The 55,832-nt window shown below is 68.1% G+C and carries 55 protein-coding genes and 1 tRNA gene (2 of these 56 only partly in view); 33 read left to right on the forward strand and 23 right to left on the reverse strand.

Features of this window, described 5'->3' with window-relative positions; all coding sequences use genetic code 11:
- The 6 genes from recF to Q9G87_RS18385 all read left to right on the forward strand — a co-directional run.
- Window positions 1–429, forward strand: partial view of a DNA replication/repair protein RecF gene (gene recF / locus Q9G87_RS18360; RefSeq protein ID WP_305917585.1) — the 3' portion only. 825 nt of this gene lie to the left of the window's left edge; the window shows 429 of its 1,254 coding nt (coding positions 826–1,254); its start codon lies beyond the left edge, outside the window; the stop codon is at window positions 427–429.
- Window positions 419–913, forward strand: coding sequence for a DUF721 domain-containing protein (locus Q9G87_RS18365; protein ID WP_305917586.1), 495 nt, complete (start codon window positions 419–421; stop codon window positions 911–913). The genes recF and Q9G87_RS18365 overlap by 11 nt, the downstream gene beginning before the upstream one ends.
- A gap of 326 nt (window positions 914–1,239) precedes the next feature.
- Window positions 1,240–3,183, forward strand: a complete 1,944-nt coding sequence (gene gyrB, locus Q9G87_RS18370) for a DNA topoisomerase (ATP-hydrolyzing) subunit B (RefSeq protein WP_305917587.1) — start codon at window positions 1,240–1,242, stop codon at window positions 3,181–3,183.
- A 15-nt stretch (window positions 3,184–3,198) separates the two neighbouring features.
- Window positions 3,199–5,697: a DNA gyrase subunit A gene (gene gyrA / locus Q9G87_RS18375; protein WP_305917588.1), complete on the forward strand. Its 2,499-nt coding sequence runs from the start codon at window positions 3,199–3,201 to the stop codon at window positions 5,695–5,697.
- 3 nt (window positions 5,698–5,700) lie between these two features.
- Window positions 5,701–6,414, forward strand: a complete 714-nt coding sequence (locus Q9G87_RS18380) for a DUF3566 domain-containing protein (RefSeq protein WP_371825789.1) — start codon at window positions 5,701–5,703, stop codon at window positions 6,412–6,414.
- Window positions 6,415–6,550: 136 nt separating this feature from the next.
- A tRNA-Ile gene (locus Q9G87_RS18385) sits at window positions 6,551–6,624 on the forward strand.
- 1,770 nt (window positions 6,625–8,394) lie between these two features.
- On the opposite strand, the gene Q9G87_RS18390 is transcribed toward Q9G87_RS18385, so the two are convergent.
- The 4 genes from Q9G87_RS18390 to Q9G87_RS18405 all read right to left on the reverse strand — a co-directional run bounded on the left by Q9G87_RS18390 (window position 8,395) and on the right by Q9G87_RS18405 (window position 10,395).
- Window positions 8,395–8,889, reverse strand: a complete 495-nt coding sequence (locus tag Q9G87_RS18390; RefSeq protein ID WP_305917590.1) for an SRPBCC family protein — start codon at window positions 8,887–8,889, stop codon at window positions 8,395–8,397.
- A gap of 129 nt (window positions 8,890–9,018) precedes the next feature.
- Window positions 9,019–9,357: an ArsR/SmtB family transcription factor gene (locus tag Q9G87_RS18395; protein WP_305917591.1), complete on the reverse strand. Its 339-nt coding sequence runs from the start codon at window positions 9,355–9,357 to the stop codon at window positions 9,019–9,021.
- Window positions 9,354–9,818 carry an SRPBCC domain-containing protein gene (locus tag Q9G87_RS18400; RefSeq protein WP_305917592.1) on the reverse strand — a complete coding sequence of 155 codons (465 nt, stop codon included), beginning with the start codon at window positions 9,816–9,818 and terminating at the stop codon, window positions 9,354–9,356. Before Q9G87_RS18400 ends, Q9G87_RS18395 begins: the two co-directional genes overlap by 4 nt.
- Window positions 9,819–10,164: 346 nt before the next feature.
- The gene (locus Q9G87_RS18405; protein WP_305917593.1) at window positions 10,165–10,395 is read right to left on the reverse strand and encodes a hypothetical protein; all 231 of its coding nucleotides are present in this window, start codon (window positions 10,393–10,395) and stop codon (window positions 10,165–10,167) included.
- A gap of 202 nt (window positions 10,396–10,597) precedes the next feature.
- Between Q9G87_RS18405 and Q9G87_RS18410 the strand changes: the two genes are divergently transcribed.
- Entirely contained in the window at window positions 10,598–10,798 is a 201-nt protein-coding gene (locus Q9G87_RS18410; RefSeq protein ID WP_305917594.1) for a hypothetical protein, read from the forward strand.
- A 325-nt stretch (window positions 10,799–11,123) separates the two neighbouring features.
- Here Q9G87_RS18410 and Q9G87_RS18415 read toward each other — a convergent pair whose 3' ends face one another.
- Both Q9G87_RS18415 and Q9G87_RS18420 read right to left on the reverse strand, forming a co-directional pair.
- On the reverse strand, window positions 11,124–11,558 hold the full coding sequence (locus tag Q9G87_RS18415) for a GNAT family N-acetyltransferase (RefSeq protein WP_305917595.1): 435 nt from the start codon (window positions 11,556–11,558) through the stop codon (window positions 11,124–11,126).
- Between the two features lie 69 nt (window positions 11,559–11,627).
- Window positions 11,628–13,022 (reverse strand): MFS transporter, encoded by a 1,395-nt coding sequence (locus tag Q9G87_RS18420; RefSeq protein ID WP_305917596.1) that lies wholly within the window; start codon window positions 13,020–13,022, stop codon window positions 11,628–11,630.
- 88 nt (window positions 13,023–13,110) lie between these two features.
- Here Q9G87_RS18420 and Q9G87_RS18425 point away from each other — a divergent pair, with 88 nt between their 5' ends.
- Together Q9G87_RS18425 and Q9G87_RS18430 are read left to right on the forward strand one after the other, a co-directional pair.
- Complete coding sequence (locus Q9G87_RS18425) at window positions 13,111–13,725, forward strand: TetR/AcrR family transcriptional regulator (protein WP_305917597.1); 615 nt, start codon at window positions 13,111–13,113, stop codon at window positions 13,723–13,725.
- A 161-nt stretch (window positions 13,726–13,886) separates the two neighbouring features.
- The gene (locus Q9G87_RS18430; RefSeq protein WP_305917598.1) at window positions 13,887–15,104 is read left to right on the forward strand and encodes an MFS transporter; all 1,218 of its coding nucleotides are present in this window, start codon (window positions 13,887–13,889) and stop codon (window positions 15,102–15,104) included.
- Window positions 15,105–15,164: 60 nt separating this feature from the next.
- Here Q9G87_RS18430 and Q9G87_RS18435 read toward each other — a convergent pair whose 3' ends face one another.
- Both Q9G87_RS18435 and Q9G87_RS18440 read right to left on the reverse strand, forming a co-directional pair.
- Window positions 15,165–17,519 (reverse strand): ExeM/NucH family extracellular endonuclease, encoded by a 2,355-nt coding sequence (locus Q9G87_RS18435; RefSeq protein ID WP_305917599.1) that lies wholly within the window; start codon window positions 17,517–17,519, stop codon window positions 15,165–15,167.
- A gap of 126 nt (window positions 17,520–17,645) precedes the next feature.
- On the reverse strand, window positions 17,646–18,926 hold the full coding sequence (locus tag Q9G87_RS18440; RefSeq protein WP_305917600.1) for an esterase-like activity of phytase family protein: 1,281 nt from the start codon (window positions 18,924–18,926) through the stop codon (window positions 17,646–17,648).
- Window positions 18,927–19,061: 135 nt separating this feature from the next.
- Between Q9G87_RS18440 and Q9G87_RS18445 the strand changes: the two genes are divergently transcribed.
- Window positions 19,062–19,898, forward strand: a complete 837-nt coding sequence (locus Q9G87_RS18445) for a hypothetical protein (protein ID WP_305917601.1) — start codon at window positions 19,062–19,064, stop codon at window positions 19,896–19,898.
- Here the strand turns inward: Q9G87_RS18445 and Q9G87_RS18450 are convergent.
- Complete coding sequence (locus Q9G87_RS18450) at window positions 19,837–24,099, reverse strand: rhamnogalacturonan lyase family protein (RefSeq protein WP_305917602.1); 4,263 nt, start codon at window positions 24,097–24,099, stop codon at window positions 19,837–19,839. The two genes, Q9G87_RS18445 and Q9G87_RS18450, sit on opposite strands and share 62 nt — an antisense overlap.
- Before the next feature lie 180 nt (window positions 24,100–24,279).
- Window positions 24,280–24,687, reverse strand: coding sequence for a MerR family transcriptional regulator (locus Q9G87_RS18455; RefSeq protein WP_305917603.1), 408 nt, complete (start codon window positions 24,685–24,687; stop codon window positions 24,280–24,282).
- 50 nt (window positions 24,688–24,737) lie between these two features.
- On the opposite strand from Q9G87_RS18455, the gene Q9G87_RS18460 reads away from it, so the two are divergent.
- The 4 genes from Q9G87_RS18460 to Q9G87_RS18475 all read left to right on the forward strand — a co-directional run bounded on the left by Q9G87_RS18460 (window position 24,738) and on the right by Q9G87_RS18475 (window position 27,340).
- Window positions 24,738–25,667 carry an NAD(P)-dependent oxidoreductase gene (locus Q9G87_RS18460; protein ID WP_305917604.1) on the forward strand — a complete coding sequence of 310 codons (930 nt, stop codon included), beginning with the start codon at window positions 24,738–24,740 and terminating at the stop codon, window positions 25,665–25,667.
- A complete protein-coding gene (locus tag Q9G87_RS18465) occupies window positions 25,664–26,095 on the forward strand; it encodes a PPOX class F420-dependent oxidoreductase (RefSeq protein ID WP_305917605.1) in 432 nt (143 codons plus the stop codon). Before Q9G87_RS18460 ends, Q9G87_RS18465 begins: the two co-directional genes overlap by 4 nt.
- A gap of 170 nt (window positions 26,096–26,265) precedes the next feature.
- Entirely contained in the window at window positions 26,266–26,649 is a 384-nt protein-coding gene (locus Q9G87_RS18470) for a hypothetical protein (RefSeq protein ID WP_305917606.1), read from the forward strand.
- A 58-nt stretch (window positions 26,650–26,707) separates the two neighbouring features.
- On the forward strand, window positions 26,708–27,340 hold the full coding sequence (locus tag Q9G87_RS18475) for a GNAT family N-acetyltransferase (protein ID WP_305917607.1): 633 nt from the start codon (window positions 26,708–26,710) through the stop codon (window positions 27,338–27,340).
- A 36-nt stretch (window positions 27,341–27,376) separates the two neighbouring features.
- On the opposite strand, the gene Q9G87_RS18480 is transcribed toward Q9G87_RS18475, so the two are convergent.
- The 4 genes from Q9G87_RS18480 to Q9G87_RS18495 all read right to left on the reverse strand — a co-directional run bounded on the left by Q9G87_RS18480 (window position 27,377) and on the right by Q9G87_RS18495 (window position 31,449).
- On the reverse strand, window positions 27,377–27,850 hold the full coding sequence (locus tag Q9G87_RS18480) for a GNAT family N-acetyltransferase (RefSeq protein WP_305917608.1): 474 nt from the start codon (window positions 27,848–27,850) through the stop codon (window positions 27,377–27,379).
- Window positions 27,851–28,006: 156 nt separating this feature from the next.
- Entirely contained in the window at window positions 28,007–29,398 is a 1,392-nt protein-coding gene (locus Q9G87_RS18485) for an MFS transporter (RefSeq protein ID WP_305917609.1), read from the reverse strand.
- Window positions 29,399–29,402: 4 nt separating this feature from the next.
- Window positions 29,403–30,773, reverse strand: a complete 1,371-nt coding sequence (locus tag Q9G87_RS18490) for a DNA-3-methyladenine glycosylase 2 family protein (protein ID WP_305917610.1) — start codon at window positions 30,771–30,773, stop codon at window positions 29,403–29,405.
- A 58-nt stretch (window positions 30,774–30,831) separates the two neighbouring features.
- Window positions 30,832–31,449: an FMN-binding negative transcriptional regulator gene (locus tag Q9G87_RS18495; protein WP_305917611.1), complete on the reverse strand. Its 618-nt coding sequence runs from the start codon at window positions 31,447–31,449 to the stop codon at window positions 30,832–30,834.
- A 34-nt stretch (window positions 31,450–31,483) separates the two neighbouring features.
- On the opposite strand from Q9G87_RS18495, the gene Q9G87_RS18500 reads away from it, so the two are divergent.
- Window positions 31,484–32,812 carry an aminotransferase class I/II-fold pyridoxal phosphate-dependent enzyme gene (locus tag Q9G87_RS18500; RefSeq protein ID WP_305917612.1) on the forward strand — a complete coding sequence of 443 codons (1,329 nt, stop codon included), beginning with the start codon at window positions 31,484–31,486 and terminating at the stop codon, window positions 32,810–32,812.
- A gap of 3 nt (window positions 32,813–32,815) precedes the next feature.
- On the opposite strand, the gene Q9G87_RS18505 is transcribed toward Q9G87_RS18500, so the two are convergent.
- Window positions 32,816–34,162 (reverse strand): MFS transporter, encoded by a 1,347-nt coding sequence (locus Q9G87_RS18505; RefSeq protein WP_305917613.1) that lies wholly within the window; start codon window positions 34,160–34,162, stop codon window positions 32,816–32,818.
- Window positions 34,163–34,340: 178 nt separating this feature from the next.
- On the opposite strand from Q9G87_RS18505, the gene Q9G87_RS18510 reads away from it, so the two are divergent.
- The 5 genes from Q9G87_RS18510 to Q9G87_RS18530 all read left to right on the forward strand — a co-directional run bounded on the left by Q9G87_RS18510 (window position 34,341) and on the right by Q9G87_RS18530 (window position 38,890).
- Entirely contained in the window at window positions 34,341–35,063 is a 723-nt protein-coding gene (locus Q9G87_RS18510) for an ABC transporter ATP-binding protein (protein WP_305917614.1), read from the forward strand.
- The gene (locus tag Q9G87_RS18515; RefSeq protein ID WP_305917615.1) at window positions 35,060–35,785 is read left to right on the forward strand and encodes an ABC transporter permease; all 726 of its coding nucleotides are present in this window, start codon (window positions 35,060–35,062) and stop codon (window positions 35,783–35,785) included. The genes Q9G87_RS18510 and Q9G87_RS18515 overlap by 4 nt, the downstream gene beginning before the upstream one ends.
- Window positions 35,786–35,799: 14 nt before the next feature.
- Window positions 35,800–37,023 (forward strand): sensor histidine kinase, encoded by a 1,224-nt coding sequence (locus Q9G87_RS18520; RefSeq protein WP_305917616.1) that lies wholly within the window; start codon window positions 35,800–35,802, stop codon window positions 37,021–37,023.
- Between the two features lie 2 nt (window positions 37,024–37,025).
- The gene (locus Q9G87_RS18525) at window positions 37,026–37,667 is read left to right on the forward strand and encodes a response regulator (protein ID WP_305917617.1); all 642 of its coding nucleotides are present in this window, start codon (window positions 37,026–37,028) and stop codon (window positions 37,665–37,667) included.
- Window positions 37,668–38,011: 344 nt separating this feature from the next.
- On the forward strand, window positions 38,012–38,890 hold the full coding sequence (locus Q9G87_RS18530) for a hypothetical protein (protein ID WP_305917618.1): 879 nt from the start codon (window positions 38,012–38,014) through the stop codon (window positions 38,888–38,890).
- Window positions 38,891–39,281: 391 nt separating this feature from the next.
- On the opposite strand, the gene Q9G87_RS18535 is transcribed toward Q9G87_RS18530, so the two are convergent.
- Window positions 39,282–39,689: a hypothetical protein gene (locus tag Q9G87_RS18535; RefSeq protein WP_305917619.1), complete on the reverse strand. Its 408-nt coding sequence runs from the start codon at window positions 39,687–39,689 to the stop codon at window positions 39,282–39,284.
- Window positions 39,690–40,132: 443 nt separating this feature from the next.
- Between Q9G87_RS18535 and Q9G87_RS18540 the strand changes: the two genes are divergently transcribed.
- Window positions 40,133–41,032, forward strand: a complete 900-nt coding sequence (locus tag Q9G87_RS18540; protein ID WP_305917620.1) for a M23 family metallopeptidase — start codon at window positions 40,133–40,135, stop codon at window positions 41,030–41,032.
- Window positions 41,033–41,132: 100 nt separating this feature from the next.
- Here Q9G87_RS18540 and Q9G87_RS18545 read toward each other — a convergent pair whose 3' ends face one another.
- On the reverse strand, window positions 41,133–42,299 hold the full coding sequence (locus Q9G87_RS18545) for a hypothetical protein (protein ID WP_305917621.1): 1,167 nt from the start codon (window positions 42,297–42,299) through the stop codon (window positions 41,133–41,135).
- 599 nt (window positions 42,300–42,898) lie between these two features.
- Window positions 42,899–43,543, reverse strand: a complete 645-nt coding sequence (locus Q9G87_RS18550) for an HNH endonuclease family protein (protein WP_305917622.1) — start codon at window positions 43,541–43,543, stop codon at window positions 42,899–42,901.
- Between the two features lie 148 nt (window positions 43,544–43,691).
- On the opposite strand from Q9G87_RS18550, the gene Q9G87_RS18555 reads away from it, so the two are divergent.
- The 3 genes from Q9G87_RS18555 to Q9G87_RS18565 all read left to right on the forward strand — a co-directional run bounded on the left by Q9G87_RS18555 (window position 43,692) and on the right by Q9G87_RS18565 (window position 46,429).
- On the forward strand, window positions 43,692–44,750 hold the full coding sequence (locus Q9G87_RS18555) for a methyltransferase (RefSeq protein WP_305917623.1): 1,059 nt from the start codon (window positions 43,692–43,694) through the stop codon (window positions 44,748–44,750).
- Between the two features lie 45 nt (window positions 44,751–44,795).
- Window positions 44,796–45,392: a YciI family protein gene (locus Q9G87_RS18560; protein WP_305917624.1), complete on the forward strand. Its 597-nt coding sequence runs from the start codon at window positions 44,796–44,798 to the stop codon at window positions 45,390–45,392.
- Between the two features lie 185 nt (window positions 45,393–45,577).
- The gene (locus Q9G87_RS18565) at window positions 45,578–46,429 is read left to right on the forward strand and encodes a phosphotransferase enzyme family protein (RefSeq protein ID WP_305917625.1); all 852 of its coding nucleotides are present in this window, start codon (window positions 45,578–45,580) and stop codon (window positions 46,427–46,429) included.
- A gap of 27 nt (window positions 46,430–46,456) precedes the next feature.
- Here the strand turns inward: Q9G87_RS18565 and Q9G87_RS18570 are convergent, their stop codons facing one another.
- A complete protein-coding gene (locus tag Q9G87_RS18570; RefSeq protein ID WP_305917626.1) occupies window positions 46,457–47,065 on the reverse strand; it encodes a flavin reductase family protein in 609 nt (202 codons plus the stop codon).
- A gap of 138 nt (window positions 47,066–47,203) precedes the next feature.
- Window positions 47,204–47,635 carry a hypothetical protein gene (locus tag Q9G87_RS18575; RefSeq protein WP_305917627.1) on the reverse strand — a complete coding sequence of 144 codons (432 nt, stop codon included), beginning with the start codon at window positions 47,633–47,635 and terminating at the stop codon, window positions 47,204–47,206.
- A gap of 93 nt (window positions 47,636–47,728) precedes the next feature.
- On the opposite strand from Q9G87_RS18575, the gene Q9G87_RS18580 reads away from it, so the two are divergent.
- From Q9G87_RS18580 to Q9G87_RS18600, 5 genes are all read left to right on the forward strand, one after another.
- Window positions 47,729–48,166 (forward strand): hypothetical protein, encoded by a 438-nt coding sequence (locus tag Q9G87_RS18580; RefSeq protein ID WP_305917628.1) that lies wholly within the window; start codon window positions 47,729–47,731, stop codon window positions 48,164–48,166.
- The gene (locus tag Q9G87_RS18585) at window positions 48,163–48,645 is read left to right on the forward strand and encodes an RNA polymerase sigma factor (protein WP_305917629.1); all 483 of its coding nucleotides are present in this window, start codon (window positions 48,163–48,165) and stop codon (window positions 48,643–48,645) included. Before Q9G87_RS18580 ends, Q9G87_RS18585 begins: the two co-directional genes overlap by 4 nt.
- Before the next feature lie 61 nt (window positions 48,646–48,706).
- Window positions 48,707–49,630 (forward strand): alpha/beta fold hydrolase, encoded by a 924-nt coding sequence (locus tag Q9G87_RS18590; RefSeq protein WP_305917630.1) that lies wholly within the window; start codon window positions 48,707–48,709, stop codon window positions 49,628–49,630.
- A 166-nt stretch (window positions 49,631–49,796) separates the two neighbouring features.
- On the forward strand, window positions 49,797–50,117 hold the full coding sequence (locus Q9G87_RS18595; protein WP_305917631.1) for a type II toxin-antitoxin system Phd/YefM family antitoxin: 321 nt from the start codon (window positions 49,797–49,799) through the stop codon (window positions 50,115–50,117).
- On the forward strand, window positions 50,114–50,524 hold the full coding sequence (locus Q9G87_RS18600; protein ID WP_305917632.1) for a type II toxin-antitoxin system VapC family toxin: 411 nt from the start codon (window positions 50,114–50,116) through the stop codon (window positions 50,522–50,524). The genes Q9G87_RS18595 and Q9G87_RS18600 overlap by 4 nt, the downstream gene beginning before the upstream one ends.
- A 164-nt stretch (window positions 50,525–50,688) precedes the next feature.
- On the opposite strand, the gene Q9G87_RS18605 is transcribed toward Q9G87_RS18600, so the two are convergent.
- Both Q9G87_RS18605 and Q9G87_RS18610 read right to left on the reverse strand, forming a co-directional pair.
- Window positions 50,689–50,862, reverse strand: a complete 174-nt coding sequence (locus tag Q9G87_RS18605; RefSeq protein ID WP_305917633.1) for a tetratricopeptide repeat protein — start codon at window positions 50,860–50,862, stop codon at window positions 50,689–50,691.
- Window positions 50,863–50,913: 51 nt separating this feature from the next.
- On the reverse strand, window positions 50,914–51,696 hold the full coding sequence (locus Q9G87_RS18610) for a L,D-transpeptidase (protein ID WP_305917634.1): 783 nt from the start codon (window positions 51,694–51,696) through the stop codon (window positions 50,914–50,916).
- A 218-nt stretch (window positions 51,697–51,914) separates the two neighbouring features.
- Here Q9G87_RS18610 and Q9G87_RS18615 point away from each other — a divergent pair, with 218 nt between their 5' ends.
- From Q9G87_RS18615 to Q9G87_RS18630, 4 genes are all read left to right on the forward strand, one after another.
- On the forward strand, window positions 51,915–52,637 hold the full coding sequence (locus tag Q9G87_RS18615) for a hypothetical protein (RefSeq protein ID WP_305917635.1): 723 nt from the start codon (window positions 51,915–51,917) through the stop codon (window positions 52,635–52,637).
- 508 nt (window positions 52,638–53,145) lie between these two features.
- A complete protein-coding gene (locus Q9G87_RS18620; RefSeq protein WP_305917636.1) occupies window positions 53,146–53,718 on the forward strand; it encodes a winged helix-turn-helix domain-containing protein in 573 nt (190 codons plus the stop codon).
- Window positions 53,715–54,974, forward strand: coding sequence for an MFS transporter (locus Q9G87_RS18625; RefSeq protein WP_305917637.1), 1,260 nt, complete (start codon window positions 53,715–53,717; stop codon window positions 54,972–54,974). The genes Q9G87_RS18620 and Q9G87_RS18625 overlap by 4 nt, the downstream gene beginning before the upstream one ends.
- Window positions 54,975–55,011: 37 nt before the next feature.
- Window positions 55,012–55,503 carry an aldo/keto reductase gene (locus tag Q9G87_RS18630; RefSeq protein WP_305917638.1) on the forward strand — a complete coding sequence of 164 codons (492 nt, stop codon included), beginning with the start codon at window positions 55,012–55,014 and terminating at the stop codon, window positions 55,501–55,503.
- Here the strand turns inward: Q9G87_RS18630 and Q9G87_RS18635 are convergent.
- On the reverse strand, window positions 55,484–55,832 hold the 3' portion of the coding sequence (locus tag Q9G87_RS18635) for a GTP-binding protein (RefSeq protein ID WP_305917639.1). 224 nt of this gene lie beyond the right edge of the window; the window shows 349 of its 573 coding nt (coding positions 225–573); its start codon lies off the right edge, out of view — the gene reads right to left on this strand; the stop codon is at window positions 55,484–55,486. The two genes, Q9G87_RS18630 and Q9G87_RS18635, sit on opposite strands and share 20 nt — an antisense overlap.

Consider the following 55,832-nt stretch of genomic DNA (forward strand, 5'->3'; position numbering starts at 1 on the left):
GATACACAGACGTTATCCACAGACTTGGGGAAAACCCTTGAAGAACGGCTGCGGGAGCGGCTAATAGAGGTCCGCCAGTCGGAGCTGGAACGCGGCGTCACCCTCGTCGGCCCACACCGCGACGACCTGATCCTCGGCCTGGGCGACCTGCCGGCTCGGGGCTACGCCAGCCACGGCGAGTCCTGGTCGTTCGCGCTGGCGTTGCGGCTGGCCGCCTACGACCTGCTGCGGGCCGACGGCGGCGATCCCGTGCTGATACTCGACGATGTGTTCGCCGAGCTCGACAGCCAGCGCAGGCGGCGGTTGGCCGAGATCGTCGCGCCCGCCGAGCAGGTGCTCATCACGGCCGCCGTACCGGATGACGTGCCACCTGAGCTGACCGGAGCCAGATTCGACGTCGCGGAGGGGAGCGTGACCCGTGTCCGATGAGGAAAACCCCACGGCCAAGGGCGTGGCCATGGCCAGGGAGAAGCTCGCCCAGGCCAAGGCGGACGCGGCCAAGCGCGGCCAGCTCCCCCGGCGCGAGCCGAGGCGGAAAGGGCCCCGCAGGGACAGCGGCGATCCACAACTTTTCGGACGTGCGATCGCGGACCTGCTGGCCGCTCGCGGCTGGGAGCGGTCGGCGGCGGTCGGCGGCGTGTTCGGCCGCTGGGCCGACATCGTCGGCCCTGACCTGGCCGCGCACACCAAGCCCGAGTCCTTCGAGGACGGCGAGGTGCTGATCTCGGCCGACTCGACCGCCTGGGCCACGCAGGTGCGGCTGCTCGCCCGCACCCTCGTACGCAGGCTCAACGAGGAGCTGGGCGACGGCACGGTGACGAAGGTCAAGGTCAGGGCGCCGCAGAACGCGCCCCGACCTTCAGGTGGATTGCGGGTGACCGGAAGCAGAGGCCCAAGGGACACCTACGGATAGTGGCGTCCAGCCGCTGCGGTTGTGCGCCGGGGGCGATCAGAAAGCCGCAGACGCGATAAGCCCCCTTTCCGGAGGGGGGATGCTGGCCCGGGGGCAAATCAAGCTAGCGGGCATCACAGGCGCGTTCATTGCCACCTCAGGCCTCCGGAGGCGGTAGAATGAAAAAGGATTCCGGACACGTCCGCTTGCGTGTCACCCCGGCAGCAAGCCGACTCCCCTGGGTGACCGCGCATCGGGGCACTCACGACGGTGACGGGCACGGCAGGGGCAGCTTTGCGATTTGATGGCCTCCCCCGCCGCGTGTCCGCGGCAGGAGGATTTCGCAGTTGTCCTACGACGCTAGCTCAATCACCGTACTCGAAGGACTTGAGGCGGTTCGCAAGCGACCGGGTATGTATATCGGCTCCACCGGGGAGCGCGGCCTGCACCACCTCGTCTACGAGATCGTGGACAACGCGGTGGACGAGGCGCTGGCCGGTTATGCCACCACCATCGACATCACGTTGCGGGCCGACAACGGCGTGCGCGTGGTCGACGACGGCCGCGGCATCCCCACGGGCATCCACCCGGTGGAGAAACGCTCCGCCGTCGAGGTCGTGCTGACCACGCTGCACGCGGGCGGCAAGTTCGACAGCCAGTCCTACGCGGTCTCCGGCGGCCTGCACGGCGTCGGCTCGGCCGTCGTCAACGCGCTGTCCACCGCCATGGACGTCGAGGTCAAGCAGAACGGCCACTACTGGCGCCAGCGCTACGAGCACTCCAAGCCCGTCGCGCCGCTGGCCAAGGGCGAGGGGACCGACGAGACCGGCACCACGATCACGTTCTGGCCGGACGAGGACGTCTTCGAGACCACGACGTGGAACTATGAGACGCTTTCGCGGCGCTTCCAGGAGACGGCCTTCCTCAACAAGGGCCTGAAGATCAGGCTGACCGACGAGCGTCCCGACCACGTCAACGGCGCGCCCACCACGGTCGAATACCACTACGAGGGCGGTCTGGCCGACTTCGTCAAGCACCTCAACACCAAGAAGGAGGCGGCGCACGCGTCGATCATCTCCTTCGAGGAGGAGGGCGACGGCATCGCGGTCGAGATCGCCATGCAGTGGAACAACTCCTACTCGGAGTCGGTCTACACCTTCGCCAACACGATCAACACCGCGGAGGGCGGCACCCACGAGGAGGGCTTCCGCGCGGCGCTGACGACGATCGTCAACCGCTACGCGCGCGAGCAGAAGTTCCTCAAGGAGGGCAAGGACGACAACCTCTCCGGTGAGGACGTCCGCGAGGGGCTGACCGCGATCATCTCGGTCAAGCTGTCCGACCCGCAGTTCGAGGGCCAGACCAAGACCAAGCTGGGCAACACCGAGGCCAAGTCGTTCGTGCAGAAGGCCTGCAACGACCACCTGCGCGACTGGTTCGAGCGCAACCCCGGCGAGGCAAAGGACATCATCAACAAGTCGCTGCAGGCCTCGCGCGCCCGCATCGCCGCACGCCAGGCCCGCGACCTGACCAGGCGCAAGTCGCTGCTGGAGTCCGGCAGCGGTTTGCCAGGCAAGCTGGCCGACTGCCAGTGGAACGACCCGGAGAAGTGCGAGCTGTTCATCGTCGAGGGCGACTCGGCCGGCGGCTCGGCCAAGGGCGGCCGCGACTCGCGTTTCCAGGCGATCCTCCCGATCCGCGGCAAGATCCTCAACGTGGAGAAGGCCAGGATCGACAAGGTCCTGAAGAACAACGAGGTCCAAGCGCTGATCACGGCCCTGGGCACCGGCGTGCACGACGAGTTCGACATCGCCAAGCTGCGCTACCACAAGGTCATCCTCATGGCCGACGCCGACGTCGACGGCCAGCACATCAACACGCTGCTGCTGACGCTGCTGTTCAGGTTCATGAGGCCGCTGATCGAGGCCGGTCACGTCTACCTGTCGTGCCCGCCGCTCTACAAGATCAAGTGGGACCGCAAGGGCGAGGACGCCTCATACGCCTACTCCGACCCCGAGCGCGACGCGGTCATCGCCGACGGCATCGCCAACGGCAAGCCGGACCCGCGGCCGCGCGACAACGTACAACGCTTCAAGGGTCTGGGCGAGATGAACGCCGGCCAGCTCTGGGAGACCACGATGAACCCGGCGACCCGGCTGCTGCGCCAGGTCACGCTCGACGACGCGGCGCAGGCCGACGACCTGTTCAGCGTGCTCATGGGCGAAGACGTGGAAGCCCGGCGCGACTTCATCATCCGCAACGCCCGCGACGTGCGTTTCCTCGACGTTTAAGAAGGACCTTTACCCGTGACGGACGTGAACACCACTCCCCCGGCTGACCGCATCGAGCCGGTGGACATCCAGTCCGAGATGCAGCGCAGTTACATGGACTACGCGATGTCCGTCATCGTGTCCAGGGCGCTGCCGGACGTACGCGACGGCTTGAAGCCGGTGCACCGGCGGGTGCTCTACGCCATGTACGACGGCGGCTACCGTCCCGACCGCGGCTACTTCAAGTGCGCCCGCGTCGTCGGCGACGTGATGGGCACCTACCACCCGCATGGCGACACCTCGATCTACGACGCGCTGGTCCGCCTGGCGCAGCCGTGGTCCCTGCGCTATCCGCTGGTCGACGGGCAGGGCAACTTCGGCTCGCCGGGCAACGACCCGGCGGCCGCCATGCGATACACCGAGTGCAAGCTCGCGCCCATCGCCATGGAGATGCTGCGGGACATCGACAAGGAGACCGTCGACTTCCGCCCCAACTACGACGGCAAGTCGCAGGAGCCCGACGTCCTGCCGGCGCGTTTCCCGCAGCTGCTGGTCAACGGCTCGGGCGGCATCGCCGTCGGCATGGCGACCAACATCCCGCCGCACAACCTGCGCGAGGTGGCCGCGGCGGTCAAGTGGTACCTCGAAAACCCCGAGGCCAATGACGAGGAGCTGCTCGAAGCGTCGATCAAGCTGGTCAAGGGGCCGGACTTCCCCACGAAGGCGCTGATCGTCGGCCGGCGCGGGATCGAGGACGCCTACCGCACCGGGCGCGGCTCGATCACCATGCGCGCCGTGGTCGAGGTCGAGGAGGACAAGGGCCGACAGGCCCTGGTCGTCACCGAGCTGCCCTACCAGGTCAACCCCGACAACCTCGCCCTGAAGATCGCCGAGCTGGTGCGCGAGGGCAAGCTCAGCGGCATCGCGGACGTACGCGACGAGAGCTCCTCGCGGGTCGGCCAGCGCCTCGTCATCGTCCTCAAGCGGGACGCGGTCGCCAAGGTCGTACTCAACAACCTCTACAAGCACACCCAGCTGCAGGACACCTTCGGCGCCAACATGCTGGCGCTGGTCGACGGCGTGCCGCGGACGCTGCGCCTCGACCAGTTCATCCGCCACTACGTGGCGCACCAGGTCGAGGTCATCGTCCGCAGGACCCGCTACCTGCTGCGCAAGGCCGAGGAGCGGGCGCACATCCTGCGCGGCCTGCTGAAGGCCCTGGAGCGACTCGACGAGGTCATCGCCTTGATCCGGGCCTCGGAGTCCGCCGCGCACGCCCAGCAGGGCCTCATGGCGCTGCTGGAGATCGACGAGGTGCAGGCGCAGGCCATCCTGGACATGCAGCTGCGCAAGCTCGCCGCCCTGGAGCGCCAGGCGATCCAGGACGAGTTTGAGGCGTTGATGACGCAGATCGCCGAGTACAACGCGATCCTCGCCAGCGAGGCCCGCCAGCGGGAGATCATCAACGACGAGCTCGCCGAGGTCGTCGGCCGCTACGGCGACGAGCGCAAGACCGAGATCATCGCCTACGACGGCGACATGTCGATCGAGGACCTCATCGCCGAGGACGAGATCGTCGTCACGATCACCAGGGGCGGCTACGCCAAGCGCACCAGAACCGACCTCTACCGCGCCCAGAAGCGCGGCGGCAAGGGTGTACGCGGTGCGCAGCTGCGTCAGGACGACATCGTCGACCACTTCTTCGTCACCACGACGCACCACTGGTTGCTCTTCTTCACCAACAAGGGCCGGGTTTACCGCGTCAAGGCGTACGAGCTTCCTGAAGCCGCGCGTGACGCCCGAGGCATGCATTTGGCGAACCTTCTTGCCATGCAGCCCGACGAAACAGTTATGGAGGTTCTCGACCTACGCGACTACGAAGTCGCCCCCTATCTCGTCCTGGCCACCCGCAGCGGCCTGGTCAAGAAGACCCGCCTGTCCGAATACGACTCCCCCAGGTCCGGCGGTCTGATCGCGATCAACCTGCGGGAGGACGACGAGGTCATCGGAGCCCGCCTGGTCTCCGAGCAAGACGACCTGCTGCTGGTCTCCAGGGGAGCCCAGTCGATCAGGTTCACCGCCTCCGACGAGGCGCTTCGCCCCATGGGCCGGGCGACCAGCGGTGTCATCGGCATGAGGTTCCTCGAGGGTGACGAACTTCTGTCCATGAATCGGATGGCCGACGGTCAAGATGTGCTTATCGCCACCGAGGGCGGGTACGCAAAACGGACGCCAGTGGAGCAGTATCCAGTTCAGGGCCGTGGCGGTAGAGGGGTGCTGACGGCGAAAATCGTGAGTTCCCGTGGCAAGCTGGTCGGAGCCGTCATGGTCAACCCAGAGGACGAGGTCTTCGCGATCACGTCCGCCGGCGGGGTGATCCGGACGAGTGCCGGCGAGATCAAGCAGTCCGGCCGCCAGACCATGGGAGTGCGATTGATGAATCTCGCGGAAGGCGACAGCGTGGTGGCCCTCGCCCGGAACGCGGAGTCGATGGAGACTTCGGTGGAAACTGAGGAAGACGGGGGAGGAGAGTAGTCCATGAGCGCCCAGGGTGGTGGTTCCGCCAGGACAAAGGCGGGTTCGGGTAACGGACAGCAACCAAACAAGCCCGCAGAAACCGAGATTTTCAACCCGGTCGACGAAGGACAGGAAATCACCTCGCCCGCGCAGGGCAAGCCTGTCCCGCCCAAGGAGGACGCGCAGCAGCAGCGGTCTCAGGCTCCTGCCTCCGCACCCGCGCCGCATCCTCCTGCGCCTGTGCCTCAGACGGAGGGCAACGACACCGTACGCATCCGGCCTTCGCTGGCCACCGAGGCCCCGCCCGCGCTCGAGTTGCCGAAGAAGAAGTCTTCGAACGCCGGCGCGGGCCGGCTGCCCCGCAAGGCCCACCTGGTCCTGCGCCGCGTTGAGCCGTGGTCGGCCATGAAGTTCAGCTTCGTGGTCTCCCTGGTGTGCTTCGTGGTGCTGTTCGTGGCAGTGGCCGTCCTGTACGGCGTGCTGTCCGCGCTTGGGGTTTTCGACTCGATCGTGGACCTGGTCAACCAGCTGGGCCAGGGCGAGCAGGGGCAGAGCTCGATCCCGATCGACATCGCCTCCTGGTTCGAGCCGGTGCGGATCCTCGGATACACCGCGCTGATCGGGGCCGTGAACGTGGTCCTGATCACGGCTCTTTCCACGCTCGGGGCGGTCATCTACAACATCTCCTCTGACCTGGTCGGAGGCGTTGAGGTGACCTTCAGCGAGGCCGAGTAGAACCGCCATGGGGCATGCTGTTCGCGCTGTGCTCGGGGTGAGGACGGCGCGAGCAGCATGCCGGAGGCGGTAAGCTTTTCCTCGTCCGAACAACCGGTTCGCCTCCGATCTGCGGATGCGGTAGCGTTCGGTGCGCGGGGCTATAGCTCAGACGGTTAGAGCGCTTCCCTGATAAGGAAGAGGTCCCAGGTTCAAGTCCTGGTAGCCCCACCCAGTCTGACCAGTAGAAACAGCCACTTTCCGATCTTCGGAGGGTGGCTCTTTTGCTGTCTGAGTGTCTATCTGCGTGACTGTCGTCCTCGGCGCGATGCCAACGACTACGTGTGCGGCCTAAGCCACCTTGTCTACGAGACAGATATCCACAGGCTCTCTAGCGCTGTGGTGCCCAAGGTGCCTGCTGAATGTTGTGGGAGATGGGCCGTCGTGCCATCTCGTTACGAGGTGATGGCCTTATTGGCAGCCGTGCTCTCAGTCCTGTCAGCAGCGGAAACATGAAGGATTGGCAGCGGGAACGTCGGGTCTACCGCGGTTGTCCACAGCAGGACCGGATTCTTGTCGCTGCTCGGCAATATCGTGGTTCACGTTTCCCACGGCTCGTGACTGGATGAGCGGCTCTCTGCTTGCCCCAGAGAGCCGCTCGCACGTCCGCTGGGTAGTCATCATCGCGATCTCTATCGCGGTCGGCTTCCTGGCTGGAAGTCCTGCGGCAGGGATCGGCGCGGGGTTCGCGGTCGCTGTAGCACTGCACGTGATGATGGCTTAAGGACTCGATGCGGCCAGTGGGACCTAGGTCCCTAGAACGCGTTCGGCCCCCGCCAGAGCTTGGCGGGGGCCGAACGCGTTCAGGGCCACTGTCCCAGCTCATGTCTCAAAGATGCGGTCCATGACGACCGGTACGTGGTCCCCTGCACCCGCCGCCCGATTGTCCGAGGCAGACGGAACCGGTCAAGGATGGCTGTGCACGTAGGACAACCGCGAACGACGGAAGGTCGCCGGCTGACGGAACACGCGAAGCCATCGTTGACAGAACCCGCTTGACAGTCCCGGAGATGAGCAGCTGATGGGGCAGGGGGAGGAGTGGCCAAGGAAGCGCATCGCCGCACGAGACCGCTTGGATCTTCCTCTGGAAGTACGGAAATGCCAAGCTGGTGCTCGTGGAGCAACATGGAGATCGCAGATCATTACGCGCCCAAGTTCGCGCGGCCAATGCTATAGGGATGGACCGGCGAGGCGCGTGGGCGAACTGGTCCGGGCTCCTCATGGGTCTCTTCATTGCCCTCCCCCGAGTAGCCGAGATCTTGACCGGCAATCCAGACGGTTTCGTCACTGCCGACTGGGGTCCGGCAGCTCATTGGACAGAGACGATCATCTACATACTCGCCGGATGCTTCATGGCGGTGATCTCCGGGGAAGCGCTGATATACAGATACCGCCGCCGTCGGCAACCATCGTCGTGTGAAGAGTAGCGAGGGTGAGGTAACACTTCAGGCTGTATCACCAGGTGTGCGATGGGCTCGCGCTGCAACACGTACTACAACAGAGGCACACGACGCCTTACACCGGCAGCCGTCCACCCCAGGTCTGGACGACCAGGCAGTGCTCCGATTTTGGCCCAGACAGTCCTGATAAGGAAGAGGTCCCAGGTTTAAGTCCTGGTAGCCCCACCTAGATGACCAGCAGAAACAGAGCTGTTCTCGATCACGAGGCGGCTCTTTTCGCATCGTGGGAGAAATCTGGGAGATGACCTCGACAACCGGAGTCGGATTCAAGCTGCGGGAGACCGCTGTTTTCCATCGCTCCCACCGGAACTGGTCACTCATCACCGTCATGATCAGGCGACTCAACGCAAGTAGCCGTACCCTCCTGGACGAACCGGAAGACCCTAACGCGGGTGGGTGGACCGGGGGCCACCCAGCCGCAGCTCGGTTGCAGTGGTAGGAGGAGACACGCCCTTCGGTGGGGCGCCTGCCCAGCCGCCGGTCACCATGGGTCGGGCAGGCCCTCTCCCGTGGTGATCAGGCTGCGCAGGCTGCCGTTGACGTAGTGCAGCCAGGCCGTGGAGCACGCGCCGAAGCACTCGACGTCCGGAACCAGGCCGATGTGTGTGAACCTCAGCTCGGTGCCGCCGGTCGCGGGGACGATGTCGAACACGATCTCGGTTCCGGTCCACTCGCCCGGCTCCGGGATGAAGGACAGATGGCTGTCGGTTACCCGCCAGACCACGCGGCGGCCCGGCTCGAGCTCGACCACGCGCTGGAGGCTGTAGTGCTGGGGCGGGTGCCGGTAGGTGAACTCGGCACCCAGCTCGTCGGCACGCCCCTCGATCTGGCCCGTCCACCAGGCGCGGACGTCCAGGATGGCGGCGAAGACCTCCTCCGGTGACTGCTCGACCTGGTACGACGTCGAGTAGCCGCGCTCGGTGCGCGCCGTGCTTGCTGTGCTCATCTCGTGGCTGCCCTGTGATTGTGTCGTCATGAATGATCGGATCCTTATCTCTTCGTGTCCATCGATTGAGTGGTTGCGGGTGTGCGCCCGCATCCGGGTGCGGTTGATCAGCGCCGCCACGGATGAGGCGGCGTTCGGTCGTGTGCGGGTCGTGCGGGGTCAGCCCTGCTGGCTGCGCTGGATCGCTTCGGCGATCTGCTTGATGCGCTGCAGCCGGGCGTCCCAGGCTGCTCCGACCGACGACATCTGCTTGACCGCGCGGGCGAGGCGGGGCTCGTCCACCTGGTAGCGGCGCCCGCGTCCGGGCGGGGCTGCGTGGACGAGCCCGACCCGCTCCAGCACGCGAAGGTGCTTGGTGACGGCCTGCCGGGTGACCGGCAGTTGCTCGCTGAGCGAGGTCGCCGTCCCGCCGCCCACGTCCAACAGCAGGTCGAGCATCCGCCGCCGGGTCGGGTCCCCCAACGCCGACCAGAGTTCGTCGTCGACCGTGTCGCTCACGCCGCCGACACCTGCCGGGCGGCGTACGTGACAAGGCGGGGCAGGAACCGGTCCCAGCCGGTGACGTGATCGCGGTGGCACCGCTCGCGCTCAGCCGGCTCCGGGAACCTCTCCGTAAACCCGGTCTCGGTGAAGCGCAGCAGTGTGCCAGTGCCCGACGGGGCGAGTTCGAAGGTCACCAGGAGCGAGTTGGCCGGTGCCGCGGTCTGGCCCTCGTCGTAGACCCAGCGGAAGGCGAACCGCCGGGGCGGGTCGGCCTCCACCACTGTGAGCGGCGCGACCTTTGCGTCCGGGGTGGACGTGTCGCCGAAGGCGACGAACCCGGTGGCGCCGGGTGCCGGCGTGAGTTCGGCCTCGTCCGGCCACCACTGCTGCAGATGCTCGGGCGTGCTGATGACCTTGTAGACCACCTCGGGCGTGGCCTCGATACGCAACTCCCGCTCGATGCTTGCGTGCTCCATGGCGTGCTCCCATCATGCGCAACCTTTGGTTGCGCATGACTGTAGGGCAATCGCCGAGCATGTGCAACCATCGGTTGCATTCGGCTTGGCGCTGCTCCGCGGCCGTCGCGCATTCGCGCTGACGGCCGACCGGACCCGCCAAACTCACGACCCGAGCAACGCCGGGGGTGGCTCGGCCGCTGTACCGGTTCCAGATCTGCGTACCGGACGGTGTGGTCTTGTCCGAGCTGACCACAGCCCGGACATCCGGCTGTGGCTCACCAGCAGCGGCAACCTGGGCACCTTCGAGGCCGCCGGGCACGCCGACGCCAGCGTGCTGACGAACCTGCTCACGTACGGCATGGCGTCATTGGCCGAGAAGGTCGCGGCGTACCGGCGCGCCTTCGTCGGCTCGGGGCGCGATGGCCGCGGACACGTCGTCCTGATGCTGCACACCTCCCTGGGCGAAGAGGAAGTTCCACGGGGTGATGGCGCCGACCAGCTCGTACGGCACCGCGTCGTCGGCCACGACGATGCCCGGCAGCGAGGCGGGGAACTCGGCCGGCGGCGCGAGCAGTGCGGCGCCTGGCGTGCCCATCGCTCGACGAGCCCCGCGGTGATCCGGCGCTCCAGCATCGACTCCGCCACCCGGCCGGTGTCGGCCACCAGCTCGGACACCAGTTCGGCGTCGGCGGCGAGCGCGGCCCCGAACCGGGACAGTACGGCACTGCGATCGGCGTCCGCGCGCCAGGACGCTCGCGTGGGGCGAGGCGGTCGGTGGCCGGGCGCTGTTCGTCGCGGTGGCGTTCAGCCCGGACGGGAAGACGCTGGTCGCCGCGGCCGCCGACCGCGTCGAGGTGCTGGGGGACGCCTACGCCGTGTGGCAGTGGGACACGACGCCGCGGATCGGCGGCGCGGCGGCCACCGTCTGTGCCGGACGGCCGGTCCCTCACACGTGGGCGGCTTTCGTCGTGGGCGTGCCGTACCGCGAGGTGTGCTGAGTCCGGTCCAGTCGGCGTGCGTCGGTCCGGCGGCACAGCTCGCATGCAGCACCTGTCCCCTGCTGGCTGCCCGCTGGATCACCGAACGTTCTGCCGAGCGGTGACCAGCCGGATCGCAGCTTCCAGGTGCACCCCATCCTGGTCGGCATGATCGATCAGGGCAGTGCGTGCATCGGCGAGTGCAGGAGTGTGGCGCCGGGGACGATCAGCCAGGCGTTGGCGAGCAATGCTCCGAGCTGTTCCACTCCGCCGCACGGCTCGGCATGCCCCAGGCGGCGGCCCAAGTGGAGGCGTGAAGGGGGCGGTTGTCGTGCGGCCGGGCGGGCTACTTGGGTTGCCAGCGGCCGATCTTCTTGGTGACGAGGGTGGCGCCGATCCGCGTGTAGAAGCGTTGCGCGGCGACGTTGGCCTCGGCGACCTCCCAGCGGATCAGCTTGCCTTCGGCGGCTTCGGCGGCGGCACGCATGAGTTGTTCTCCCACGCCGCGACCGCGTTCCGTGCCGGCCACGTACAGATCGTCCAGCGCGAGGTAGTCCTCACCGGACCAGAAGCTGACGCGTTGCAGCCAGGAGACGTAGCCGATGGCCCGCCCGTCCTGCTCGGCGATGAGGTAGGTGACCTCGGGACGGGTGAGTAGCTGCTTCAGGTCGCTGACGCTCACGGTGATGGCCCAGGCTTGGTCCTGGCTCTCGGCCAGTCCACGGATGAGGTCGTGCACGGTGGAGGCGTCATCGGGCGTGGCGCGGCGGATTTCTATCATGGTGGACCTTCCAGGTAAGGGTCATAAGGCTGAGGTGCCGGGGGGCTGGACGCGCCCGCTTGGCACCGGTCATGAAGGTGAGGAAGCGACCTGGTCGGCGGGTCTCGGCCGGCCGGGTGTCACCAGGGCAGCGATGACGATGCCGGCTGCCGCTGCGATGGCGGCCACGGTGAACCCGCTGGCGAAGCCGCTCAGTGTGTTCCCGACCAGGCTTGCGGCGGCGACGCTCGAGACGACCGCGGCACCGAGAGAGGCGCCGAACTCGTGGAAGGTGCTCACGATGCCGGAGGCGACTCCCGCCTCATGGGGTGCCACCTGGCCGAGCGCGGTCGCCGAGGCGACGACGAACATCGCGCCGGTGCCGGCGGCCGCGACGGACACGCCGATCACGACGCTGACGGGATGCATCGACAGGGCCGGTACGGCCATGCCGACCGCCGCAACCGCAAGGCCCGCGACGGCCAGGCCGCGTCCACCCCACCGGCCGATCAGGCGGCCGGTCAGGTTGGCCCCCAGCATCGTGGCCACCGCCACCGGCAGGAACAGCAGGCCTGTCTGCAACGCGTCGTATCCCTGAGCCTGCTGGAAGTAAAAGGTGCCCAGGAAGAACACCGCGATCATCAGGGCCGTCGCCATCAGGATGAGGAACGCGCCTGTCGCCACGGGCCGCCGCACCAGCAGCCGGACGTCCATCAAAGGCGAGCGCGCCCGCCTCTGCCACACGACGAACAGCACATACCCGACGGCGGCGGCCAGGACGAGCCAGCCCGTGAGCCGGGTGAGCCACCCGCGCTCGCCGGCGGCGATGAGAGCGTAGGTCAGTGACGCGGTCGCAGACGTCACGAGGATCGCGCCGAGAACGTCGAGCCGCGGCCGCTGGGCGGACCATGGTTGCTGCTTCGGCACCAGTACGGCGAGCACCACGGCGATCACCAGCCCGATGGGCACGTTGACGTAGAAGACCCATGACCACCCGGGTCCCGCGGTGAGCAGGCCGCCGAGGAGGACCCCGAGGGCGGCTCCACCTCCGCCGAGCGCGGACCAGACGCCCAGCGCCCGGTTCCGCTCCTCTCCGTCGAACAGGGCCACCACCAGGGACAGCGCCGCGGGGGACAGCAGGGCGGCGCCGACTCCTTGCGCGATGCGGCCGCCCACCAGCATGGCCGCGGATTCCGCTAAGCCTGTGGTCAGCGATGCCGCGGTGAAGAGCAGGAGCCCGGTCAGCATGACCTGCTTGGCACCTACCAGATCGGCGATCCGGCCGCCGAGCAGCATCAGCCCGCCGAAGGTGAGCGTGTAGGCGCTGACCGTCCAGGTCAGCGCCTCGCGGCTGAGCCCGAGTTCCGTCTCGATGTGGGGCAGCGCGATGGCGACGACGGTGACGTCGAGGATCAGCATGAGTTGCGCCACCCCCAGAAGGCCGAGGATGCGCCACCGCGCCGGGTGAATCGCTGGTTGGTTCATGATGTCTCCTTCCTCTAACTCGTATGTCCATATACGAGCTTTGCAGTCACTATAACTCGTATACGCGCATACGCGTTAGGGTGGTGACATGGTTGAGCCCTCCGCGCGCCCCAAGCGCCGCGCCGATGCCGAGCGCAGCATCGCCCGCATCGTGGCCGCGGCGCGCACGCTGCTGAGTTCGGACCCGAACGCGAAGACGGACGACATCGCGAAGGCTGCGGGTGTGGGGCGGATGACCCTGTATGGGCACTTCGCCACCCGAGCCGAGCTCATCGATGCAGCGCTCGTGGAGGCGCTGAGAGTCGGCGACGCGATCCTGTCGTCGGTCGATCTGTCAGGAAACGCCCGTGAGGCCATGAGCCGCCTGCTGGCGTCGAGCTGGCAGGTCGTGGCCGAGTCCGCGGCGCTGCTGTCGGCGGCCGAGGAAGTCCTTCCCGCGGGACGGGTCCGTGATCTGCACGAGGAGCCCGTCCGGCGCATGACCGAACTCATCCGCCGCGGCCAGGAGCAAGGTGTGTTCCGGACCGACATGCCCACAACGTGGCTGGTCAACCTCGTCCACTACATCCTGCATGGAGCGGCTTCCGAGGTGCGCGCGGGGCGCTTGAACCCGGAGGAGGCCGCAGACGTGGTGGCCAAATCCGTGCAATCAGTGTTGAGCGTCCCCCGCAGCGAACATCCGGCCGTCAACGTCGGGGTCTGAGCAGAGCGGCGAGCTCGGTGTCGACGGCGCCGAGGCGTTGATCGGGGTCACGCTGCTGCTCGTAGGCGCGGAGACGGCCCCGTGGCGGGCCCGCCGACGAGACGCAAAAACGCGTTGCCGTAGATGTTCTCGAACCGTATGGTTTTGCGCTCGTGGTCACAATGGTGGAGCGAGTCCTGCCTGCCCGGCTGGGGACAGGATTTCGGTGGTTGCTGGCCTCGAGCTGGCTGACAAATCTCGGTGATGGGGTCGCGGCCGCCGCGGGCCCACTGCTGATCGCGACGTTGACTCGCGACCCGCTGATGATTTCGCTGTCGGCCCTGGTGGGCTGGGCACCGCCGCTGCTGTTCAGCCTGTATGCGGGCGTGCTGTCGGATCGGTACAACCGGCGCAGGATCGTGCTCGTCGCGAACGCGGTGCGGGCCGTGGTGCTGGCGGCGCTCGTCGCGCTCATGGTGACCGGCACCGTGACCGTGGCGACGGCGCTGCTGGCGCTCACGCTCCGGTCCGTCGCCGAGGTGTTCGCCGACAACGCGACGGCCACCCTGACGCCCATGATGGTCGGCAAGGACGATCTCGTCATCGCCAACGCCCGCTTGGGCACGGGGTTCATCACGCTCAATCAGCTCGCCGGGCCGCCGATCGGCGCGGCACTGTTCGGCCTGGGCTTGACCTGGCCGTTCGCGGGTCAGCTGCTCCTGGTGGTGGCGGGGATCGTCCTGGTCTCCCGGATCACGTTGCCGCCGCACGGCCGACAGGCCGACGATCTCAGGCCTAATACCGTACGGGAACTGATCGCCGGGTTCAGCTGGACCATCCGGCACGCAGCGGTCCGCACGCTGGCGCTCACCATCCTGATCTTCAACTTCACGTTCGGCGCGGCCTGGTCGGTTCTCGTCCTCTACACCCAGGAGCAGCTCGGCCTCGGCGCCTTGGGCTTCGGTCTGATGACCACCATCGGCGGAGTCGGCGGCTTGATCGGCACCGGCCTGTACGGGGTCATCACCCGCAGGGTGAGCCTCGGCGCCCTGATGCGGATCGGGCTCATCATCGAAACGCTCACTCACCTGGGCTTGGCCCTGACCCATTCGCCATGGGTGGCCGGGGGCATCTTCCTGGTTTTCGGCGCGCACGCGTTCATCTGGGGCACGACCTCGGTCACCATCCGCCAGCGCGCGGTCCCGCGCGACCTGCAGGGCCGGGTGGGCAGCGTCAATACCGTCTGCGTCTACGCCGGTCTGGTGGTCGGCTCGTTGATCGGCGGTGTCCTGGCGACCCGCTTCGGTGTCGCGGCGCCCTTCTGGTTCGCCTTCGCCGGCTCCGCGGTGTTCGTGGTGCTGCTGTGGCGGCAGCTCATGCTCATCGCCCACGACGACTGAGATGTTCGGTCCTCGGCTGCCGTGGCCGCGGCAGGGGTGCCGCCGCGGCCACGTGGGGGTTCAGAGCTTCAGGCCCACCAGCAGCGGGTCGTGGTCGGAGGAGCGGAACGGGTCGGGCGCGTACAGGTAGGGCGGGTTGTACTCGGTGTTGTAGTCCATGAACCTGCCCTCGTCGGCGTTCACGTGCCAGATGGTGACGCCGGTCACCAGCTTGCGCGCGCCCCTGTCGGCCAGCGCATGGTCGAGCTCACCGGACAGGGCGTCGAAGACGTAGCTGTAGCGGTCGTCCTTCTTGATGTACTTCTTGCTCAGGCTGGTCAGCCCGGCGTCCTCGAAGGCGTGGATCGGGTCCTCCTCGCCGTAGGCGTTGATGTCGCCGAGGACGAGCGCGTTCTTCAACCGGAGGTGGTCGATCAGGGCCAGCACCGCCTTGGCCTGCTTGACGCGCTTGGCGTTGTAGCAGCTCTGTCCGTCGCCCTGGTCGGCGTCGTCACCGGAGGCCGGACCGTCGACGTCGGTGCAGCCCTTGGACTTGAAGTGGTTCACCAGCACCGTGAACGTCTCGCCCGTCCCGTCTGCCTTGCCGAAGGTCTGCACCAGCGGCGGCCGGTTGAAGAGGGGATCGGACGACGACCGCGCCGGGCCGATCGGGGTGACCTTGCCCGGCTGATAGATCAGCGCGGTCTGGATGAGGTCGGTGCCCGGGTTGGGGTGCGTGATCGCCTTGTACGTGCCGGCGCCGGCCTTGGCATTGAGCGCGTCGACCAGGGCGTTGAGCGCCACGTCGTTGTTGCGTTCGACCTCCATCAGCCCGGCCACGGCGGGGTTGAGGGTCGTGATGGTGGCGACCAGCTTGGCGAGCTGGCGGTCCCGCTCGGCGGCGGTGGTGGCGCCGCGGGAGCCGAGCGTGGTGAACCAGTTGAGGGTGTTGAGGCTGGCCACCTGGACGTTGCCGCCGACCTTCGCAGGCCTGGTGGGACGGGGGTTGTCCGCGGTGAAGACCACAGGCTCGGTCGGCTGGACGCGGTAGACGTCGAAGCCGTAGGTGAGGATGCCGGTCAGGTCCTCCACCTCGTCGCCGAGCCGGACGGTGTTCGAGCCCTTCGTGTGGTACGGCAGCGTGGGCGGGTTCTGCACGCTGGAGCCGTCATCGAGCAGGATCGTGCGCCGGGCGTCCTTGTCGGTGTTCACGCCCTTGCGGTCGGTCGGCTGCCACAGCCGGCTGCCCGCGGCGAGGGTGATCTCGCCGTACCGGGCCAGGTTGTAGGTCTCGGAGACGGCGAGGTCGGTGCGGAAGGTCACGAGCATGCTCTCGTAGCGCTCGAAGCCGACGCCGTTCTCGAGTGGCAGCTTCACCTTGGTCGGCTTGGTCGTGCCGGTGCCGCAGACGTTCACCGCGGTGGCCGGCGAGATCTCGGTGAGACCGTTGTACTCGATCGTCTTGCCGGAGACGAGCACCCGGTCGCTGGTCTTGACCGGCGTGGAGGAGTACACGAACAGGCCTTCGGAGGTCGCCGGGTCGGCGTCCGGCGTGAGGGCCTGGACGTAGAAGCCGCCGAGCCTGCCCGAGCCCTGGAAGGAGGCGGTGACGATGCCCTCGACCCGGACGTTCTGGCCCTGGACCGGGCTGGTCTCGCCGCTGCCCTGCACTTGTGAGATCTGGTGCGTGGGCGGGGTGTCGCAGCTCTCAGTGGGTGTGGGGGTCGGCGTCACGGTCGGTGTGGCCGTCGGGGACGGGGACGGGTCGCTGCCGCCGCACGGGGCCGCGGTGGTGGCGCTGTTGCGTGGTGCGGGGGCCGCGGTCTCGAAGTCGGCGCCGTTGTCGTCGGTGTCGGCGCAGCCGCCGCTCTTGCGGAACGCGCCGGTGGTGTTGGTGAGTGCGGGGGCGGGGGAGCCCTCGAAGAAGTTCGCGCCGCCGTACCCGACCAGGTCCGCGAGGAGCGCGAGCTGTTCGTCGGAGCATGGGGCGGAGGAGCCGTTGCAGGCCAGGCCGTCGGCCGAGCGGACGAGTGCCACCTTGCCCGCGGTGCCGCTCATGTTGATGGAGCCGACGCTGTCGGGCTGGGGGAGAGCGCCGCTGGGGTTGGTGCCCGCCGCGAGCTGTACGAGGTGGTACTGGCCGGGAGCGAGGGTGCCGGAGAGGTTGGTCTTGTTGGCGGCGAAGTTCCCGGTGCCGCCGGCGCTGGTGTACTGCACGGACCAGCCGTCCAGCGGCACGGGGGCGCCGCTTCGGTTGAACAGCTCGACGTAGTCGTTTGATAACGGGGCGCCGGAGTTGCCGCCTCCGCCGTACACCTGACTGATGACCACGGTTCCGGGGACCGCGGCCACGGAGGGGGAGGAAAGGGCGGCGATCGAGCCGACGAGGACGCCGGCCGTCACGAGGATCGCCTGGATCCGGGACCTAGCATGCATGCCGGGCAGCGTAAACCGACAAAAGCCGAATGCACTGTATTAAGCATGGACAGGTCATGAAATTTCAGACCATAAACCTGGCCTTGAGAGCACGCTGCGGGTGGTGCGGCCGCAGAGTCCGGGCTGTCAGTGGAGCGGGCGTGGGAGGCGGATGGTGACGATCCGGCTGGACACGCCGCTACTCACCAGCCGGCCGTCCGCGCCGAACTCGCCGACCCCGAAGTCGTTGTCGTTGGCCACGACGAGCGTGCGCGGGTCGAGCAGGGCGATGCCCTCGACCTTGCCGGGCAGCGTGGGGGCGACCTCGGACAGGTTGGCGACGAGCGACTTGGCCGGGAGCTTGACGGCCGGCGGGCTGGTCAGCGCCTCCAGCGACGGCGTGGTGGCCGGGTCGTCGTATGGTCCGGCCAGCAGGTTGGTCGCCTTCGCCAGGTCGATCTGGTAGATCCGGGCGACGTTGTCGGTACGCTCGTCGACCAGCAGTCGGCGGCCGCTCACGTGCGCCAGGCCAGAGATCTTCATCTCGCTCTGGTCGCCGTTCACCTTCGGGTCGAAGGCAGTGACGTCCTCGAATCGGTAGGCGTACTCTCCGGTCACCTTCTCGGCCCGGATGCTGAAGGTGAGGATGCGGGCGATGCGGGAGGATTTGGCCGTCTTGGTGTCCGGGTTCGCCAGCGGGCTCTGCACCGCGAGGTAGAGGGTGTCGCCGTCGATCGCCAGCCCCTCGAAGCCGCGATTCTGCTGACGGGAGGCGAGAATGGCTGGCAGCGTCTCCTTGACCGGGTAGTCGGCGTCGGTGAGCTTGAGCCCCTTCGGAACGTGCCGTGCCAGCACCCGGCCCCGCTCGGAGACGCGCAGCAGCGACGGGCCGTACTCGTCGACCAGCCAGAAGTCGCCGCGCGAGGTGCGCACGATCTCCTCGGTGTCCACCCCGCTCGGGTTGTACGGCAGCGCGGTCCGGCCGTTCCAGGTGTAAGGCTTCTCGTCGTGGCCTGCCTGGTTGCTCAACCCGGTGATCGGCCTGCCGGAGCTGCCGACCAGTGGCACGTACTTCTTGATCTCGACGCCGAACCGGGTCGCCACCTGCACGATCGCCGGATCGAACTCGGGGATCGCGAACGTGCGGCGCTTCTCCCCGTCCACCGTGACCTGCCCGTTGGGCCCCCGGTCGGTGACCATCCAGTAGTCGCCGCGGCGCCCGGCCGGGAACAGGCCGCTGCCGAGCCCGCCCAACTCGACCCCGCGATCGTCGACGATGGACCCCTGCAGGTCGCCCAAGGGGACGGGCGGAATCCTCACATCCTTGACGACCACGGGCCGCTGCGCAGGCTGGGCCGAGGCGGCGTGCGGAACGGCGATCGTCGTGGCGGCAGTGATCGCCAAAGCCGCGAGGATGCGACGGTGCATGGCCTGGCCTTTCATCGGCGATCACGAGCATCTCAACACTATTGACCTCAAACGACCACATATTGAAGCGCCGATGAACCCTGACCGTCAGGCCCAGGAGATGCGAGATGCGCTGAAACCTTACGATGGCCGGTCATGGGAACGGATTGGGTGCCGGCGGCGGTACGCGACCGCACCGACTCCGTCGAGCTCCAGCAGGTGGCCCACACCCATGCCACACTCAGCCATGCACTCCGTACGCAGGACAGGAATGACGACGCTTTGCGGGTGTGGAGGGAAGTGGACGAGCGGCTGCGCGGCTTGTTGATCCTCGACACCGACGCGGATGGCGGGTGGCCGAGTCACCGCGTGGCAGTCATCGGTGACAATCCCCTGTTCCCGCCCGAGTGGCGCCGGGCCGCCTGGTCGACGCTGCTGCCGGACCGGCTGGCGGCCTGGTCGGCCCGATGGCGGCACTGGTACGACGCGGTCATGGCCGGCCAGTTCCGTCACTACCTGCACCGGCTGCGCACCTGGGAGGCGAGCCGGGAGCTTGCGCACTTCCAGACCGAGCTGATTGCGGCAGCGCGCGCCACCGAGGGCCGTACGAACGCCTGGACCCGCAAACCCGCATTCCTGGAGGCCCGGCAGCTCGTGTTCGCCCTGCCGGCCTCGCCCGTCCTCGCTGCTCCCGGCCCGCCCCCGGACACTCCCGGCGACGACCGGGCGATCCCCGCCCAAGCCGCCGACGCGGAGGCCGTGACAGAGCACTCCGCTCTGCTGGAGCAGGCCGCCCGCGCGTTCAGCCGTACGGTGCCGGGCCCCTTCAAGGGCAACCCCCACTGGTCGCCGGCCGGAGAAGAGCCCGTGCCCGATACCTGTGGTGCCGGTCCGTGGTCCGGCACCACAGCCGATGTTCTCCCCGTACGGGCTAGCGCGCCCGCGTGTAGGAGATGCGCGGGGCCTCAGGGGCGGTCATGCCGTTCCCGATGAAGAAGCCCGCCTGCGGCGGCTGGTTGTAGCCGACGTTCTGCCACGCCACCGAGAGCCGGTAGACCGGGTCGTGCATCAGCGTGGGAATTCTGAGGTCGGTCACGTCGACGGTCGTGTAGAGGCGCAGCTTGGTGCTGTCCTCGGACCGCCAGATGATCTCCTCCCGCCAGTCGCCGACCAGGTCGGCCTGAAGCGTCGGCGTCCCCTTGGTGGAGTTGTTCGAGTAGGTGCCCTCCGCACGGAGGATCTCCTTGCTCGTCGTGCCGTCCCACTTGGAGATCGTGCCCACGCCGACGCCCTTGGCCTGGTCGTAGGTGTGGTCGACGATCTCGCGCAGCGGGTCGCCGTCCCACCAGGCGAGGAAGTTCGCCGCCGGGATCGACTGCCCGAGCAGCTCGCCAGAGGCGGAGCGGAGCTCACCCTGGCTGGAGTTCCATTCGCCCGTCGCGGTGACCGCCCATGCCTCGGCGCCCGGGTGCTTGGGGTCGATGTCGGCGGAAGCGGCGCGGCCGGTGTCCTTCGTGGCGGGCATCGACCACAGCACCTCGCCGGTGTCGGCGTCCCTGAAGGTGGCGCCGCGGTTGCCGCTGGAGCCCATGTCCTCGTGGGCCGCGAACACCTCGTAGCCGGGCCGGCTCGGGTCCAGGTCGGTGACGTGCAGCGCGTCGCCGTGACCCAGGCGGGTGCTGTACAGGCCCTCACCGTCGTCGTCGACGGCCATCGAGCCGAACACGATCTCGTCCTTCTGGTCGCCGTCGAGGTCCAGGACGGACAGGTTGTGGTTGCCCTGGCCCGCGTACGCACTGTTGCCGGAGGTGTTCGAGTCGAAGACCCACCGCTGCTTCAGGTCCTTGCCGTCGAAGTCATAGGCGGCCAGGACGGTACGCGTGTAGTAACCGCGGCTGAAGACCACCGACGGGTGCTCGCCGTCGAGGTAGGCGACGGCCGCGAGGAACCGGTCCACGCGGTTGCCGTACGCGTCGCCCCACGCCGCCACGTCGCCGCGCGGCGGGGTGTAGTCGACGGTGTCGATCGCCTTGCCGGTGTTCCCTTCGAAGACCGTCAGGTACTCGGGACCCGACAGCACGTACCCGCTGGAGTTGCGGTAGTCCCTGCTGGGGTTGCCGAGGACGGTGCCCGCGGCGTCGACGGTGCCGTCGGCGGTCTTCATGACCACCTCCGACCTGCCGTCGCCGTCGAGGTCGTAGACCATCAGCTGGGTGTAGTGGGCTCCCGCGCGGATGTTCCTGCCGAGCGAGATCCGCCACTTCCGCTTGCCGGCCATCGTGTACGCGTCCACGTAGACGAGCCCGGTGTAGCCGGCCTGGGAGTTGTCCTTGGCGTTGCTCGGGTTCCAGATGAGGACCAGGTCGAGCTCGCCGTCGCCGTCCAGGTCGCCGACCGAGGCGTCGCCCGCGCTGTAGGTGTGGGGCTGGCCGTCCTTGGTGTAGTCGTCGGCCGGCTTGTCCAGCGGGATCTCCGTGTACGGCTGACTCCACACCCCGAACTCGGCCGTCGGGTCGCCGCCCACGGGGACCACCCGATAGACGGATTGTGCTGTCCCGTCAGGGTCGAGGTGGTTGGTGGCGCCCGTGACCTCCTTGATCTTCTTTCCGTCGCGCCAGATCTCGAACGCCTGGCCGAGGTCGTCCAGCCCGAGCAGCCGCCACCCGAGGTAGACGCCCGAGCCGGTGGAGACGGCGACCGGCGCCCGGTTCAGGCGCTCCATCTGCCGCTTCAGCTTGGCGGCCGCCCGCGAGGCGGTCGACGGCGAGGGCTCGGAGGCGCCGCCCCTGTTGACCGCCACGATCCGGTAGTGGAAGGGGACCGTCGTGAGCACCTCGTGATCGGTGAACGACGGCTCCTGCGTGCTCCCGATCAGCTTGTACGGACCCTTCGCCTGCTCGGCCCGCTGCACCCGGTACAGCAGTGCGCCCTCGACCCCGCTCCAGCGCAGCTCCACGCTGTTCTCCGCGACCTGGCCGAGACGGGGCGCCTGTGGCACGGCCGGCGGCGTCACCGAGGAGTCCACGGTGGCGACCTTGACCGCGGCCGAGGGCACCGACTCGTCTCCGGCGGGGTCGAGTGCGGTCACCGTGTAGTCGTAGCGGGAGCCGATCTGGGCGGTCTTGTCGGTGTAGGAGGTGTCCGTCACCTTGCCGAGCAGGGTGGGCTTCACGTCGCCCTCCTCGGCTCGGAAGATCCGGTAGCCCGCTGCTCCGTCCGTCGCAGTCCAGCTCAGCGGGACGCTGGCGGTGATCCCGTCGAAGGCGACCGTTCCGGCGGCCAGGCCCTCGGGGGCGGTCAGGATCGGGGTGATCTCCAGGCCGTTGAGGTGGGCGGTGGTGCCCGAGACGACGACGTTCAGCTGCCCGTCGGTGACCTTGATCCCGGAGATGGCGGTCGTGGCGACGCTCCTGCTGCCGGAAACGGCGACGGCGGTGCCGCCCTCGGCGGAGATGTTCGTCCGCGCGGTGCCCAGCAGGTCGCCCACGTACGCCTTGAGGCCGTACAGGCCGTTCGGCACGTCCACCTTGAACTCGTAGGAGCCGCCGAAGTAGGCCACGAAGTCCCTGCCGAGGTCGTCCAGCGCGCTGCCGCGGTCCCGGTCGATCATGTTCGCGGAATTGGTGATCCCGAAGCCCTTCTCAGGCGTGTAGATCGTCGCCCGCGTGACTTGGGTGTACCCGGCGGCGACCGGTCCGGTGGCGGGCCCGAAGTCGTACTTGTACAGGGCGCGCTTGGTGGTGATCGTCACGGGGTCGGACGGCTCGGAGTCGCCGCGCCCGTTCACCGCCACCACGCGGAACTCGTACGTCTTGCCCTCCGCCAGGCCCGAGACCGAGGCCTGCGGGATCGCCGAGGTGGTGGCCAGGGCGCCGTCGCGGAGCACCTTGTAGACATCCGCGGACTCGGTGGCGTCCCACTTCAGCACGGCGCCCGCGTTCGAGATGCCGCCCGCGACCAGGCCGGTGGGCTTGGCGGGGACGGCGGCGGGCGGCTCGATCTCCCGCACCTGTCCCGACAGCGGCAGGCCCAGCGCCTTCACGCCGCCCGCGACCAGGCGCGCCATCTGGATGGCGCCGTACTCCTGGAAGTGGGTGTTGTCCGTGGCACCGCTCGGCCAGGCGCCGTAGACGCCCGCGGGGACGTGCAGGAACACCGACTTGGCCGCCTCGGGGCCGATGCCGTCCAGGTATTCCCTGCTCAGGGTGGACAGGTCGACCAGCGCGACGTTCTCCTCCTGGGCCAGCTCTTTCATCTTCGCCACGTACTCGGGGAAGGAGACGTTGAACTTTCCGGTCGTGGCGTTGTAGTCCAGGCGGGAGACGGGCGTGACGAGGATCGGGGTCGCGCCGCGCTGCTTGGCGCCGTTGACGTAGACCTTCAGGTATTCCTTGTAGTCCGCGGGGGAGGCGTACCGGTCGGGGACGCTGACCGTCGCGTCGTTGTGCCCGAACTGGACGAAGAAGTAGTCGCCGGGCCTGATGGCCCGCAGGACCGTGTCGAGGCGGCCCTGGGTGATGAAGTTCTTGGAGCTGCGGCCGCCGATGGCGTGGTTGTCGAAGGCGACGCCGGTGCTGAAGAACTGCTCGATCATCTGACCCCACCCGGCCTCGGGCGCCCAGTACGGGTCATAGGTCTGGACGGTCGAGTCGCCCGCGATGTAGGCGGTCGGGATCGTTCCGGGGGTGCGGTCGGCCTGTCGCGTGATCACCAGTGAGTTGATCTTGGGGGCGGTCCCGGAGAAGGCGAAGTCCAGCTTCCCGTCCACCAGGGCGATGCCGAAGGACATCTCCAGGTACTGGCCGGCCGCCTTGGCGGTCTGCTGCACCTTGGTCATCGACTCGACCGTGATGGCGAGGTCGGTCGCCTCGGTGGCGTCACCGGCGATGAGTGCGACGGTGTAGTCGCCGTTGGGCAGGTCGACGCTGAAGGTGGCGCCGCCGGTGGCGACGAAGTCGGATCGCAGCGCGTCGCCGGTGGCTCTGTCGGCCGAGGTCACACCTGAGGTGTCGGCGAAGCCGTATCCCTGGGTGGAGCTGTAGGCGGTGGTCTCGGTGACGCGGGTGTAGCCGTTCTGAAGAGCGCTGTCGGAAGTGCCGAAGTCGAAGGCACGGTCAGCGTCGCCGGCGTGGGCCTGGGTCGGCGTTAGCGTTAACAAGCCCAGGACGAGGGCAATGGCCGCGGTCTTGCGCATGGGGCGTCCATTCGGGGTGGTGCGTGGGGGATGTGGGGGGTTCCGGCGCTATTGAATCGTTTTAATCGAAGGTCCGAAACTAGTGTGATCGGAAACTCACACGGATGTCAACGGGGAGGTGATCACACCCCTGGGGTCCGCGTAGTCACGCGGCTTGCGATGTCTCCGCCCGGGGCGGGATCACGCCGGTGCCGACTCCAGCGTGGTGGGGTCGCATGCCTGATAGTGCTGCGACACGCGCTGCTCGGTGGCGTCGATGTAGTCGTGGAGTGCCTGGCGGGAGCGGATGAGCGTGTCGATGTGCTCGTCCAGGCCGTGCAGGCGTGCACGCAGGGTGTCCAGGAGCTCGGGGCAGGGCTCCAGCTCGGGGGCCGCGCCGGTGGCGCAGGGCAGTATGAACCCGATTTCCTGGGTCGACAGTCCGGCTTCGAGGAGCTTCCTGATCTGAGCCACGGTCAGGACGGCATCGTCGCTGTATTCGCGGTAGCCGTTGCCGCCGCGCCCGGGCTCGAGCAGGCCCTGAGCCTCGTAGTAACGCAGCTGATGCGCATGGACTCCGGTCAACCGGCTGAGCTCCCCGATCAGCATGCTCACTCCTCCTTGACCTTCATACCGGTATGAACGTTGAAGATTCTGCCATGACCACCAACCCACCAGAGGGGCACATGATGCAGAGTCGCGATGCCGGCAGCACTCCCGTGACGGTCATCGGCCTGGGGCTGATGGGCCAGGCGCTGGCCGGAGCGTTCCTGCGCGAAGGGCACCCCACGACCGTGTGGAACCGCACGGCAGCCAAGGCCGAACACCTTGTCGCCCAGGGCGCGAGACTCGCCGGGTCGGTCGGCGAGGCCGTCTCGGCCAGCCCGCTCGTGGTCGTCTGCGTCTCGGACTACGACGCCGTGCACGAACTCCTCGATCCGCTGGGCGAGGTCCTCGACGGCCGGGTCCTGGTGAACCTGACCTCGGGCACGTCGCAGGTGGCTCGTGAGCGCGCCGAGTGGACGGCACGGCGGGGCGGCGCCTACCTCGACGGCGCGATCATGGCGGTCCCTCAGGGCATCGGCACGGCGGACGCCGTCATCGTCTACAGCGGCTCGCAGCCGGCGTTCGACCAGTACGAGCCGGTCCTGAAGAGCCTGGGTGCGGGAATGACGTACCTCGGCGGCGACCCCGGCCTGGCGTCGCTGCACGAGGTGGCCGTGCTGAGCCTGATGTGGAACATTCTGAACGGCTTCCTGCAGGGTGCCGCCTTGCTCGGCGCGGCGGGTGTGGACGCCACGACGTTCGCCCCCATCGCGAAGGCGGGGATCGGGACCGTGGCCGACTGGCTGCCCGGCTACGCGCAGCAGATCGACGACGGCACGTACCCGGCCCTTGATTCCACCATCGACACTCACCTGGCCGCCATGGAGCACGTCATCCACGAGAGCGAGGTCCTCGGCGTCAATGCCGAGCTTCCGAGGTTCGTCAAGGCCCTGACCGACCGGGCGGTAGCCGATGGGCATGGCGGGAACGGCTACGCGGCGATGATCGAGCTGTTCCGCAAGCCTTCAGGGGTGCGCTCGTGATCGCCACACCGTTCAACCCACACACGCTGCTCGTGGAAAGCCGGCTCGGTGTCCTCGCCACGATCAAGTCGGACGGCCGCCCGCAGCTTTCCCCCGTCATGCCCTTCTACGACCAGGACGCCGGTGTCATCTACGTGTCGATGAACGAGGAAGCAGCCAAGACGGCGAATCTGCGCCGGGACCCGCGAGCCGCGCTGGAGGTCACCAGCCCCGACGGGTGGGCCTGGGCCACCGCCGAGGGTACGGCGACACTCACCGGGCCGGGGACCGATCCTTACGGTCCCGAGGTCGAGGCACTGGTGGACTACTACCGCATCGCCGCGGGGGAGCACCCGGATTGGGACGAGTACCGGTCGGTGATGGTGTCCGACCGCAGGGTGCTGATGGTGATGAGGGTCGAGCACGTGTACGGCGCCAAGATCCGCTGACCGCGCTCCAAAGAGGTGAAGCCGGCGGGCCCTTCGTCTGACGGCTCGTCCCGGATGTGTGGGACTGATCACCTTCGATGTGTGGACTCCTGCACAGAGACTCGCGCGGGATCTCCGTAATGTCCCTGCTGCCGGACCGACCGGCACACATCGAACGGGGAGAACCCACCATGCGTAAGACCCTCGCCGCCGTCACGCTCGCCGGCTCCATGGCCGTCACCGCGCTCGCGCTGGCCCCGGCCGCCCAGGCCGCCACCACCACCGTTAGCTGGGGCAAGTTCTTCTCCAGCGACCACAAGGCCTACACCTTCGGCAAGACGTTCCAGCACGGCGGCGCCGTGCACACCACCTGGTACGGCGTCGACAAGGTCGGCGGAAAGAAGGGCTGGGTGTGGTTCGAGTACTACAAGAACGGCTCCTGGCACCGCTTCAACCACTCCTGGGACGGCAAGGCCACCGGCAGCTGGAAGGGCCACGGGATCAAGAAGATCTACACCTTCACCTGCTGGGCCGGCAAGTTCGACAACTGCGGCCGGAAGTACCGCATCTACTAGACCCGGCCATGATGATCGCCCGGCGTGCAGCGCCGGCTGCCTGTCATACCGTCGGTGGGTGATCAGTTTGCACGACATTCTCGCCGATGCGGCCAGCGGGCGCATGCCCCAGCCGGGGGCGGGCCCCACCATCGTTCCGCAGCCCTCCCGGCGTGACGCGGGAGTGCTCGCTTTCACCGCTCACCACGTCATCTTCGCCGACCTCGACCAGGCGTGGATCAGATCCCGGCTGCCCGCCGGGGACCTTTCGGCCCCGCTCAATCCACCGTTCCTCAGGGAACTGGAAGCGCGCATGGAGCGCAGGGTCAACAACATCGACATGCTGGCCCTGGCCGGTCCCTGCACCGGCCGGCCGCTGATCGATCTGGTCGAGGTCATGGACGATGCTCATCCGCGTGTCCAGCGTGCCCGCCGGTACCGCGACGACGTGCGGGTCTGGACCTGCCCGGGAGGGGTTCTGATCATCGGGCGTGGCGTCGCCGGTCGGTGGGAGGTCGCGATCGAAGTAGACCCGGCCGGCCAGGGACGCGGTCTGGGCCGAGCCCTTGCCCGCGCGGCGAGGCACCTCACCGTGCATCCGCTCTGGGCTCAGATCGCCCCGGGCAACGCGGCGAGCGTCCGGGCGTTTCTCGCGGCCGGGTACGTCCCGATCGGCGCAGAAGCACTTCTGGTCGCGGATTCCCCACGATGATCTACCGCCGGGCGAGTAGCGCGGCGTCTATTGGCTTCAAACGGTCCTTTCCCATCGGACCTCGCCGTCGTGCCATCGCTCAGTAGGACGCAGGCCTGCTGAGGTGGCGACGGCAGCGGAGGCCGCGTGGTCGGGGTGGATGTGCGCGATGATCGTGCGGATCCCCTGCTTCATGAGCCACTCGACCAGGGCCTTGGCGGACGCGGTGGCCAGGCCGCGGCCCTGCCATGGCGTCCCGATCACCCAGGCGATTTCGGCGGTGCCTTCGTCGATCGTGGCCTGCACATATCCGACGAGCGACTCTTCCTCGCGCGACCAGACCACCCAGTTGCACCAGCCGGGAGGTCCGGCGGCCAACCGCTCGTAGCGGGCACGCAGCTCCGGCGCCGTGAGTGGGGCGCCGCCGGTGAACGTGTGGAGCTTGGGGTCGGACAGAACGACGGCCATCTCGTCGGCGTACTCGGGACGCAGCGGGAGAAGGATGAGGATCGGGGTCTCGATGGTGTCCATGGAGGGCTCCGGATACTTGCTCGTATGACGCAGTGAAGAGCCCCGTTCTCTGCGCGGCGCCGGCGCATCGGGTACGCGGGGCTCTCGACATTATCCGCACCGCGGTGGCACGACCGCCGCCCCGGTCGTCCACAGGTTGTGCATAGTCGGCCTCGTTCAGCTGGAAGCCGGGTCAGCCTCCCCGAGAGGGCTCTCCCGCGGTGCCTCCGTCGCGTTGTGAGTCCCGGTGGGGCCGGGGTTGTGCTGCGTGGACGCCTTCGTGATGCCCGGTGCGGGAACGGCGGCCGGGTGCCCGGCCGGCGCTGCGGACGGGGTGGCGGGTGACGGCGTTATCCACAGAGGCCGGGGGTTATCCACAGGTGTGGATTCCGTGGGGTTCTCACGCAGGAGCAGCAGGGCGAAGGCCGGTACGGCCGCCAGAGCCGTCATCAGGATCACGGCCGCCGGCAGGTTGCCGGCCACCAGCAGCGGGGTGACCAGGGCGGCGCCGATGGGTGGCGTGGCCTGCATCATCGTGCGGAAGACGCTGAAGACCCGGCCGCGTTGCGCTGGGGGGACACGCTCCATGCGCAGCGACTGGGCCCACACCGTCATGGGGGCGCTGAACGTACCCATGATCAGGAAGGCTGCGGTCACCATCATCCAGTCGGGGCTGCCCAGGAGAGCGAGGATGCCGGCGGCCGCGACCAGCTCGACGAGGGCGATCGCGGTCAGCCTGCCGATTCTGGGCCGCCACGCGCCTGCCGCGAAGCCGCCCAGCAGTTCCCCGGCCGACAGGGCCGCCATCAGGAGGGACAGGGTGGCGCCGTCGCCCGGCAGGTGCTCCTTGGCCAGCCAGGGAGCCACCACCATGGTCATCGCGCCTTCGGCGATGTTGAACGCCATGAAGGCGAAGGTCGTGGCGATGAGGACCTTGTCGCGGAACACGGGGGCCTTCGGGGAAGGCGTGGTCTTCCGAGGGCGCAGGGGAGTACGGATCCGGGTCAGCGCGATGGTGAAGCAGACGTAGGTGGCGGCGTCCAGGGCCAGCATGTTGGCCGGGCCGACCGTGGCGAGGAGGGGTGCGGCCAGGGTGAAGCCGATGATGCCCGACAAGGAGTAGCTCACGGACTCCAAGGCGTTGGCGGCGTCGCGCTGCCCCTCGGCCACGAGGTCGGGGATGGTCGCGGGGACGGCGGCCATGGGGACCATCTTGAGGAGGCCGTACACCGCCGCGACCAGGAACGGCAGCCATTCCGGCACGCCGCCGACGGCCGCGGCGATCGGGATCGACGCCACCGCGGCGCCGCGCAGGACGTTGTCGACGATCAGAACCGTCCGCTTGTCGAAGCGGTCGAGCACGAAGCCCGCCGCCAGGCCGCCGATCAGCACGGGAGCGGTGTAGCAGACGGCCAGCACGCCGAGCTTCGCGGTGCCGTCCCGCTGGGCGAGCACGAGCCAGGACAGGGCGATGTAGGTCATGCTGTCGCCCATCACGGAGACGGACGCGCCCAACCACAGGCGGCGGAAATCCGGCCTGCTCCTGAGGAGCGGCAGATAGGTCGACACGTCTTCAGCTCCGCTCGCGGAGGTGCTGCATCGCGTACGAACGCCACGGGCGCCACCGTTGTACGTGCTGCTCCGCCTCCGGTCCGAGGCGACGCAGGCCGCACTGAACGGCAGGGTCTCCAGGCAGGAACACGTCCGGGTCGCCGAGGGCCCGCAGGCGGATCCGCCCCACCGCGTCCGCCGTCACGCCGGGCAGGGCGAGGAGCTCGCGTTCGACCTGGTCGCGGCCGGCCTCGAGGTGTACGGCTCCGGCGGTCAACGCCCGGGCGAGGGCGGCGACCGGGGGAGGCGCGTCGCCGGCGTTCGCCAGGGCCTCCATGGAGGGGAAGACCGAGCGGACGGCCGCATCGGAGCGCAGGGGAGTGCCGTGGTGCTGGACGAGGTCGGTGAGCAGGGCCCGGCCCGCGCTGGTCTCCTCGTTCACGATCGCACGAACCGCCATCTCGGCCGCGTCGACGTGGCCTGGCACCCGCCTGCCGGGTGCGGCCGCGATCAAGGGAGCCAGGAGCGGGTCGGCGCCGAGGTGGTCGTTGATGTCTCGGGGGTCGGCGTCCAGGTCCAGGAGGCGGCGGCAGCGCCGTACCGCGGCAGGCAGGTCGCGCAGGGCGTCGAGGCGCAGCTCGCAGGACACGGATGCCTCGCCCGGTCGCAGCGTGACGATGCCGAGGCCGTGCGGGAGGGTGAGCGCTCGGCGGTAGAAGTCGTCGCCGGCCTCCTCCAGACCGGGGATCGCGCGGTCGGCCAGGTACCGGAACAGGCCGGCCAGGTCCAGGGGCGGGCGGTAGGCGAGGCGCAGGTGGATCGTCCCGCGCGCCCGCGGGGTGGAGGGGCGCAGCGCGGTGGGGGTGGTGCCGTAGACCTTGCGGATCGTGTCGTTGAACTGGCGGATCGTGGAGAAGCCCGCCGCGAAGGCGATCTCGCCGGCCGGCAGGTTCGTGGATTCCAGGAGCGTCCTGGCGTTGGCCGCGCGTTGGGCCCTGGCGAGCGCCTGCGGGCCCGCCCCCAGGTCGGCGACGAGTTGACGGCGGAGCTGGCGCTCGCTGTAGCCGAGCCGGGCCGCGAGTCCGGTGACGCCTTCCCGGTCCACGAGCCCGTCGGCGATCAGCTGCATGGCGCGGCCGGTGACGTCGGCGCGGACGTTCCATTCGGGGGAGCCGGGAACGGTGTCGGGGCGGCAGCGTCTGCATGCCCGGAAGCCGGCCTCCTGGGCGGCTGCGGCGGAGGGGTAGAAACGCACGTTTTCCGGCTTGGGCAGGGCCGCCGGGCAACTGGGGCGGCAGTAGATGCCGGTGGTCACGACGGCGACGAAGAATCGGCCGTCGAAGCGGCCGTCCCGGCTCCTGAGCACGGCGTACGCGGCTTCGTCTGCGAGCATGCGCCCTACTTTCCCCGCTCGCCGGCCGCCGCCTCTAGTGACGATCGGACATCAAGCCTTAATCCATCCGCCTGAGCTGCTGCTCCCGCGCCCCCGCATCCCCGGGCAGGTTCCGCCCGGCCAGCTCTCCCGCGATCCGCTCGCGGAACTCGACCGGCCGATGATCGTCGTACTTGAACTTGGCCCGCACCCCCACGACCTCCAGCCGCAGCCCACGGATCGCCGACAACATCTTGCGGTACGGCCCCTCCTCGGCGGCCACCACCCCATGCCCGCCGTCCGGCTGGTGATGGGCCAGCTGGCGGCGCAGGATCTCCGCCTTCCCCTCCTTGTCGTCCACGATCTTCGCCGTGCAGGTGAGCTGAACGGAGGAGTAATAGCTGGTCGGCACGCCGTTGTCGGGGGAGTCCGAGCGCCACATCGACGGGATGTAGGCGTAGTCGTCGTGCACGCTCACCAGCACCCTCGGGTTCGCCTCCAGCGCGACCCAGATCGGGTTGGGCCTGGCCAGATGGAGCACCACCTCGCCGTCGCCGTCGAACAGGAAGTGCGTCGGCACCACCACCGGCGGGCCGCCGTCGGTGCCGTTCGCCGCCAGTTGCCCGAAGTCGCGCGTGCGCAGCCAGCTTCGCCACTCGTTCCCGTCGCGGGCCGCGTCCCATGGTTGAATGAGCACCGGAACCCCTTTGTATTGGTACATAATAGACTTTGTGCTAGAAATATATCGTGTCACCGGTGGGACGGCCAACGAGATAGCGGCCGGCGTCGAGGCCGCCGTGTCGGATGGGCGGCTGGCGCCGGGCGCGCCGCTTCCCCCGGTCCGCGAGTTGGCCACGCTGGCCCAGGTCAGTCCCAACACGGCGGCGGCCGCCTATCGGCTGCTGCGTGAGCGCGGGATCGTGGAGACCGCCGGGCGACGGGGCACCAGGATCAGGCCGAGGCCCGCCAGCACGGCACGCGAGGACATCCGCATCGAGGTGCCGCCGGGCGTCCGGGACCTGTCCAAGGGCAACCCTGATCCCATCCTGCTGCCGCCCCTGCACGAGGCGCTCGCCGCCGCCGCCCGCGCGCACCAGGAACGGCCCGCCATGTACGGCACGGGCGACGACGAGGAACTCCTCGCCCTGGCCGGGGCCCGCCTGCGTGGAGACGGCGTGCCTGCCGCGCCGCTGGCGATCAGCTCGGGCACCCTTGACGCGGTCGAACGGGTGCTGAACACCTGCCTGCGTCCCGGCGACGCGGTCGCGGTGGAGGACCCCGGCTGGTCGGCCCTGCTGGACCTGGTGGCCGCGCTCGGCCTGCGTCCCGTGCCGATGCGGCTCGACGACGACGGCCCGCTGCCCGAGGAACTCGGCAAGGCGCTGCGGGCCGGGGCCCGGGCCGCGGTGATCACGGCCCGCGCGCAGAACCCGACCGGCGCCGCCGTCACTGCGGAACGTGCCGCCGCCCTGCGGGCCGAGCTGGCCGCGCGCCCAGGGGTGCTGCTCGTCGAGGACGACCACGGCGACGGCTTCGTGGACGTTCCCCTGCATCCGCTGGCCGGAGCCACGGCCCGCTGGATACTCGTCCGCTCCACGGCCAAGGCGTTCGGCCCCGACCTGCGGCTCGCGCTGATCACCGGCGACCCGGTCACGCTGGACCGGCTGCGGGGGCGGCAGCGACTGGCCGCGGGCTGGGTCAGCCACCTGCTGCAGCGGGCCGTGGCCCACCTGTGGCGCACGAGGGCGGTGGACACCGCCGCGGTGGCGGCCTCGTACGCCGAGCGGCGCGACGGGCTGGTCGCGGCGCTGGCCGCGCGTGGCGTCGCCGCACACGGCCGTACCGGGCTCAACGTATGGGTGCCCGTCCCGGACGAGGCCGCCGCGATCACCGGCCTGCTGGCCCGCGGCTGGGCCGCCGCGCCGGGCGCGCGCAACCGGGTCGCCACGCCGCCCGCGCTCCGCCTCACCGTCTCGCCGCTGCGGCCGGAGGACATCGCGCCGCTGGCCGACGACGTCGCCGCCGCCGTGCACCCGCCGTCACGCGGCCGGTACGGCTGAGCATCACTGGTGCTGATTCACGTGAATCACGGGCTTCGACGGCGTCAGACAGTGGGCCAGCACACCGAGGGCTCCCATCACCAGCACCGCCAGCCCCGCCAGAGTCGCGGCCACCCATCCGCCGTCCAGCGTGCCGAAGAACGCCGCGCCGGTCACCGTGCCGCCGAGCACGCCCCCGGCCTCCTGCACGGTCCCGAGCACCCCGGCCGCGGCGCCGGCGCGCTCTCGCCGTACCCGGGACAGGACGGAGGAGATCAGCGGCGACATCAACAGCCCCATCCCGCCCCCGATCACGAATAACGTCCCCGCCACCTGGTACGGCCCCGCCCCGCCTCCCACGACGTATCCCAGCAGCCCCAGCCCCACGACCACCATCAGCGCGGCCACCGCCGGCGGCACCCGTCCGGCCCGGAGCGAGGTGAGGAAGAAACCGGCGTTCAACGCGGTGCACACGGCACCGGCCGCCAGCGGACTCAGCCCGAGACCTTCCTGCAGGTAGAGGGCCAGCACGAACGACAACCCGGCCGACGTGCCGAACAGCAGCGCCACCGCCACCAGCCCGCCCGCGAATCCCTTCTCCGCGAACACCGCCAGGTCGAGCAGCGGCGCCCGTCCGGAGGCCGCCAGCCGCCGTTGCCGTCGTACGAACCCGGCCAGAAGCGGCGCCGCGGCCGCCAGGCACCACCACGTCCACCCCTGCTCCCGCCCCTCGACCAGCGGCAGCACCACGGCCACGAGCCCCGCCGCGACCAGCGCCGCCCCGGCCAGGTCGAGATCGCGCCGATCGCCGGAGCCCGGGGTGCGGGGGAGCACCCGGGTGGTCAATGCCAGGGCCGCCACCCCGATCGGCACGTTGACCAGGAAACAGGCCCGCCAGCCCAGCCCCAGGGGATCGGCCGCCACCAGCAGCCCGCCGATCGCCTGACCGCTCACGCCGGCCACGCCGACGGCGGTGCCGTACCAGCCGAACGCCCTGGCCCGGGCCGCGCCCTCGAACAGCACGCCGAGCAGCGTGAGCGCCTGCGGCGCGAGCAGCGCTGCCGCGACACCCTGCGCGACCCTGGCCAGCACCAGCGACCCGGCGTCGGGAGAGAGCCCGCAGGCCGCCGACGCCACCGTGAACAGCGCCAGCCCGGCGGCGAACACGCGGCGCCGGCCGTACAGGTCACCGAGCCGCCCGGAGACGATCAGGCTGGCGGCGTAGGCGAGCCCGTACCCGGCGATCACGAACTGCACGGCGGTGTCGCCCGCGCCCAGACCGGTCCGGATCGACGGTACGGCCAGGTTGGCGATGAAGAAGTCGAGGGTGGTCATGTACACGGCGACCAGCACGACAGGCAGCGCGATCATGGGACTCCAGGGGAAACGTCGGGCCATAGGAGAACACCGGCGGGCGCCGAACGGTTGACCCTCACTCTGGAGCCGGCGGGTTTCGATCCCGTGCTGATCCGCTTCGGACGCGGCGTGCGCCCACCCATCCACCGATCGGTGGATATCGCCGACCGCGCTCACGCGCGAATCTCAGATCATGACAGCGATCATCGAGATCAATGAACTACGCAAGAGCTACAAATCGAGCGCGGCAATCGACGGCGTCACCCTGCGGGTGGAGCAAGGCGAGATCTTCGGCCTCGCCGGCCCCAACGGCGCGGGGAAGACCACGCTCGTCGAGTGCGTGTCGGGGCTGCGGCGGGCGGACGGTGGCACGCTACGCGTGCTCGGCCTGGACCCGCACACCGATCGGCGCGTGCTCCTCCAGCGCATCGGCGCCCAGCTGCAGGAGGCGGCCCTGCCCGATGCCATCAAGGTTGGCGAGGCGTTGCGGATGTACGCCTCCTTCTACGACAGGCCGGCCGATTGGCGGGCGGTCATGGACGAATGGGGCCTGGCGGACAGGAAGAGCGTCCGGTTCGCGAACCTGTCCGGCGGCTGGAAACAGCGGCTGTTCATCGCTCTCGCCCTGGTCGGCAATCCGGAGCTGGTCCTGCTCGACGAACTCACCACCGGCCTCGATCCGGCCGCCCGCCGTACCACGTGGGGTCTGATCCGCGCCATGCGCGAGCGGGGGGTCACGGTCGTGCTGGTCACCCACTTCATGGACGAGGCCGAGGCCCTGTGCGACCGTCTCGCCGTCATCGACCGGGGGCACGTCATCGCCGAGGGCACGCCTCGGGACCTGATCGCGAAGGCGGGGTCCGACTCGCTGGAGAACGCATACTTCACCCTGACCGAAAGGACCGAAGCGGCATGAAAGGCATCACGCAGGTCGTCACCGTCGAGCTGAAGCTCATCGTCCGGGATCCGATGTCGGCGTTCTTCGCGCTCGTCTTCCCCGCGATCATGCTCTGGGTCAAGTTGCGCGGTGGCAACAAGCCGCTACCCGGCGGCACGCCGCTGATCGACGCCACGGTACCGATGCTGATCATCTTCGTCATCGGCCTGGCCGCGCTGGTCGTCCTGCCCGCCACGCTGGCCCAATATCGGGAGCGCCGGGTGCTGAAACGGCTCCGCGTCACACCTGCTTCGCCGACGATGTTGTTCGGGGCGCAGTGGGCCGCGCACATGCTGCTGGCCATGCTGGGGTCGTGGCTGCTGATCGCCATCGGCGCGGTCGCGTACGGGCTGAGCGCACCCGCTCAACTCCTGGGCGTCCTGGTGGCGTGGCTGCTGAGCGCGCTGAGCCTGGGCGCCATCGGTCTCCTCCTCGGCGCCCTTGCCCCCTCCGGGCGGGGCGCGACCGTGATCGGATTGAGCCTCTTCTTCCCGATGGTCTTCCTCGCGGGCGTCGTGATCCCCCGCGAGAGCATGTCCGGCTCCATGCGCGCCATCGGCGATCTCATGCCCATGGCGCCCGCGGTCGAGGCGATCCGCGATGGCTGGGCCGGTGGCGCGGCGTCGCCGATTACGCTGGGCGTCATGGTCGCGATCTCGGTCGTCGCGGGTGGCGCCGCCCTGAGGGCGTTCCGGTGGTAGGGGCCGGCGCAGGCGTGGAGGTCACGCGCTGGGATCGTGTGCAGCCGGCGCTGCCGTACCTGTTCATCCTCCTGCCCGCGGTCTTCGCCCTGCTGCGGGAGTGGCGATGGGAAGTGCTGGCACTCGCGGCGTTCGCGGTCGCTTGGCACTGGTTGATGGTGACCAGGTGGGCAGCGCGCCCGTTGCCGCTGATCGCCTACTTCGGGGTGCTGCTGGCCGTGGTGGCCGTCCTGGTCAGGATCGACTCGGTGTTCACGGTGACCGCCGTGGGGGTGTTCGTCCAGTGCTTCGCTCTGCTGCCCGGATGGTGGGCGTACGGAGGCGTGGCCGTCACGGTCGGCGTGCTGGTCGCCGCCCGTCTCCAGCCCGGCCGACCCCCGGCCGAACTGCTCTCCTCCTTCGTCGTCGGAGTGCTGATCGCCTCCGCGACCGGCCTGATCATCCGAACGATCGTCGACCAGAACGACCAGCACAAGGCGGCGATCGCGGAGCTGAAGGACAAGAGTGCCAAGCTCGCGGCGCTCGCCGAGGACAACGCGAACCTCCACGCGCAGCTCTTGAGCCGCGCCCGCGAGTCCGGCGTGCTGGAGGAACGGCAGCGCATGGCCAGAGAGATCCACGACACCATCGCCCAAGGGCTGACCGCCATCCTCACCCAGGTCGAGGCCGCCGAGGCGGCGGTCGGGGAGGACATGCCCGCGGCTCGCGCACGCCTGGATACGGTGCGGACCGTGGCCAGGGAGAGCCTGACCGAAGCGCGCCGCTCCGTTCAGGCGCTGCGGCCCGGGCCGCTGCAGCATGATGCCGAGCTGGCGACCGTCATCCGGGAATTCACGGAGAAGTGGTCGCTGAGCACGGGCGTGGCCGCGTCCGTGCAGGTCACCGGCGATCCCCGGCCGCTGCATGGGGAAGTGGAGACGTCCCTGCTCCGGGTGGCGCAGGAGGCCCTGAACAACGTCGCCAAGCACGCCGCCGCCGATCGGGTCGGGGTCACCTTGTCGTACATGGAGGATGTGGTGGCGCTGGACGTACGCGACGACGGTCGTGGGTTCAGCCCGGATGGGACGGATGGGGGAGGCTTCGGCCTCATGGCGATGCGCCAGAGAGTGACCCGTTTAGCAGGAAATTTCGTGATCGAGGCGGCTCCTGGCATGGGTACGGGAATCTGCACAACTGTCCCGGCCATCCCCGCGGAGCCGAAGTCCGATCCCCACCCCGACTCCCATGTGGGAACGTGACCATGCCGCCGATACGTTTGATCATCGTGGACGACCACCCGATCGTCCGCGACGGCCTACGCGGCATCTTCGCCGCCGACGAGGCCTTCGAGATCGTCGGCGAGGCCGCCGACGGCCCTGAGGCCCTTGCGGTGGCCCTACGCACCAAGCCCGACGTCGTGCTCTTGGACCTCCGCATGCCGAAGATGACCGGCGTGGAGGTCATCCGCCGCCTCCGTGAGCAGACCCCCGGCATCCATGTCCTGGTGCTGACGACCTTCGACGACGACGCCGACGTCCTGCCCGCTATCGAGCAGGGCGCCACCGGTTACCTCCTCAAGGACACACCCCGCGCAGAACTCCGTCGTGCCGTGCAGGCGGCTGCCCGCGGCGAAACCGTGCTGTCCCCGGCCGTGGCCGGCGTCCTGCGGCACAAGGCCCAGGAGCCGGAACCGCGGACGCTCAGCCCGCGTGAACTCGAGGTGCTCAGGCTCATCGCCCGCGGGGCGACCAACCGGGAGATCGCCGGCCGGTTGTTCATCACTGAGGCGACGGTGAAGACGCATTTGCTGCATGTCTTCGCGAAGCTCGAGGTGAAGGACCGGGCGGCCGCGGTGGCGGCGGCGTACGAGACCGGTCTGCTCAAGCCGGCGGCCGGCGACTGAGCCGACTCCACAAGTCATCCTGACAGGCCTCCACGTCTCGCCGTGCGCGAAACGACCCTAATCACCTGTGGTAAACCTCCGGGTGACCAGGGGATTCGAGCAGGATGAACGGGGAGTGACGGCGGAGCGACATCCCTCCGCCGAGCCGCTACGAACGACTAACGCGCTCAGTGACCTGGCAAAACATGAACACCCCTCTGATGGTGTCCGTCTTGCCCCGATACCTGAGGTTTTCTGACACAGGAATGTTTCGATCATGGTGACGGTTGGTCAACTTGCCCTCATTCTCTGTTATGGTCCCTTCTTGTCCAAAAATTGGGACAACCTATACCTATAGGAGGATCATGAGGCGCACACAGAGGATGGTCGCCCTTACCACGGCGCTGGCGGCGGTCACCGCTCCCCTGCTGGCCATCGCCTCTCCGGCGGCCGCCCAGCCCGCCAAGACCACTGCCTCCCAGTCGGTGCAGAACCTGCCGCTGGACTGGCTCACCCTCGACGCGCTCACCGGCACCCAGCTGACGCAGCGTGTCAAGCAGCTGCTGGGCAAGGGCTATGTTCCCGAGGCGTTGAGCGTGTCGAATGCGGCGAACCCGCAGTACACGTCCGTGTGGATCAAGGACACCACCCGCAAGGTGAACGTCCTGCAGGGCCTGTCGGGCACCAACCTGCAGAAGACCATCAGCGACCAGGTGAAGGCCGGCTTCCAGCCCGCCATGATCACCGGTACCGGCGTGGGCGCGGAAGCGGTCTTCGCCGCGGTCTTCGAGAAGACCACGGCGCAGGTCAAGTCCCAGCTGAGCATGACCGCGGAGGCCTTCGCCAAGGTCAACGCCGAGTTCACCGCCGCCGGCTACGCCATCACTTCGCTGGACGTGTACGGCACGGTCGAGAGGCCGCTGTACGCGGCCGTCTGGGTCGCCGGCGCCGCCTCGGGCAGCGTCCAGGTGACCCTGGGCCAGACCGTGCAGCAGCGCGGGCAGGAGCTCCTGGCGAAGGCGAAGCAGGGCCTGCGTCCCGTCGTCATGGCCGTCGAGCCCGGCAAGCTCTACACCACCGTGTGGAGCAAGGGCAGCGCGACCGGGCTGAAGGAACACCTGAACCTGTCCCGTCTGACCTACACGCTCCAGGCCACGAAGATGAAGGCGCTGGGGTACCAGCCGATCATCCTGGACACCGAGAGTGGCGTCTTCGCGTCGATCTGGGCCAAGGCCAGCAGTTAAGACCCGTCGGTCCGCCCGGTGATCGATATCAGCGGCGTCAGGCCGGCGATCGTGGGCTGAGTCCGGCACAGGAAGAGTGTGCCGGACTCAGCACCACGATAGTGCAGGTCAGCGACGACTGCGGCCGCCAGAGCCCCGGCGGGCCACGTTGGTGGGCATGGACCGCGATTTTGTACGCGGAATCCTGGCCGTCAGGCCGCTACTTCGTGTGGCACATCGTCGTAGATTCGAGGCGTGCGTACTCCCGGATCGGGATCGTCGCACCTCCGCGCGGGCCCCGACGCTCACCGGCCCTCGTCCTTAGCCCCCTGCTCTCTGGTTTGCTCGTCCCCCGGTGGGGGCGAGACCACCGCACTCCCGCGCAGGGATCTCGCCCCTCGGCGAAGCTAGCTCAGCAGCTCTTGACCCGGGTCACGGAGTACGGCTTGTAGACGGCGGCGTAGAACTTCTTCTTGCCCTTGGTCTTGGCGTTGACCGTCATGCAGCGGTACTTGGAGGCCTTGTCGCCGACCGAGCCCTTCCGGACGAACATGATCTTGACGCTGACCCTGTGGCTGCAGTGGTTGTTGAAGTAGATGGTCGCAGTCGTATTGCCTTCGCCCCAGGAGTAGTTGGCCCACTTGCCCCTGGGATTGGTGCACCTGACACTGTCGCGCTCGACCGCGGCTCCGGCTGATGCCGTTGCGGCGCCGGCCTTTGCGGCGCCTACCTGTGCGGAGGCGGCCGTGGTCGGGGTCAGCAGCAGGCCCGCCGCAGCGGCGGAGCTGAGGAGAACGGGTGCGAGCTTCTTGCGGTTCATGCTTCAACCTCATGCAGGTGAATAGATCTTGACTAGATCACCATACAGACCATCCCAAATCCTAGTAAAGGTCTGTCCATATCGCCCCCTTGAGCGGCTGGACACCCAGTGTCGTCCGGGATGCGGGGATGTGGAGGGCGTCTATGAAGGGTGTCGGGCGATCTTCGGCTACTCCACTGCCACTGACCTGCGGGGAGGGATCGTAAATACAAGACATGGCTGGAGGAGCCGCAAAATTTCATCCTGCAGAGATTGATGAAAAGAACTTTCAGGGTTATGTTCATGATCGACCCGCCCTTCCCTATGGGCGGTGAGATGTCGAAATGTTCCCTGGCGGCTGACCTTTCTCCATCCCGTCTGTTCGTCGCCACGGGCTCATCGACATCAAAGGAACTGGGCGCCTAACCGTATCCCCCCATACGCACCTGTCCAGAGAGGTGAGCATGCCCACGACCGGCAGGCCGACCTGGCCGAAGACCCTCAGATCCGCGATCATCGCCCTGTTAGTCATCCTCGCGGCAGCGCTGATTCCCCAGGCCGCCTCAGCACAGGCCATCAGCGTCCTGGCTGTGTCTCACAAGAGCCCCTTCAACTGCGGGAAGACCTTCTACGCCAACAACTGGACCCCTAACCACAACCCGTCTGGCTCCATCGACTGGCAGGACTATGGGGGCGATGACATCAACGGTGAAACGGTGCGCGCCACCGCTTCGGGCACCGCGTACTTCTACGACGCGGGAAGCACGAGCTACGGCAAGTGGATAGAGGTCCGTCACAGTGACGGCAGCAGAACCCGCTATGCCCACCTCGCGACCATGGTGAGGTCGGCCGGTGGCTCGATGAGCGTCAGTCAGGGCACCACGATCGGGACTGTCGGCTCGACGGGCGGCTCCAACGCTCCGCACCTGCACTACGAACAGCGGACCTCCACCGGTGCGATGGACACCAGCCCGACCGTAGACGGCGTGACCGTGTCCTTGGGCGAGAAGAAGGCCATCAAGAGCACCAACGCCTGCAGCGGCAACCCCTACACCCCGGAAGAGGTCTGCGGCAGCGGCTATGCGGTCGTCGACTCCGCCGGCCTCACTGGCGGCAGCACCTACCTGCTCTACAACTCGGGCAACGGCTACAACTGCGTCGTGACACTGAAGACGACGAACCTCGGCTCTCCCTCATCGATGTCGGCCTTCCTAGAGCCGCAAGGGGAAAGCAGGACGACCGACTCAGGCAGCTACAGCTACTACGCGGGGCCGGTGAAGCGCAGCGCGCCCGGACAATGCGTCAAGTGGGGCGGCTCCATCGGCAGCAGCGCCTACACCAGCCCCTTCGAACACTGCAGTTAAGAATCTCAGCCGCACAAGAGGTCAAACGCCACTTCCCGATCATCATGGGAAGTGGCCTTTGACCTCCGACATCGGAGCTCAGCCCGCGAGGCGCGGTCGGTCATTTCAGGTCGGCGAGGAAGGCCTTGGCCAGCTTCGCCACGGCCTGTTGCGCGACGGATGACTCGAAGACCGGCTTCTGGTAGTCCCCGGCGCCGACGACGCCGCCCCCGGTCGTCGTACCTCTGAAGGTGAACTCGACCGTCCGATCGCCGACCAGTGTCTTGATCAGAACCTCCTGCATGGGATCCTCGTCCGGCCGGCCCGGCCTGGTGGTGGAGGAGACCACGGCGAACGCCTTCTCGCCGAGCCCGGAGAGCTCCTGGCGTGGCTCGTAGACAGTGTGGGTGTTGTCATCGCCGATGCCGCCCTTGGCGTGGTAGCGGTCGTACTTCTTGGCATCTCGCTCGAATTGGAACGTCGATCCCAGGCCGCCGCCGCCCCAGTCGACCACGTGGATGCGAAGCTCGCCGCCCCGAGCGGTGAACTCCTGCCCGGGCTCATGCTCGACCGCCTCGCTTAGGCGCCAGGTGCAGGTGGTCTGCTGGATCCGGCCGTCATTACCGCCGACGGATGGTCCTTGAACGGTGGGGAAGAATGCCGATCCTATTTCTTTGGCGGTGAGGATCGCGCACGGCCCGGCAGGCTTCACCTTGCTGGCGTCCTTGGCCATTTCCGCGGTGACGCGCTCGGCGACCTTGCCGGCCCCGGCCCGCACTTCGTCGCCGGAGGGGTACTTGTCGCCTGTCCGGTTGCTGCCGCCGTACTCGACCTTGATCAGCCAGGGCCCCTGCCGGATGAACACGGTGGTCTTGAGGCCGCTGTGTCCGATCCAGGTCTGGCTGTACGACGCGTCGCCGTACTTCAGTTCCTTGAGCTCGCCGAATGCCGAGCCGGAGGTCTTTCCGTCGGTTCGCTTGCCGTCCCGGACGTTGACCCGCCGCTCGTGCCCTTCTTTGTCTCGCTCGAACCGATCCTTGGCGTACTCGACCGCGCTCTGACTTTCCGTGCTCCGCGCTTCCACTGAGATGCTCAGCGTGCGATGGCCGATGACGCCGTTGCCGACGTCCATCTTGTTGTTGTGCCACTCGCAGGCCGCCCGCTTCTCGTTTTCGGTGGCGGCCCCTGTGGACGAATCCTTCCCGCCGTATCGGCCATCGGTGACCAGGCTCTTACGGAGGCGGTCCGGAATGGCGGTGCAGAGCTGGTCACCGGTGATCGGCCGCAATTTCACCCTCTCGGCCGCCGGTGACCGGACTGGATTACCCCGGTCGTAGGTGAAGCTCGAGGATGGTCCGGGTTCGCCGCCGCCACTGCGGCTAAGAAGCATCCAACCTCCGGCCACTCCGGCGATCAGGAGGACGCAGAGCACGGCGACGATGGCGATCAACAGCCCCTTCCCACCGCCGCCGCTGCGCGGGGGAGGCGGCCACTGCCCTACGGGACCGCGCGGTGCTCCAGCATGGCGCGGTGCTCCGAGCACACCGGGGCCCTGCGGCGGCCGGCCGGGCGGGAATGGTGTGGACATCGGCGACCTCTCGGAACGGACCAGCGATGGTGCGGCGGAACCCGGGGTGCACGCGGGCCCGTTCTCCCAGCTAGACCGTGTCTCATGTCCTCCGCTTCGCGTCCCGGGACGAAAGGGCAGCTGCTGTCCCCCGCTCGATCGGCAGCTACCCGGGCGGCAAGGCATGCTTCGCCTCCTGCGCCTGCACCGCGGCTGGTTGCGAGCCTACGGACGGTGGGAATGTGGGCGTGTCAGGTGAATACCTGACAATGAGGTCACGGTTCGACTGCGCTTCGCCGCAGTCCTGATCAGCGCGCGAATTACCCGCGACAGGTGCGGAGCATGTTGAGCAAGGCCACCTTCTCCTTCCGCGTCACGAAGAGCCGGTAGTGATGCTTCACGGTGATCCATGAGGTCGCGTAGCGGCACCAATAACCGCGGCGCGGCGGACGCCAACTCTGCGGCCCTTGGCCGCCCTTGGCGATGTTGGCGGAATGGCTGACCACTATGAGCTCCGGGCGGGTGAGGTCGTTGGCGAACGCGCGCCGCCGCGCCTGGCTCCATTTGCCGGCGCCAGAGCGCCAGGCGTACGCCAGCGGCACGACATGGTCGACGTCGACCTGCTTCTCGCTCCTCAGCCGCTTGCCGTCGTACGGGCTGTGCCAGATGCCCTTAACAGGGTGGCAGTTCGCGTTCTTGCGCACGCGTCGCCCGTCGCGGGCCAGGACCATCTCTCGTGCGTCGCACCTGCCTCTGTGATGTGCCCATCGAGGCTGGAAGCGCCGGTGGCTGTAACCACGGATTGATAAGGGCTTAGCTACCTTCAGCTGGTCCAGCATGCGGCGGGCCAGCGCCGCGGCCTGGGGCTGCTTGCTCGTGTCGGCTGCCGCCCGCGGGACAGCGATGATCGGGACGACCAGAGGAGTGAGTACGGCGACTTGGACCGCCCACCTCAAGAAGATCATGCTTCTACCCATACCCGGCAACTCCCCGTCGATGGCAGCGATACTCCGGGAACGACAAGGTAAGGGCGACCGTCACAGACCAAGCGGTTGGTCGCATGGTAGCTTCCGGCAAAGCAGCCTTGAGATTCCGCGCGAGGAGTGTCGTGACATGACTACCGCTGAGGACGATCACGACGAGCAGCACGGCCGGCCATCGGAATGGGAAGCGGCGTGGGACGTACTGGGACCTGTAACGGACCTGGTCACGCCGATGGCGGTGCGGGTCGCAGCCTCGCTGGGCCTGGCCGATCTGATGGCCGACGACGCGGTGCCCGTCGAGGAGCTGGCACGCCGGTCTGACACCAACGCCGACGCACTGGGCCGGCTGCTGCGTCACCTGGTCTGCCGGGGTGTCTTCACCGAACGGGAGCCGGGCAGGTTCGCCGTCAACGAACCCGCCGCGCTGCTGGCGTCCGACCATCCTTCCGGGATGAGGGTGCGGCTCGACCTGGGTGGCTTCGGCGGGCAGATGGACCTGGCATTCACCGGGTTGCTGCACACGGTCCGCACCGGGCAACCGGCGTGGGAGACGGTCTTCGGCGCCCCGTTCTGGCGCTATCTCGCCGCGCACCCCGAGATGAGCGGGTCGTTCGACGCGATGATGGCTTCCGGAGCGGACTACGTCGCCGACGCGGCCAAGGGCTACGACTGGTCCGGTGTGCGGCATGTGGTCGACGTCGGCGGTGGCACCGGCGCCCTGCTCGCCGAAGTGCTGCGCGCCCACCCGAATATCCGGGCCACGCTCGTCGATCTGCCGGACACAGTGGATCGAGGTCGGCACTACCTGGCCGAGCGCGGGTTGGCCACGCGGTGCGAGTTCGTTGGCCAGAGTTTCTTCGATCCGCTGCCCGCCGGGGGTGATGTGTACGTGCTCAGGCGTGTGGTGCACGACTGGGGCGACGACGACGCCCAGGTGATCCTGCGCCGGTGCGCCGATGCGGCCGGGCGGCACGGACGGGTCGTCGTGATCGAGTCACACGGCAGCTCCGGTGCCGACCCGGCCATGTTCGCCGAGATGAACCTGCGCATGCTCGTGCTCAGCGGCGGCCGCGAGCGCACCGTCGAGGACTACATCGCCATCGCTGCCGAAGCCGGGCTCGACGTTGCCGACGTTCACCGCACCGCGCTCGGACACGTCATTCTGGACTGTACTCCGCTGAGCCCTTGACACAGATCGCGGCTGGAGCGGGGCTGAAGGATCGCCATGGCTGCGATGACCAGAATGGAGCCGTCGCTGCGGGCCATGGTAGGTACTCTCGGCATGGAGTTCTTCTGTTATCACCGCGATCGGCCCGACTCCGCGGCTCTGCGCGCCGAGTTGGTGGAAGAGCACTGGTCCTACATGGACCGGTACGCGGCGGAGCTGATCGCCCGCGGCCCGACCTTCCACCGGGACAGCGACACGGCCTCCGGCAGCGTGCACATCGTCGACCTGCCAGATCTCGCCACTGCGCGTGCGTTCGTCTTCGAGGAGCCCAACTACCAGGCCGGTGTGTACAGGGACGTGATGTTGCGCCGCTGGCGCAACGTGCTGGGCCGCACCATGTGGGATTTCCCTGGCGGCAGAGAGGGCGGCAACCGGTATCTGGTGCTGGGCCTCGGCTCAGGGCAGGCTGCCGACCTTGTCCCGCCGCCCGACCGGGACGAGTTGATCGCGTATGGACCGCTGCTGTCCGACGACGGCGCCACCTGGCTGGGTACGGCGCTGCTGGTCCGGGCGCCGGACCCGGATGTGGCACGCGCCGTCCTGACCCTGGACCGGTACGCCGACATCGAGGTCCACGACTGGGAGTTCGGCGGCCGGCGCTAAAGAGGCGCGCGGAGCCCTTGGTTCGCGCCGGAGGCTTCAGCGGAGTGGTCTGCCGAACCGGCCCACGCCCGGCAGCGCCCCGCCCATTCGCGCCACCGCGGCTCTCTATCGACAACTTGGTACGGTGGCCCGGACCGCACCGCATGGAGAGTACGGCAGCGCGCAAGGGAGAGGAGCCGGCGACGATGCAGGCGTCAGAGGTCCCACGTGCGATTGCCGCGGCCAGGTCGACCGCCTCATCACTCGGCATGACAGTCGACGACGTGATCGTTCTTCATGACTCGAACAAGCTCACTCTGCGTCTGCTGCCTTGTGACGTCCTGGCCCGGGTGGCACCTGTAGCGGATCAGGTCGCACAGTTCGAAATCGAGCTTGCTCAGCGGCTCGCCGAATCCGAGAGCCCTGTGGCTGCTCTCGAGCCTCGAGTGGAGCCACGCGTCTACGAGCGTGATGGCTTCGTGGTCACGCTGTGGACCTACTACGAACCTGCGACGCCTCGAGAGGTCTCACCAGCCGACTACGCCAATGCGCTCGGGCGGCTGCATGCCGGCATGCGCAAGCTCGATGTCCCGACGCCGCATTTCATGGATCGGGTCGAGCAGGCTCAACGACTCGTGGCGAGCCGCGACCGCACGCCGGCGCTCGCCGACGCGGACCGGGAGCTGCTCGGCGACACGTTACGAAGTCTGAGGCGAGTGATCGCCGAGCGCGGCGCCGCCGAGCAGCTGCTGCACGGTGAGCCGCACCCGGGCAACGTGCTCACCACGAAGAACGGGCTGCTGTTCATAGACCTCGAGACGTGTTGCCGTGGGCCTGTCGAATTCGACCTCGCCCATGCGCCCGAAGACGTCAGCGAGCACTACCCGGGTGTCGATCAAGGCTTGCTACGCGAGTGCCGGATCCTCGTGCTGGCGATGATCGCAACGTGGCGCTGGGATCGAGACGACCAACTCCCCAACGGGCGCCGGCTGGGCACAGAGTGGCTCAGCCAGATCCGAGCAGAGCTCGATCGCGAAGGGCTGGATATCCATGGCTGATCGCGGGCCTTCGAGGTCGTGGCCGGATCATACGGCTCGCGGCTCCTCGTAAGGGATGCGACTCAGGTGCAGGATCTCGCCCAACGTCCCCCACTCGTCGCCGCCGAGCTTGGTCAACGGGCGCAACAGCTCGGCGTCAGGCCGGTCGTTGACGATGTAATCCTTGTGCACCGCCGCGAGGAAGACCCTACCGAACACCAAGGTGGAGTTACCCATACGCAGCGTGGTGTGTGAACGGCACTCCAGGACAACGGGAGAGGCGGCCACCCGGGGCGGCCGCACACGACGGCTGGCTTCGCGTTCGACTCCCGCGAAGCCGAATTCGCTCACGGTCCGAGGGAAATCGGTGGCGGTGTCGCGGATCTGGTGCAGCAGCGGTTCGGAGGAGAAGTTGACGACGAACTCTCCGGTTTCCTCAACATTGCGCAGGGAGTCCTTGCGGCCGATCGAGGTGAACTGCACGATCGGCGGATCGGTACTGGCGATGCTGAAGAAGGAGTGCGGAGCGAGGTTCTCCACCGCTCCGTCGGGTGTGACGGTGGACACCCACGCGATCGGACGCGGAACAACGACCGAGGTCAGGAACCGGAAGAAAGCCACCCCACTCATGGCCTCGGGATCGAAGTCGACACGCATGCCGTTCAGTATTCATCGCACTCACCCTGTGTAGTGGTCGCCACGCGGAACGCACGGGACGAGTACTGTTGCACGTCGGCGTTGCTGTACCGGGCTGCTGTACAGCAAGGACGTACTGAACACCCATCCGCCTCAGCCTCATGCTTCGACCCCCGAGACGGAAGCCCGCATCAGCACGGCTCCGGTCGCGAACCCCAGCGCCACGCACAGCGGGCTGTAGAGCAGCAGGTTGAGCCAGTAGAACGGAGTGCCGGTGTCCGTGCCCAGCCCGAAGGCCCACGCGAGGCCGAGTTCCGCACGCATGAGCAGCCCGCCGCCCAGCGCGAGCGTTACCGCCTTGGCGAGCCGACCGCCCCGCCCGAGGGAGACGGCGATCACTGAGACGGCGGCGACGGTGAGCACGACGATCAGGGGCACGAGGATGCGCGCCGTGAAGGGCGTCTCGAAGTTGAGCACCGCCAGGGAGAGCGCTCGCGGGTCGGCGGCCGGCCGTACCAACCAGAAAAGGTGAAGGAACGCGTCGAGCAGGAGGACGGCGGCGACGAAGGCCGCCGGGAGTGAGATTCTCATGCCCGGCAGGAGGAGCGGAAATCGTCGATGGTTCCATGGAACCTTCGCCGCGGTCGACGCCTCTGGATGGATATGACTTGGCCTGTTGCTGATTTGGACCCGGTACGGAGGCTGCGGGTACTCGCCTCCGCCATCCCCGGGGCGGGCGTAGCCGAACGCGTCATCCTCGCCCCGTTCGAGGACGTCTGGTCCGTGGTGAGCGCCCTGGAAGAGGAGTTCGGCACCTTCGAGCCGGACATGCGCCACTTGACCATCGTTTCCGGGCGCGGGAGCGAGCGCCTGGTGGCCAAGGCGCGAAGCAGGTACGGCATGCGTGCCAGGTTCGACGTCGAGCTGCGGCCCGGCTGGTGCTGGATGCAGAGCAGGTTCCTGATCGTCGGCGTCGCGGCGGCAGCCGTACCGGGAGGAACCCTGGTCGCGCAGACGGGAGGAGTCCGCGTTCCCGGCCGGGCGGCGCTGGTTCCCCTGGGCGTGCGGGCCGCGGGAGAGAAGGCGCTGGCCAGGCTCGAGGCGAGGGTCGTGCGGCGATGAGCGCCGATCTGGTGCGCGCTGCTCAAGGCGGCGACACGATGGCCATGAACGACCTGCTGAGCGAGCTGACGCCGTACCTTGGCCGGATCTGCGGGCCCATCGCGCTCGACAACGGGCCCGACGCCGTCCAGGAGGCGCTGATCGCGATCTTCCGGAACCTGGGGAGCCTGCGCGATCCGCAGGCGCTCCACGGCTGGGCCCGGGCGATAGCCGTACGGGAAGCAGTCAGGATCGCCAGACGGCGGCACCACGCGGTGGAACTCGCCGAACTGCCGTCGAAGCAGGACGTCGAGAGCGCGGTGGACATCCGTGACGTGCTCGAGCGGCTGTCACCCGAACATCGGGCGGTGTTGGTCCTGCGTGACCTGGAGGGGTTGCCGGAGGAGGAGGCCGCACGGCTCCTGCACGTACCGGAAGGGACGGTGAAATCGCGCCTGCATCGCGCCCGCCGGAGCTTCCGCAAAGCGTGGCAGTCCTGAGGAACCTCCTGAGGCTCGCTCGCCTCCTTCTGGTGGAATCCCACAGAACGGAGAGCATCGCATGAGACCTCGCACGCTCGTGGTCCTGAGCCTGATCCTCACCCTGGCCGTCGGCGCCGCCCTTTATGGCGCGTACGGCTACCGCCCAGCAGCGGCCGGTTACCGGCAGCCGGCGAACGCTCGGTTCCTGGACACCCCGCTCGCTCGCTTCCACTACGTCAAGGAAGGCTCCGGCACACCGGTCGTGCTGCTGTCACCCGGGGCTTCCTGGACGTACGGCTGGCGCCGTCAGGTGCCGGAGCTGGCCCGCGACCACACGGTCTACATCCTGGACCTCCCCGGCCAAGGATTCACCCGGCTGAAGGACCGCGGCTTCACCTGGGACCTGAAGGGGATGACCACGGCGATCGGTGTGTTCCTGAACGCGGCGGGCATCGAGCGTCCCGCGCTCGGCGGGCTGTCGTGGAGCGGAGGGTGGGCACTGGCCTACGCCCAGCGCCACCCCGAACGCGTCAGCAGCCTGCTCCTCCTGGCCCCCTCTGGCGCCAGCACCCGCGACACCTGGGTGTATGAACTCATGAAGTACCCGGTCGTCGGGGAGCTGTGGAACAACTGGTACTACGCCGACAGGTCCAGCTCACGCGCCGCGCTCGACCGGATCCACGTCAACCGAAGCAGGATCACCGAGAAGGACGTCGACGCGTTCTGGGCACCCGGCACTTTCCCCGACAACCTGGAGAGCCAGGTCCTGCTCGAACGCGGCCTGGACTGGGATGAAACCCTGGCCGCCATGCCGTCCACCACCACGCCCACCTTGGTGATCTGGGGCCGCCAGGACACCGTCAACCCGGTGTGGCAGGCCCAGGAGTTCGCTCGCCGGATGCCCGCCGTGCAGGTGCGCGAACTCGACGGCTGCGGCCACGCGCTGACTACCGACTGTCCGGAGAAGGTCGCCCGGCTGATGGTGGACTTCCTGCGCCGATGAGGTCGGGGTACTTGCCCGCAGCGCCTACCCCTGAAAGACGCGCTGCGCGCACGCGACACTTGTGTGACGCTCCTGCTCAACCTCGGCGTCCCACCTTAGGTCAGTCCTGCGGGCTCAGCGGTGCTACGATGTAGCACCGAATGGCACAGCCCCGTAGACTTCAGGTGTGAGCACTCCTGAGCCTGACCGCTCCCACGAGATATCTCAACGCGACCTGCGCAACCGGTCAGCGGAGATCATGGATGGCCTGGAGCGTGGGGAGCGGTACGCCGTTACCCGTAATGGCCATCACATCGGGGATCTAGTCCCTCTTCGCCGCCGACGCCGGGCCGTGTCACGCGCCGAGTTCGCCGCCGTGTCGCGTGGCATGCCACGACTGGACGACCGTAAATATCGCGAGGACATGGACCGCCACGTCAACGACGATCTCTACGACCCTTACGATCGCGCATACGGCAGACGCGAATTCGCGGAGGACGAGGAATGACCCACGCCCTAGGGCTGCTCGACACCAACATCCTCATCCTGCGCGCCGGCATCGATCCCGATGAGCTCCCCGACGAGATGATGATCAGTGCCATCACCACCGCGGAGCTCTCGGTCGGCGTCTTGGTGGCGCCAGGGCCTCAGGAACTCGCCCAGCGAATGAAGATCCTGCAGACCGCCGAAGCCGAATTCGACCCACTCCCCTTCGATGACACCGCAGCCCGCGAGTACGGCCAGTTGTGGACGGCCGTCATCGCCTCAGGACGCAAACCGCGCCCCCGCACTGCAGATCTGATGATTGCCTGTGTGGCGATCGCGAACCGGCTACCCCTGTACACCTGCAATCCCAAGGATTTCAAGGGCCTGGACCACCTGATTACGGTAGTTCCTGTCACTCGCCCCCAGTGAATGGCACGGCATTCGCGCCCGGCCGCGGCCTCGAGTGCGAGGAGGGCGCCGAACGAGTGCCCGACCAGAAAGGGCTGCGGCGCGTGTGGCTCGCGGCCTGCGTGGGATGGCCCCGTTTGTGGCCGCCTGCCTCGACCCGCGCTTCTGAGGCGCTCATCCTGAAATCAACACGTGGAGCGCTTCTCCTCACCCAATACCCGCCGCCGCGCCTCCAGCACAGCCCGGTGCTCGGCCTCGGCCAACCGTCCCGACTCCCACAGCGCATCCGCCACGTTGCTCCGGCTGGTCAAGGTGTCCGCGTGCTTGCTGACACCGCCGTCCTTCTCGTTCCGGCACATGCACGAGCTCGCGTTGGTGCATGGCGGACCCGTTGGCCGCTGGCCTCATCCTCAAGGAGCGATCAGAACTGGAGTCCCAAGAGGCAGTTTTGCCAGCACCTTGAGCGCGCGAGCAGGCACCCTGATGCAGCCGTGCGTGACCGCCTTGCCGAACACCTTCCGGTCCGGCCAGCCGTGGAAGGCGACCGTGCCCGGACCGCCGCCGAAGGTGTCGAGCGTCGGCGAGTGCGTGCCGAGGGGCAGAATCAGCGGGCTGTAGGCCTTCTTCTCCTTCGGCGACATCAGGGCCAGCAGGAAGGTCCTGCCCACCGGGGTGGGCGTCTCAGGGCCGCCGACAGCCACCGTCCAGGTGCCGAGCTTCTTGCTCGCGTTCATCACGGTCAACTGCCTGGTGGCCAGCTTCACGATGGCGCGGTAGCGGCTGCGCGCCTTCTCCAGGCCCTTGGCCTTGATCCAGCCGGTCACGTGGTTGGGCTTGCTGGGCAGCAGCACGCGGTACCAGCCCTTGCGCGCCTCCACCACCGGGACCCAGGTCTGGCTGCCGAGCTGCTTCGCCGGGAGGGTGGCCGCGGGCTTGCCGCCGGGGTGGGCGTAGACGGCCACCGTGCGTGCGGGGTGGACCACGATGCCGCTCAGCTTGCCGTACGTGTCGGTGTCCTGCGGGAGGCCGCTCAACTCAGTGAACGTGGTGGCCTTGGGTAGTGCGGTCGCCGTGACCGAGGGGCCGGCGGCGAGGGTGACGGGCGACGCGGCAACGCCGGCGGAGGTCGAGGCGATGAGGCTCATGGCGACGAGAGCGGCGCCGATGAGTCGGCGGGGGGCATCGAGCGGCACGATCGGCTCCTGAGGTTTCTGTGACACATACGACACGAACGCATAACCATCTGGCCAGGTAGATAACGGTTTGGAACGTTTGAAGATGCTCCGCCAACGGGTGTGACATTTTTACACATATGAGCCATCTGAGGCTCAAGTGCTCTCATACACCCCGAGGTGCGATCGTGACACCCCCCAGGCTCTCTTCGGTCCGTCGCTGGTTCACAGCGGCACTCATGTTCGCGGTGGCAGCGCTCGCGGTGCTCGCCATCTCCAATACGGCCTCGGCTGGAGCGGTCCAGGGGACGCCCGGCGACAACGGTGACGTCAAGATCCACAAGTGGACGACGCCGGAGGACGACCAGCTCAACGAGCCGCACGTCTGCGTGTTCTATCTGGTCGGGTTCAACTTCGACAAGGCCGAGCAGGTGAGCTGGGAGATCAAGTCCTTGTCGCCCACGGGTGACGAGACCACGGTGAAGAGCAGCACCCTCGTACTCGACAAGGACGGGCATGGCCGTACCGTCGACATGACCCTGCCGAACGGGCACTACAAGTTGTTCTGGGATTTTGCAGGGAAGAAGGGCGCGCCCAAGCACAAGGTGTTCTGGGTCGAGTGTGAGCCGACGCCCACCCCGACGGTGACGCCTTCCCAGACGCCGACGCCGACGGTCACCCCGACGGTGACGCCCTCCCAGACGCCGACGTCGACGGTCACCCCGACTCCGACTTCCACACCCACTGCGACGCCCACGGTGACCCCTACCCCCACGCGGACGCCCACCTCGACGCCGACGCCGAGCAACACGCCGACCCCCACCCATCCCGGTAAGGATGATCGCGGGACGGTGACCCACGACTGGTTCGAGTGGGATGGCAACGTCACGCAGACGCAGGACGAGCCCAAGCCCGCACCCACCCCGACGCCGGTGAAGACCAACATCCCAGTCACTGGCTGACACGCGACACCGAACGACGGAGGGCCCGGATCAAAGCGATCCGGGCCCTCCGTCGTCTGTCAGCTTCAGACGAGCATGCGCAGCGGATCGGCGGCCTACCTCACCGCCTACGAACGTCACCAGAACCAGCACAGGCCGCACCAGGCTCTATCCCTACGCTCACCCACGAATAGACCGGCCGAAGTGGTCGATCTCTCGGTCGGGATACAGAGACGAAGCGCCGTCTTCGGCCTGGTCCATGAGTATCGCCGAGCCGTGTGACGATGACACGAACCTGCAGGCCAGCGCCACCAGCGAGGTTTGGCACCGAACAAGCCGTCGCCGGCACCCCCCGGCTCACATGCGCCGGATACGAGGTCCCTCGGGAATTAGCGGTAGTACCGCCTTCATCCGCCCGGCGCCTTGACACCGGCAACTGCCTTAACTTCCCGCATTGCCGTCTAGCCGGGGGTGCATATGTATACAAGAGAAGTTGTACAATGACTCTTGTATACATATGCTCCTCGCTGTGCCCGACGACCATCATTCGATCATCGACTCGCGGGTCCTGGCAGCCATGGCGCACCCGGTGCGCCGTCGCCTCCTCGACCTGCTGAAACTCGACGGCCCCGCCACCGCCAGCGTCCTGTCCGAACAGACCGGGGAAGCGGTCGGCAATGTCAGCCACCACCTTCGCGCCCTGGCAGCCGCCAATCTAATCGAGGAGGTGCCGGAGCTGGCCCGCGACCGGCGCGAACGCTGGTGGCGTCGGACCACTCCCACACTCTGCTGGTCCTCCGCCGATTTCGCCGACGACGCCGCGGGGGAGGCGGTGGCTCGGGCCGTCGAATCGCTCAACCTGGAGCGGCAGACGGGCCACGTGCGCCGCTGGGCGGACCAGCCCCAGTCCGAGCAGGAACGCTGGCCGCTCGGGCCGTTCTCGACCGAAGCCTGGATCCGCGTCACCGACGAAGAGCTGGTCGAATACGCCGCCGAGATCAAAGCCGTGATGAACAAGTGGGCAGAGCGTCAATTGCCCGACGACGGCCGGGAACGCGGCACCGTCTTCACCTTCACCCGCGCAGTGCCAGGGCGGCCGTGACAATCACAGAGAGGACCCGTTTCGGGCTGCTGCGCCAGCGCGACTTCCGGCTGTTGTGGATCGGGGAAAGCGTCAGCAGCCTGGGCAGCTCCGTCACCGGCGTCGCGCTGCCCATAGTCGCGGTGACCGTGCTGGACGCGCCGCCGTTAGCGGTCGGCGTGCTGGCGGCGGCCGCCTGGCTGCCCTGGCTGCTCATCGGCCTGCCGGCGGGTGTCTGGGTGGACCGCCTTCCCCGCCGCCGGATGATGCTGGTCGCCGACTGGGCGTCGATGGCAGCCTTCCTCAGCGTCCCGATCGCCGCCGCCTTCGGCCGGCTGACGATCGGCCAGCTGATCGTGGTCGCGCTGGCCGCGGGGACCGCCAAGGTGTTCTTCGCGACCGCATATCGCGCCTACCTGCCGTTCCTGGTGGACGGGCCGGACCTGCTGGAGGCCAACGCCAAGCTCCAGGGCAGCGAGCAGGTGGCGAACCTAGCGGGGCCCGGTCTCGCCGGGCTGCTCGCCCAGCTCTTCTCGGCCGTCGGCGGCCTGGTCGCCGACGCTGCCAGCTTCGCCGTCTCGGCCATCTGCCTTGCCCGCATCGAACGCCGCGAGACCCACACCCCCAGGCCCCGCCGACGCCTTCGCGCCGAGATCCGCGACGGCATGCTCCTGGTCGCCCGCGATCCGTTGCTCCGCGGCAACACCTTGTACGGCTGCGCGGCCAACCTGGCCCTGACCGGCTACACGTCGTTGATCGTGCTCTTCATGGTCGACGACGTCGGGCTCGGCGCGGGCGAGACCGGCCTACTGATCGCGACCACCGGACTGGGCGGCATCGTCGGCGCCATGGTCGCGCGGCCGATGGCGGCACGGTTAGGCAGCGCGCGGGCCGTTCTGCTCGGCAAAGCCGGCCTGGCCCCCACTGGCCTGCTGATCCCGCTGACGGATCGCGGGGCTGGACTGGCGCTGTTCGTCCTGGGCGGCGTAGTGATCGTCGCGGGGGTCGTGGCAGGAAACGTGGTTTTCTCCGGCTTCATCCAGACGTATGTGCCGGGCGAGCTGATGGGCCGGGTGACGTCCAGCGTGCAGTTGGTCAACTTCGGCGCGATGCCGCTCGGCGGCGTCCTGGCCGGCGCACTGGCCGGTGCGTTCACCGTCCGCACGGCGTTGTGGGCGATGATGATCGGGTTTGTGCTGAGCGGCCTGATCCTATTGGCCAGCCCCCTGCGCCGCCTGCGTGATCTGCCGTCCGGCCGGCTGGACACCCGCCTGTGACCCATGCCGGGCTCTCTGCGTCTCCGGGGTCGGAGAGATGAACAACCACATCCCAACGCCCGATATGAACGAGCAGCAGAAGAGGATGCCAATCGGCAATGATCCGAAGACCCGCCGTGATGTCAGCGTGCCGAGCCTTGGTGCGATGCTGTTCGGCACCACCACCGACGAGACTACGTCGTTTACCATCCTCGACCGGTTCGTCGAGGCCGGCGGCAGCTTCATCGACACCGCCAACAACTACGCGTACTGGGTCAATGGCACTCAGGGTGGAGAGAGGCGCTGCTCGGTCGCTGGCGCCGCAGTCGCGGCGTTGGGGATGAGGTCGTCATCGCCACCAAGCTCGGAAGGCAGCCCAACATTCCAGCGACCGCCCTCACCCACGACCTTGAGGGCTTGTCTGGGTGATGGTCTTGGGCGCCACCCGGAGTTCGGGTGGCGCTTAGGGCTGGTCGGCCGCGGTGAGCGGGACAAGAAACCAGTTGCAGATCGCCCTCACTGCGTATCGGTCAGATCGGAGCGGCGATGAGGAGATGCTGGATCAGTGACCGGAGTACCGACATCGCGGAACGGGTATCCCGTGCGTCGCACAACATGACCGGCGCGCGCGAGTCGAGTTCGAGTGCGGCTCGCACCTCTTCCGGTTCATAGGGGAACGCATCGTCGAATACGTTGACCGCGACGAGGAATGGGATGCCCCGATTCTCGAAGAAGTCGACGGCGGCGAAACATTCCTGCAGCCGACGGGTATCGGCCAGCACAACGGCACCGAGCGCTCCTGCGGATAACTCGTTCCACATGAACCAGAAGCGCTCCTGCCCAGGCGTTCCGAACAGATAGAGCACGATATTATGCTGG

It is taken from the genome of Nonomuraea turcica (assembly GCF_030718205.1).
Taxonomy (GTDB): Bacteria; Actinomycetota; Actinomycetes; order Streptosporangiales; family Streptosporangiaceae; genus Nonomuraea.

Coding starts and splice junctions, on each gene's coding strand:
- Q9G87_RS18440 (WP_305917600.1), bottom strand. CDS start 18,926: ATGCACCGTCGCATCCTCGCGGCTTTGGCGATCACTGCCGCCACGACG.
- Q9G87_RS18420 (WP_305917596.1), bottom strand. CDS start 13,022: ATGAACCAACCAGCGATTCACCCGGCGCGGTGGCGCATCCTCGGCCTT.
- Q9G87_RS18590 (WP_305917630.1), top strand. CDS start 48,707: ATGAGACCTCGCACGCTCGTGGTCCTGAGCCTGATCCTCACCCTGGCC.
- Q9G87_RS18380 (WP_371825789.1), top strand. CDS start 5,701: ATGAGCGCCCAGGGTGGTGGTTCCGCCAGGACAAAGGCGGGTTCGGGT.
- Q9G87_RS18605 (WP_305917633.1), bottom strand. CDS start 50,862: ATGTGCCGGAACGAGAAGGACGGCGGTGTCAGCAAGCACGCGGACACC.
- Q9G87_RS18455 (WP_305917603.1), bottom strand. CDS start 24,687: ATGCTGATCGGGGAGCTCAGCCGGTTGACCGGAGTCCATGCGCATCAG.
- Q9G87_RS18470 (WP_305917606.1), top strand. CDS start 26,266: ATGCGTAAGACCCTCGCCGCCGTCACGCTCGCCGGCTCCATGGCCGTC.
- Q9G87_RS18505 (WP_305917613.1), bottom strand. CDS start 34,162: ATGATCGCGCTGCCTGTCGTGCTGGTCGCCGTGTACATGACCACCCTC.
- Q9G87_RS18585 (WP_305917629.1), top strand. CDS start 48,163: ATGAGCGCCGATCTGGTGCGCGCTGCTCAAGGCGGCGACACGATGGCC.
- Q9G87_RS18540 (WP_305917620.1), top strand. CDS start 40,133: ATGCCCACGACCGGCAGGCCGACCTGGCCGAAGACCCTCAGATCCGCG.
- Q9G87_RS18600 (WP_305917632.1), top strand. CDS start 50,114: ATGACCCACGCCCTAGGGCTGCTCGACACCAACATCCTCATCCTGCGC.
- Q9G87_RS18550 (WP_305917622.1), bottom strand. CDS start 43,543: ATGATCTTCTTGAGGTGGGCGGTCCAAGTCGCCGTACTCACTCCTCTG.
- Q9G87_RS18490 (WP_305917610.1), bottom strand. CDS start 30,773: ATGCTCGCAGACGAAGCCGCGTACGCCGTGCTCAGGAGCCGGGACGGC.
- Q9G87_RS18435 (WP_305917599.1), bottom strand. CDS start 17,519: ATGCATGCTAGGTCCCGGATCCAGGCGATCCTCGTGACGGCCGGCGTC.
- Q9G87_RS18555 (WP_305917623.1), top strand. CDS start 43,692: ATGACTACCGCTGAGGACGATCACGACGAGCAGCACGGCCGGCCATCG.
- Q9G87_RS18460 (WP_305917604.1), top strand. CDS start 24,738: ATGACCACCAACCCACCAGAGGGGCACATGATGCAGAGTCGCGATGCC.
- Q9G87_RS18530 (WP_305917618.1), top strand. CDS start 38,012: ATGAGGCGCACACAGAGGATGGTCGCCCTTACCACGGCGCTGGCGGCG.
- Q9G87_RS18515 (WP_305917615.1), top strand. CDS start 35,060: ATGAAAGGCATCACGCAGGTCGTCACCGTCGAGCTGAAGCTCATCGTC.
- Q9G87_RS18510 (WP_305917614.1), top strand. CDS start 34,341: ATGACAGCGATCATCGAGATCAATGAACTACGCAAGAGCTACAAATCG.
- Q9G87_RS18405 (WP_305917593.1), bottom strand. CDS start 10,395: ATGGGCACGCCAGGCGCCGCACTGCTCGCGCCGCCGGCCGAGTTCCCC.
- Q9G87_RS18570 (WP_305917626.1), bottom strand. CDS start 47,065: ATGCGTGTCGACTTCGATCCCGAGGCCATGAGTGGGGTGGCTTTCTTC.
- Q9G87_RS18425 (WP_305917597.1), top strand. CDS start 13,111: ATGGTTGAGCCCTCCGCGCGCCCCAAGCGCCGCGCCGATGCCGAGCGC.
- Q9G87_RS18615 (WP_305917635.1), top strand. CDS start 51,915: ATGTTCGCGGTGGCAGCGCTCGCGGTGCTCGCCATCTCCAATACGGCC.
- Q9G87_RS18565 (WP_305917625.1), top strand. CDS start 45,578: ATGCAGGCGTCAGAGGTCCCACGTGCGATTGCCGCGGCCAGGTCGACC.
- Q9G87_RS18525 (WP_305917617.1), top strand. CDS start 37,026: ATGCCGCCGATACGTTTGATCATCGTGGACGACCACCCGATCGTCCGC.
- Q9G87_RS18480 (WP_305917608.1), bottom strand. CDS start 27,850: ATGGACACCATCGAGACCCCGATCCTCATCCTTCTCCCGCTGCGTCCC.
- Q9G87_RS18560 (WP_305917624.1), top strand. CDS start 44,796: ATGACCAGAATGGAGCCGTCGCTGCGGGCCATGGTAGGTACTCTCGGC.
- Q9G87_RS18575 (WP_305917627.1), bottom strand. CDS start 47,635: ATGAGAATCTCACTCCCGGCGGCCTTCGTCGCCGCCGTCCTCCTGCTC.
- Q9G87_RS18415 (WP_305917595.1), bottom strand. CDS start 11,558: ATGATAGAAATCCGCCGCGCCACGCCCGATGACGCCTCCACCGTGCAC.
- Q9G87_RS18430 (WP_305917598.1), top strand. CDS start 13,887: ATGGTGGAGCGAGTCCTGCCTGCCCGGCTGGGGACAGGATTTCGGTGG.
- Q9G87_RS18450 (WP_305917602.1), bottom strand. CDS start 24,099: ATGCGCAAGACCGCGGCCATTGCCCTCGTCCTGGGCTTGTTAACGCTA.
- Q9G87_RS18630 (WP_305917638.1), top strand. CDS start 55,012: ATGAACAACCACATCCCAACGCCCGATATGAACGAGCAGCAGAAGAGG.
- Q9G87_RS18390 (WP_305917590.1), bottom strand. CDS start 8,889: ATGACGACACAATCACAGGGCAGCCACGAGATGAGCACAGCAAGCACG.
- Q9G87_RS18535 (WP_305917619.1), bottom strand. CDS start 39,689: ATGAACCGCAAGAAGCTCGCACCCGTTCTCCTCAGCTCCGCCGCTGCG.
- Q9G87_RS18400 (WP_305917592.1), bottom strand. CDS start 9,818: ATGGAGCACGCAAGCATCGAGCGGGAGTTGCGTATCGAGGCCACGCCC.
- Q9G87_RS18445 (WP_305917601.1), top strand. CDS start 19,062: ATGGGAACGGATTGGGTGCCGGCGGCGGTACGCGACCGCACCGACTCC.